Raw genomic sequence first — 57,671 nt, forward strand, 5'->3', positions numbered from 1 at the left:
GATCTGTTCAAAAAGCTCGTAAAATTCGCCAAAGTCTGATGCGATAAATAAAGGCCATTTCAATCCGTAAGCACCACCCCCCAAAAATTCTCTCATCCCCTGCGAAAAAAGCTTACATTCGATATTTTTTTCACAATTATAATTTTCACATTAAAAAATCTATTATTTTATATGTGTACAGGAAATACTGTACAACGAACTCGCAATCAATAGGTTAATTACATGTAAAATCCGGATTTTTTTATTGTAAACATGATGCTGAAATCCGCCATATCAATGAACCTTACTGCTTAACTTCAAGCCGATGACACCGACAATGATGAGCGACATCCAAGCTTCAATGTAGGTCAGTGCAAAGTTAAGCAGAGTACCACAAAAATTCAATTTACATTTAATTAAGTGGATTTAAACCAAATTTCTTTCCATATCACTATTATGTACAATTTACATTGTACAGAAAGAAGTTATTATTTGTGTCAAACGACCGTTAACTCAGCGTAAAGATTATGTAAATGCAGAATATTCAAGTCTTAAACAAGTTTTTTTGCTATAATAGGAGTAATTCAAACAAAATATATTGAATCTTTCAACTGATCAGATATAGGGAAGTGAAAATTCGAGTGTCTCAAAAAGAGGAAAAGAACACATCAGAACAAAGATTGCGTATCAGACAAGACATGATTGATGCTATTGCAGAAACGATGGATTTGTACGGAGCAACTCATTCTTCAGGTCAATTGTATGGGATTATGTTCTTTGAAGATCGACCGATGACTCTCGATGAGATGAAAATTCGCATGAATATGAGTAAAAGCAACATGAGCTATGCGGTTAGATCATTGGTAGAATCCCAAATGGTAAAAAAGTTAGAGGAAAAGCAGGAGCGAAAAGAGCTGTATGCTGCGGAGGTCGATTTTTTCCTTGCATTTCAAAACTTCTTTACGCTCAAGCTCCAGCGTGAAATCAATGTAATGACAGAAGCCATAAATAAAGCTCTTCCTGATTTGACAGAATTGATTCTTGACGAACATATAACAGACCAGGAGCGTAATCTTGCTCTTCAAGATTTATATAAACTTCGGCATGGGTTAACCTATTACGAATGGCTCCAGCAGTTCGTCGACGCCCTGAAACGAGGGGAATATTTTAATGGTCATTCTTCACCTTAAATGATTGATGTTCTGAGAAACATAGGAATTGAATAAGTTAAAAAGACCTATCACAGTTACTTTGTCTGAGACAACGTAATTGTGATAGGTCTTTTTCAAAAGCCCATTTCAAAAGCTACTCTATTATTTATAGCACAATTAATGAGAATCTTATCAGTCATTGAAAATAGTAATCAACCGCCTCCTGCTTCGCGTTATTTAATCACCGTATTCAGCTTTTTCCGTTCGTCCGGCAGCTTTGCATACTTTGCGCGGTACAAGTCAAGCACCCGTCTGACCCCTAACTTTTCTAATTCTTCCTGAAAATAATTCCAATCCGTATCCATTGTAAGCTCTCCGGTCACGAATTTAATCAACTTCTCGGTCCGAAACTTATTGAGCGGTGTCATGACTTTCGTTATCTCAATCATTTCGTCCTGATTGAAAGAGACGGTCGGTCCCGCGAAAAATCCAATTCGGCCCACGTTATCGTTATATATTCGCTGCCCTTCAAGCCCGACCGCCCCCCACTTTCTCGCATACTCCGCATCTTGGTCATAGGGCGGCCAGATGCCAGTGCGTCCGTCCACGCCTAGCTGTTCAGGGGTTACCGTTCCCGTCGAATTCAGCTTCGTCTGCAGCTTTACGGCATATTTACGCTCCCCGTTCACCCATTTGAACGTCTCCCCTTCGATGCCCCAATTCGTTAGCTCCATCATCTCATCGGAATATTGATAATCAAGCAGGCGAATGAGTTCATCGGTATGGTTTGAATGCGCATTGACGGCGATCACCCAATCTCCTTGCGAGTTTGCATACTGTACCGGTAGGAGTGCCTGCAGACCGTTCTCAGTGATGGGTGGTTGCACAGCTTTCAAGCTAAATAACGGATCTTGTTTTTTCCCTTTCTCTACCCACCCGTCCATTTCTGTAAAATATTCGCCGAACAAAGCAAAGGTCTTGCCCTTCGTAATGTTTTCAAAAAATTGAGCATCAGAATCGGTTGAAAAATCGGGGTCGATCAATTTCGCTTCGTAAAATTTGCGGGCCAATTCGACCGCCTTCTTGAAATTGGGCTCAATCGGACCGAACTTAAACGTCATATCATCGTTATTGAAGTAAATGCCACTTTGAGTATGATAAGCCATGAAAAAGTTATCGAGCAGGTGATCCGGCCCCCAACGATTTGAAATCGGCTTCGAATCAGGGTAAATTTGCTTGAGCTGTTTTAGTGAATCGTACAGCTCGTCGAATGTTTTGGGAAGCAGCATACCATTACGGTAAAAAATGTCTTCACGCAGCAAATAGCCGATGGGCATTTGCCCATACGTGTTGAAACCGTCGATGCCGTAAAGTTTGCCATCCTCGGAGACGATGCTGTCGTAGATTTGCGGATATTTCTCCATCCAACGCTGTAAATTCGGCATTTGATTCAGGTAGGGGCGAAGATCGAGCAGCAGCCCCTGAGGACCGAACCGTTGAACCATTTCTTTGTTAATGACGAAAATATCCGGTTTATCTCCCGAAGTCGTGAGGAGCTGCTTGACCCGCTTCATATATTCGGTAACCGGAAACTGAATCCAATCGAACTTTATATGGGCACGACGCTCGAACTCGCGATCGATCAGCGTATCCCGGTCTCGTTCGAATGACGGGACGGCCGCTTTGACGACGAGTGGCGGTGCGGATGCCGTACTGGATGGCCGCTTGCCGAGGGTAACGGAGGCCGAAAAAAGCACCATCGCCGCACACATAGAGACGACGACAATTATCGTTCTTTTTTTATTCAGCAAGACCTATCCCCCCTTCAGCCTCGCAGCTGTAATTCGCTTTGATTCCCTTGCGATATTCGTGCGGCGTCGTGCCTTCCAGCTTCTTGAACATACGGATAAAAGCGTTCGCGTTATTGAAGCCGATCTGCTTGCCGACGTCATTCGCTGTGCAATCGGTACCGAGCAGCAGCTCCTTTGCTTTTTCGATGCGCAGCCGGTTAATGTAATCGGTAAACGTAACGCCTTTATGTTTCTTGAAATATTGTGAAACGTAGTTCGCATTCAGGTCGAAACGATCAGCGATCGTTGTTAAATTCACTTCCGCCAAGTTTGCCGTGATATAGTCGAGCATCCCGGTTAGCGCCTGAGATGACTGTTGCAGCATCTGCACGTGCTCTGTCACTTTTCCGTATACGTTGCGGCAAAGAACTTCGATCGGAAGCGGACTTTGCATCGTATTCACGCGTGCGATCAATTCACCGGCGGGCATGCCGAACATCGACTCTTCATCGATACGACGCGAATAAACAGTTTCCACGGCAAAATAGAGCAGGTCGCTCACCAATTGCCGGAATGCCTTAAACGGCATTTGCTGCTTCTTCGCCCCTTCGAAGAGCTGATCCAGTAAATGAGCGGCGCCCTCCACATGGCCGTTCTCCAAATATTTGCGCATCGTCTCCTTTTTATCCGCCACATTCAGAGCGCCGCCTCCTCCCGGGTTGCTGTCAGTCACGCCAAAGATGATGCCTCCGCTGCTCACGCTGCGCATATCGAGGATCGTACACGCATCCTTGTACGCCTTCCACGTTTGATCCAATTGCACGAAAATCTGACTAACGCCGACTGCCAGGCTTATTTCGACCCCACAATCCGCTTGATATCGCGTCAAATCGGCTTCAAGCTTCATGACAAATGCATCCACGTCGCCGGCATCCTGTTCCTGCAGAAAAAGTACGCTTTCGTTCTCGGTCATATCGAGTACCGGCTTGTTTAAGGTGATCAGCTGTCGTTTGTGCTCGGCTACCGCCAATTCGCCTCCTCCAGCAAGGCCGACTCTGACGACAGCCAGCGCGAAAAAACCCCCATCGCGGAAAAAATCGTATTTTTGCTGCAGCCGTTCGATATCTTCCTGATTAAGCTGCTGGTTCAAAGCGCGGTACAGAAAGATTTGCAACAACGATGGCAGACTTTCCTGCTGAAACTGCTGAAGCGTCGTTATATTTTCCTTGATATAGTCGTATTCGGACTTTCCGTTCTCGAACGGCGCCTTGGCAAACCGTTTCACATAATTGACCATTTCCGCGAGCGGCGAGTAGATGCCGAACGTGAAGACGGCTGAAACGATCGTCCCGATCAACATGAACAAGGCGATAACGCCGATCGTCATGTATAGGAATCTATTGATCGGACCCGTCAGCATTTTTTCCGGTGTTACGATCAGGAAGCCAATATTGTTCCAAGATGACGGCTGAAACGACAGCATATAGTTGTCTCCGTCAATCGATGCTTCCGAATCGGTTTTAACATCTTTCACATTCAAACGAAGCTCCCCGAGGTTGAACGTCCCGCCTATCATTTTGCGATTGGTCGCGCTGATGAGCCGGTTATGGAGCGTGTCGACGAGGTAGATGTCGCCTTTCTTCGTAATGTTCATGTTATCGATCATTTGATAAATCTTTTGCTCGTCTATGTTAACGATCATATAGCTGCGCGCATGAGCAATGTTTTCGATACCCAGGACAAGCGGGACGATTGTTTTGTACTTTTTCTCGCCGATCGCGCCGGTCTGCCTGTAAACGTCTGTCGCGGGAAATATGGTTGACACGACACCCTTCTCGATTTCGCCGTTCCAAAACGGCTGCGAATAACCCTTATAGCGGTAATATTTGTTAAGGTAAAAAGCGGTTTCGTAGGAGCCGGATCCTGCCAACACCGTATCGATGTTTTGAAAATAGATAAAAGCATCGTCCACTGTGTCATCGCTGATGTACAGATCGTACAGCTTGCTGCTTAATGCATAGGTAGAAGAGGCGTAATTTTTTTGAGATTTGTCGGTCATAGATATCAGATTGAGGTAGTTGGAATCTGACGAGATACTGTAACCCTTGTCTTTGATTTTGTTGAACAGGCCGTCAAGTGACGAAGAAACGACGCGCAAATAATTGTGGTTCGCTTCTTTTGCGTCGTCAATCATCCTGTAATTCGAATACGCTGCGATCATGATAGACGATACCATGAGCAGCAAGGTCAGAACGAAAAAACGTAGAAAAATCGTGATCAGCGTCTTTTTTTTCATACCTGCGGTAGCCTTGCGCGGAAACGATTTTATCAGTCGTCTCATGAATTCCCTCCTGAAACGAAAACTGTCCTGCAAACTTGAAATCACGATGCTTTGGAAGCGCATTCAATTTTCTCGTTCAAACGATTATATCATGAATACATGGCGGCAAGCCATGTTCAACTTGCCGCCCTTGTTCCACGCCTTCATTATTCAAATCTTACAACACGGTAACCATACAGGACTCCCCGGCTTGCAAAGAGATTGTCAAAATGTCTTTCATTCCGCATACGAGTTCATTCGTCTTATCGCCAATTCGAATTTGCAGCCTTTCACTCTGGAAATCGTTCTGCACGCGGAAGAAACCGCCGCGTTCGGCATGCAGTTCTACATACTCAAGCCGGTTCGCACTCATTCTAGCCGAGACAAGCACGCCCATCTCCCCGCGGAAATCGCGGAACTCGACGTCATTTGCCGCCCACTCACGGGGGATCGCCGGAAACGCTCGGATCGTCTGACCGTCCGTATGCAGTAGCATTTCCTGGAGCGCACAAATAGCGGCAAAGTTGCCTTCGAGTGTAAACGGTCGGTAATGAAACATGCAGACGCCCGCCCTCTTATAATCGCCATTCAGATGGAACCCGTTCGGCGAGCACGTGTAGTGCCACATTTGCTGCAGATGATAAATCGCCGCTTCACCGTTGCCCTGCTGCGCGTACATGGCGGCCGCCCAAGCGAACGAATAGCCTACCCATTGGCCCTTGCCGAGCACTTCCAAATTAGCGATCGTCGCATCGGCAATCTTGCGATCCCTTTCCGAACCACGTCGGTCAAGCAGCTGCAGCGGATAAATGGCCATCATATGAGACATATGCCGGTGGCTTTCCATGAGGCACTCTTCCGGATTGACCATCAACACGTTACGCTCGTTAACCGCAAGCTCCGGGAGTTTGGCAAGCACCTCCGCCCATCTTTCTACATCAGCAGCGTAAGCGAGCCTTTCCGCCATATCGTGCAAACGCCTGAACAAATAAATAAGGAGCGCCAAATCGTAGTTGCTAATCGGCTCCAGCCATGCTTTGAGCGAATTGTCGTGAATCTCCGGCGAGCTCGATACCGGCAGCCGCAGCTTGCCGTCTTCTCCCGGCGTCAGCCAGCGCTGCACACAGTCTGCGGTTTCCTTAAAGTACACATAAGCTTTGTCGCGCAAGAAATCGCCATCGCCCGTATAAAGCCAATAATGGTCGAACGCCTGGCACACCCAAATGTGGTTCGTAATGCTCATGCTATACATCGGCCACCCGCCCATCGCACCGCCGGTAAGCGTCATGACAGATGGAAGATTGATGCCCGGAGCATCAAAGAAGCTTTGCGCGAACCGCTTCGCCTCCGGCCGCAAGCCCCACAAGAAGTCGAGGAAGCTTTCCCCTTCTTCAAGATGATTCGCTTTCAAATAGTGCCAGTAGCTGAGCTGCGTATTCAAGTCGTGATGGTAGTCGCCTTTCCATGGAGGGAGCAAGCCCTCGTCCGCCGTCCATACCCCTTGCAGCGGCATCGGCGGAGAGCCTTTGCGCGAGCAGGATGCGAACAGGTAATTGTTCAAGTACCACATCTTCTCCGCTTCCGCGTCCGGCAAAGTGATAGAGCTCTTACCCCAGTAGCGTTCCCACCAGGCGCAATGATCACGGAATGCGGCGTCAAACCCGGCGTCCAGCGCTTCCTTAACCTTCCGTTTGGCATTCTCTAACCATTGCTCGCCGTCATGATTAGCAGCGATCGTATAAACCGCTTCCCAATGTCCACTCGCCGTTTGCCGTTCGGCTACGACAATGGCATATTCGAGCTCTTGGCATGTGCACTGATAAAACCAGCGTACATCTCCTTCCTCATGCATCGTGGCTGCCGGGTAGCTTAGCCGGGTTAGGCTCGTATTGAAAACGGGATCTGCAGAATTATGCGGCAACGCACCGGCGTAATCCGGCGGCACAATGTCCAGCCGTATTCCCTCGAAAGGAGCACCACCGATTTGGATATAACCGAGGCCGTTCACTGCATGCAGGTAACTGTCCACCTTAACGGTACGATCACCGATAGCCATTAGGACATGCGCGCATGCCTCGCGAATTGCGAGATGACTCCTCACGTGATCCGCCGGCCTACCGAAACGCAGCTCCAGCCGACCGGCCGGTAGCTTGGTTGGGTACGGATATTTTTCGTAGATGCTGTCGAATCGGCTGAGCAGCCCTTCTTGGTCACCGCGCCGAACGCATTCGATCATTTCCGCATAGGTGAACCCGGTGTCCAGCACCTCAGGCGTCAGCCGCAAATCCCACAAATCGCCGCGGTCCAGGCTGAACCGAAGCGGTTCCCCGTTTCCCCACAGCAGGCATCCTGTCAATCCGTTGCCAAGCGGCAGCGCCTCGTCCCATCTTGCGATCGGCTGATCGAATATCAAATCATGCTTGTTCATCTCATTTACCTCCCCGCATAAGCAGACAACTCCTTCCATGCGTTCTCACGCACGGAAGGAATTGTCTGGCTATAGCCTCGATTATTTTTTGACCTTATCATTCTGCAGCTTCAGAATCGACTCGTAGTCGCCCATTTTCTTGATCGTCGCTTGGAATTTGTCCCAATCGGCGAAGCTCATCTCACCTTTAATGAATTTGACGGACGATTCTTTTACGTACGTTTTGATAGGCGTCATCGTATTGGCGATACGATCGTTATCATCCTTCGTCAACATGATCTTCGGTGCTCGGTCCATCGGGGCGATCGATTCTTTGCCGCCGTATTTGTCAGACGCCATATAATAGTTTTCCATCTGCGCTTTACCGCTGTTATAGAAGAGCACATCCGGAACCGAGGTGTACACGGCAATCCGCTCTTGCGGCGTAAACACGATGCCCGGGCGGGTGCGCATCGATGCCGATACACCCATCTTCGCCAGTTCGCCTACGAAGTCTGCCGAGCTTTTCAATGCTGGCAGGTACTGTTTCTTGCCATCCTTCATTTCGTATGATTTGCCTTCGATTCCCCACATTAAGAGATCGATCATTTTGTCGTTGTATTGATAATCAACCAGCTTCACGAGCTGCTCCGGGTTTTTGGCTTTTGCCGAAATAACGAGGCCATAGCCGTTATTTAGCCCTTTTCCTTTCGGGTCGCTTCCGTATTTCCATGATTTCCCGTATTTCGGGTTATCAGCGAGCATCGAAAGCGCCCATTTGACGCCAGCTTCTTTATTCGCATTGAAGTCCGCCACATAACCGGACCAGATCAGCGGGTACATGAACGATTTGCCGGTCGACGCCTTCGGCTTCGCCTGATCCATCTCATCCGACCAGTAAGCCGGATCGAGCAGCTTCTCCGTATACAATTTGTTCAGGAAAACCAGTGACTCCTTGTACGCTTCTTCCGTCGGCCCGTATACGTACTGTTTGCCGTTCCAGTAAATTTCGCCGTTCGTATGGTTCGCGTTCAAAATGCCGTCGTAACCCAAATACTGTTCGCTCTGCGCGACCGGATAAGAGTCAGGGTAAAGCGTTTTCAACTTTTTGGCTGCATCGTACATTTCGTCCAGCGTAGTCGGCACCTTGATGTTGTTTTTCTCGAAAACGTCTAGGCGGTATGCTGCTGCGTATTGGCTGGGCTCGATATCCGACGGATTCGAGAAGCCGTCGTAGAACGCGAAAAGTTGCTTGTTTTTATTCATCAAATATTGCTCGTAGTTATCTGTGGCGGTGATGAACTGCTTGTAGTTGGGCATTTTGTCCATGTACTTGGAAAGGTCCAGGAACAAGCCCTGCTCGCCATATTTAATGATGTTATCCTGAGTGCGCACGAGCATGATATCCGGAATGTCACCGCTCGTCAGCATCACCTGCGTTTTCTCTTTGTACTCGCCCCAAGGGATACGCGTCCACTCAATCGTCACTTTGGCTCCCAAGTACTTCTCGATCTCCTTCTCGAACTCCTGCTGCACGAGCGTACCCGTCGCGTCGCCGCCAAAATGCGGGATAACGACCTTCAGCTTCAGTTCCTTCACATCAGCACCAACCTTGCTGCCGGAATCGCTTGCCAACGGCGACGCCGACGAACCAGCTTTACCCGAATCGCTTACGCAACCGCTTAAGAACACTGTTGATACGAGGATAGTTGAAACTAACATCGTCATTGATTTTTTCACATGAATTCCCCCTATGATTTGATGAAAATGGTTCCATATCTCAAGACTTTCCCCAACCGCGTGATCGGGAGATGCCTGTAAGATCTACTACCCTTTGATCGAGCCGAGCATAACGCCCTTGATGAAATACTTTTGCACAAAAGGATACATACACAGAATCGGTGCCATCGTGATGACGATCGCCGCCATCTGGATATTTTTCGGGTTGATTTGTCGGTTCTGGATCATATCCCTCACCTGCCCGCTTTGCCCTTCCTGCTGGGTAAAGATGATGCTGCGCAAAAACATTTGCAGTGGATACTTGTGCTCATCTTTCAAATAAATAAGCGCATTAAACCATTCATTCCAATGCGCCACGATCGTAAATAGCGCGAAGGTGGCGAGCAGCGCCTTGGACAGAGGCAAATAGATGCGGAAAAGCACGGTCAAATCGTTGGCGCCGTCCATATAAGCCGACTCTCGAAGCTCGGACGGGATGTTTTGAAAAAACGTTCGAAAGATGATGACGTTATACGCGCTGATGCAGCCGGGAACGACCATGACCCAGAACGTATTTAGCAAGTGCAGCTCTTTCATGATCAAGTAAGTCGGGATCATCCCGCCGCTGAAAAACATCGTAATCGCCAGAAAAATGGTGATTGCCTTCTTCAATCGGAAATCAGAAACCGTAAGCGGATAAGCCATCAACGACGTCAGGAAAAGCGTCAACAGAGTGCCCGCTACAGCATATAGCACCGTATTTTTATAGCTGATATAGAGCATCGGGTTATCGAAAATGACCCCATACCCTTTGACATTGAACCCTTTCGGGTACCACGAAACTTGCCCGAGCGAAATAAAATCCGCGTTGCTGAACGAAATCGCGATGACATTGAGCAGCGGATAAACCGTAACCACCACAAGCAGCAGCATAAACCCGTAATTGGCTGCGTCGAACAAGCGCGATCCTACATTTTGTTTGTAATGCAAACGTCTCACCTACCTACCATAAACTCGTTTCCGAAAATTTGCGGGACATGCGGTTGGTCATCAGGACAAACAGGAACGACACCACGGAAAGCATCAAGCCGACGGCTGCGCCATATTCGAAACGTCCGCCTTCCAAGCCGACCCGGTATACATACGTGCCGATGACGTCGGCTTTTTCGTATGTGCTGGGGTTGTACATGAGCAGTACCTTCATGAAATCGGTGCCAAGGATGCCGCCTACAGACAATATGAACAATATTATTGTCGTCGGCAAAATAGTCGGAATGGAAATGTGCTTCGTCTTCTGCCACCGGTTCGCTCCGTCGATGGAGGCGACGTCGTACAAGGTCGGATCAGCATTGCTGAGCGCAGCCAAGTAAAGAATCGTTCCCCAACCAATGCCCTGCCAAATACCAGAACCCACGAACAACGTCCGGAAATAAGAGGGCTCCGTCAGATAATTAATCGGCTCCATGCCGAACAACCCGGTAATCGAATTAAACAAGCCATCAAGCGACGTAAACTCCTTAATCATCCCGATGATGATAACAGTAGAGATGAAATGCGGGAAATACGAAACCGTTTGCAAGAATTTCCTGAAAGCGAGCGCCCGAATTTCATTAAGCAGGAGTGCCATGATGATCGGCGCCGGAAACCCGAACACGAGTCCGTAAATGCCGAGCACTAGCGTATTTTTGACGGTTCGCAGAGCCATCGGATTGTTCAGAAATTCTTTGAAATATTTGAATCCGACCCAATCGCTTCCCCAAATGCCTTTAGCCACGTTGTAATCTTTGAATGCGATCAGCACCCCGTACATCGGAAAATAGGCAAATATAAGCACAATCAAAAAGCCGGGCAGCACCATCAAGTACAAATACTTATGACGCCAATAGTCACGTAAAAAGCGGCTCTGTCCGCTTGTGCCGGGACGCGCTTCATGCGTTATGTTGGCTGATACCGGCTGATTCATGAGGCAATCGCCCTCCTTTCGTTTAAAAAGCCAACCTGTACCGGGGCCCCGGATGGAACAGGTTCTAGATCTCATCGCAAAGTACCCGAATTGGAAATGACTTCGCTTAATATGTCCGCCATGTAACCAACGATAGACGACACATATTATCCGTGCAATGGATAAATCATTAGATCATCACCATTTCGTTAGGTTTGACGATATAAAATTTGTTAGTAACACATAAAGGAAGCAGCATACCGTTCTAGCGGCAAGCTGCTTCCTTTGTTGTACTTATATTGTGGAATGCTTGTTAACCGATCCTGATGATTTGAAGGGTATCCGCTATTCCGTTATTTTCGACGCAATCGCCGCAAGGTCCATGATGTCAATTTTGTTGTTGCCGTTCGTATCAAACGCTTTAATTTGCTGCCAATTCGGATCGGCTGATGTTTTTCCGTAATTGACCGCAAAAATCATTGTTATATATACAATTGGTACGCTACAAAGTGTTAATTTCAAATCAAAAGAAAAGTCGCCCAACAAAAGGACGACTTCTCTCTAATCTTATTGTGTTGACCATAGTTTGATCAATGCATTTGCATCTGCATTAAGAATGGCTTTTACATTGCTGTCTACATCTTTTCCTAAAGCTGGATTGTTAAGATGTTTCACAAAGTCCTGCATGTGCTTTGCAGCCTGATCTCGCCGGTTTTTATCAAGTTGATGCTGCGCTTGACTGAGGGCATTGCTCAGTTGTGATGTTAATGCGTTGCTAAGCAGCGATTGATAGCGGTTAAGCAACGCATTCATTGCATTTATGCTGGACGTCACATTGAATTGGAAATTCCTTTGAAGCCTATTTCCAGCCATATCTTCAACAACGATAGCTGCTGAATAGCTGCCAACCTTTCCAGTTAAATCTATGACGATGCTTGTTCCCTTAGTTAGATCTACCGCATATACAGCGTCGCTGACACTGATCTGGGCAGAAGCTACACCTGATAGATGATCAGACACCTGAAAGGTTAAAGGCAGATTGTCATCGAAGGAGTCACCCTCCTTTAATTCCTTCCCAATAATCATAAATTTAATGTCAGGAAGTGTAGTATCGACTTTTACAGTCTGCTGCTTGGCATCTTCAACATTTCCTGCCCGATCCGCTGAGCGATACTGAATGGTATATGTTCCGTCTTGTGGCAGCGAAAACGCTCCGTAATAATCCGTCCAATCCCCATTCTCACTTAGTTTGTACTGAGTCTTCTCTACGCCGGACATATCATCCGTTGCATGCAGTGTTACTGCATGACTGTTGTACCATCCATTGTTAGTTGTTCCTGCAACAACAAGTTCGGTAACCGGCTTCGTTTGATCTAATAATATCGATACCGAAACTGCATTAGAGTGAGCGCTCTCCACGCCGTATACGGTCTGGGTAACCGTATATCCTGCGCCTGCCGGTACACCGGTAAATTGGTCTGCCGCCGTGCCTGTCGCTGTTAGCGACGCAATTGCTAGGTTCAAGCTGTCATAGAGCTTCAAGATCGCCCCTAGGACCGCGTTCTGAACGGTAACGGTTCCCGCACCCCCGGCAATCGCCAATGCAGGAAGAGAATCTTTAAACACATTGATTTCAGCTGCAGACGCCCAACCATTGTGTCCATTCGTTGCTTCCAACTTGACAAATGCTGCGCTTGTCGATGTAAACACAATGCTTTTCTCCTTGCCGTCTGTAGCCCATGTTCCGCTTGTTACTTTTGTAAAATGAATTCCGTCCGTGCTCGTATACAAATTGTAATTCATAATCATCCCGTTTTTTCCACCGTCTTGCCTTGGAAGATATTTAATTTGGTTGATGTTATAAGTACCACCAAGATTCAATGTAATGGATTGCGGAAACTGGTTGGGATTATCCCACCTGGTATGCCAAATCGTTGACTCATCATCGTCGATTGCATTGGATGGGCCATTATCTTCATTTTCTGTTTCCGCATCAGTAGCCGTTGCAGTCATCTGCGAATGAGGAATCTTGTTAGGATCGCTAGTAGACTGATCCGACGGAATATTCTGGCTCGGATCCCCTCCAAGCGTAATAACCAGATCATCCATGACGAAATCTGTAGCGCCCGCCTTTTTCTTAATTCCGAACCAAGATTGGCCAGATGATGACGCTACGAAAGCTGCCTTGAATGTTTCTGGCGAAGTGGCTTCCTTTAATGTAGTGGTCGATTGTATCGTAGTACTGTCGCCAATTACGAAAGCATAATCTGATGCTGCGCTTTCATATTTAAACTTCACCGTATACGTCGTTCCAGGGATGAACCTTACCATCTGCGGAATGGTCTGGTATAGCAGTCCCGAAGATTCCTTATACGCTTTAAGTGAATAATTTCCGCTTATTACGTCGTCAATTGCCTTCCCGTTCCAGCCTTTTTGTGTATACGGAGCGTGAAGCTCTGACAGATGTGTTCTCGGGTCGTTCGTCCCTCCAGCTGGGCCTTTAACAAACGGGTACCATCCTTGGAGTGCATGTTCGAAATCTTGAACGAAGTAGGCTCCATCCGGATTCGGCGTCTTGACCGTTTTCCCGATACGCACGTCGTCAAAGGTAACAGTCGAAGTGCCGCTGTCTGCTTTTAAATATAACGTCGCTGTTGTGGACCCTGCAGGGACATCGAAGAACAAGTACATCCGCTGCATATTCGTATCGCGTTTAGAATCGGCTTGAATATAGTTGCTCCATAGCGAGCTGTCTGCATAATTACTGACTTCTGGCCCACCGTAATTATTAACGCCGATGTACGCTTTACGTCCGTTGCTTGTGGACACATAAACGGATGCAAAATACGTTCCTTCCGAAAGGCCGGTGATTTGCTGACTTACGGTCGCACCGCTGCCAATCTTAAGTTCATATTGACCGCTAGGGTTACGCTCAACCGAGGTGTCGCTCCCAGCAACTGTCCAGGCATTCAAGTTTCCACTGTTGAATCCCGGGTCCTTAACCTGTGTGCCCTCACCCCAGTTGACAGTAGGGTTAGCCGCTGCAGCTCCCTTGTAAACGACGTAGGGGGTTTTTGCAATTGCATTTATCGCAATCTGGTTATTAGAAACAGGCAGATCGCTAATCAATTGTTTTCCTTGATCTGTAAGCTGATAAAGCTTGACGGTTTGCAAACCTGCCCAGCTGGACGGCAATGTCCACGTCGTATTTCCGCCGTCTGCATTCCAGTGATAAAGTTTATCTTCTGTTGCAGGGCTCCAGGGCAGAAGATATTTATTGCCGCTAAGCAATGTTATACCGTCCTTCGTTACAACTCTCGACCCGCTTGCATTGCTCACGTTTACGTTATTTTCAAAATTGATCGTATCGCCGGTCCACTTCATAATTTTGAAATGCTGCATGTATTTGGTAGGCAAATTCGTCCCAAAGGTAACTTCAATGGCTTTATCGTAATCTCTATTCCCTTGCCAGCCTTCAAAGTCCGTTACTTCTGCACCACCCAATAGCGCATTCCGCGCAATCCATGTATCCTTCTGGTGGTTGCGGATAAATCTTGCGATCTGGCTATTGAAGCCCTTGATCGTAGACCCTCCGTAGTTGTAGTCAACCGCCCAGTGATACCAGACTGAATCATTTTCAAGAACATCCGGAAACTCCGTTGTCGTCGTCCAGCCTAACGAATTGATCTCACGTTCCAGCTTCCGTCCGTTCCACGCCTTTTCAAACCATGCATCCACATACATGAAGTCAAGGCTTGGCACGGCATTTTTTAGCAGCTGCAAGCGGCTCAGCCTGTTGTTAGACGTACCTTCGTAGCGCATCTGGGTAGGATTGAGGTCATACGCTGGATCCAACCAGTCCCATCCAGGATGATTAACATCTCCCAACGTATCGGAAAATACACTTGATTCAGGCTGCAACCCGGTAGCTCCGATATGAACGCCTACAAATCCGTTGTATTGATGTGCGGCACTGGCCATCTGTTCCAAATCGGCAGCTCCGCCCTGACGTTTGCCAACATAGCGATAATCAAATTGATTCTGGTCGTGCCCTTCCCCCTGGTAGCCCTTATGCTCAATCCATTGTCCCAACCCATCCGTATTCAGGTATATCCTCTTGGTTTCATCCAATGTTTTCAAGAACGGATTGGTGGCTTCACTGGCAAAGTTCATGGGAATACGGAACACGGCTAGGTCCGGTACGCGGTCAGAGCCCACCGGGACGTTCATGATACTCCTAAAAGCGATTGCCCCGTCCTGCCAGTCGACTGTTCCGTCACTGTTGGCATCGGGCGTAATTGCTACCTTTGCGCTTGGCAGCGGTTCCGGCGATACCGATCCGCTGACGCTGCAAATCCATGGATAGCTCCAAAGGCCTGTTCTGTAGTAGCTTCCCTTGTTTACCGTCTGCTTCAGAATGCGCTCGTTATTGTTATCTATAGAGTAATCGGCAACAGCATTTGTCCATATGCTTCCTGCAAGCTGGTTTGTGTTTACAATCCCATACAGGTAATTTACAGGTGAACTATCTGTAGACGGAGCGCCTGTAACCGATTTAAAAGTGTCGCCAGAACCGCTTACAGCCGTATACATGCGAGACCCTGCGAATGCCGCTCCGCTTTCTGTGCTCCTTACCGAGAGCAGATTCAAGTTCGGGATTTCCAGTTTAGAAACCTTTGTCGAACCATTTTCAACTATATTCGTAACTTGATATAGAAGGGTATTCTCCACAACCTGCAGTGTCATGTCGACCTCGACACCAATGGAAGAAATTTCAAGCTTATAATTGGCTGTGTCCGAAGTTGAAGAAAGCTCATAGGTTACTGTAGGTGTATATGGGATATCATTAATCTTGATTTGGGACATAGCATCTTCCTGACCATACATCACTGCACCGCTCGCTAACCATTGATACTGAATGACACTTGGAAAATTCTTGTTCACCGTTACGCTCATTACCTTAGAAGAAATGACTTTTGTATTCGACGGTTCCGTTTGCGGTTCCGTCACGGTTTGATTTTGGCTATTTGGGGAAGCTTCAACCCCAGATGTAGCGCTTTCATTTCCAGTCGGAGAAGAAGCAAGCGCCGTAGACCACGATAAAAGCAGCTGCAGCGTTAAAAAAGTAGCGAAGAGTTTTCCCAAGCGTTTTCTTTGTTTAGCTTTAACCATAACGTTCATCCTTTCTGAAATAAACATTTGTAAGCTTCCCACGCGATATTCCCCTCGAAGGACGTCTGTTAACCACGAATTATTTTACATATTTCGCATAGCAACACCTCTAGGTATCATGATTAGTGTCTTGGCACTCATACATATGATAGAGCAACTGGAAGTGCATTCACATGATTTATTTTGAAGAAAAGATGATGTTTTTGGTTAAATATGCCATTTTTAATAATAGAAAATATGGAGGGTCTTCACACTGTACAAAAAAAGAGCGCTGTTTGGAAGTCGCCAAACGGTACAAGAACGACCGTTTGGATGATTCCATTAAGCACTCTGAACTAGCGTGAATAACACTCTCGATACTATTATCCAATTTCCTATGCCTTAAGAAGAATACTTTATTCTACTCTCTCCGTAAACTATCTCGATATGCTTTCGGACTATATCCAGTCATCTTCTTGAACATTCGGCTAAAATGCTCTGGATTCAGATAGCCGATTCTTCCCGAAATATCAGAGATTTTGATTCCCGTTCCCAGCAGTCGCTTCGCCTCTTCGATCCGCAAATTTGTCAAATAATCGATGTAGTTGCAACCAACTTCTTTGACGAATTGCCTACTCAAGTAGCTCTCACTGAAGCCGACCATCCTACTAACGAGCGACTGAGTGACCTCCTCGCGATAATGCATATCGAGGAATTTCTTAGCATTAGCTATAGGTGCGCTGTAGCGGACGTTGTTCAGCGTCTCAAGTCTATGAATCATACAATGTGCATGCACTAGATGCTGCTTCACATAATACAGCGTTTCTTCCAGCGTATCGCTCTGTTTAAGATCATCAAACGGATCAAAAACACTTATCTCCTCAAACCGAATGCCTTTGGCATAGAGAATGGCTCCGATCTCCCATAACACATCGACGAAAAAAGCTCGCACTCTGTCAGGAAGCTCCTTCCTCACACTTTCCAATCGCTTCTCTAATTGTTCAAACGCGCGTACCCACTGACTTGCTTCAGCATCTTGCAGCGCTTGAAGCAGCGCCAGCCTCCTTGACTTTAAGTCACTCCACAAATCCTGGTTCATCGTCTACGATCATCATTTTGCAAATGCAAGACATCCCCCATATCGAAGTTCGTCAGCCAGGCAACTAACCTTTGACGGCTCCATCCATCAAGCCTCTAAAGATGTAGCGTTGGAACACGATGTAGAACAGCATGCTGGGAAGCAGCACCAGGATGATACCTGCACAGAGCGCCACTAGATCTGAGCTCCGCTGACCGACAAAAGCCATGAGAGCGGTCGGCAGTGTTGCAAGCTCCTTTTTTGGCATATATAAATTTTGCACATAAATATCATTCATAATGGTTACGCTCTTAAGAATGCCGAGCGTGGCGGTCGCTGGTAGCAGCAGTGGGAAAATAATCGAGCGGAAAATACGGAAATATGACGCACCATCCATCGTCGCGCTTTCATCTAGCTGATTTGATATTTTTTCCAGGAACTGGATGTAAATGTAGATTTGCATAATGTCAGTCCCTACATAAATGAGCAGCGGAGCACCCAATGAATTGTACAGACCCATGGCGTGAATCAGCTGAAAACGTGCGATCTCCGTCGTGTATGTCGGAATGATCATCGAAGCCATGAACAGCAGCAGCACCACTTTTTTCAGCTTAAAATCAAAACGGTTGAGCACAAATGCCGTCATTGTGCCGAGCAGGGCATTACCAGCCATACTAACAACGACCAACACCAAGGTATTGCGCAAACCAAGCAGAATGTGACCTTCGTTGAAGGCTTTTACAAAATTCTCGAAATGAAAGAAATTGCTTGGTAGCGAGAAAGGTGATGTCGCCCCCAGTTCTGCATTTGTCTTCAGCGAGCCGAATACGACAAGTAGAACCGGAATGAACACAATCAAGCACATCGCTATAAAAAATATATAGTACAGGACATTACTGAGCAATTGGCGTTTGCTCTCGGTAAATGTGACTTCCATTAAGACTCGCTCCTATCTTTAATGATCCAATTTTGTAAAGACGAGAAGCAGATGATCAAGATCAAAAGACTGACCGCCATGGCCGAAGCAAGGCCGTAATTGTTATAGGTAAACGCTGTTTGCAAGGAAAACAAACCAAATGTAGAACTAGCTGTTCCTGGTCCGCCGCCTGTCATCACATAAGGGATGTCGTACTGCAGCAGCGCGCCGGAGATATTCAGGAACAAGATGATTTCCATCACGCGCCGAATGCCGGGCAAGGTAATATGACGCAGCTGCGTCCAAAAACCAGCGCCATCCATTTTGGCAGCTTCATACAGATCAGTCGGAATTGACTGCAAGCCCGCCAGAATGAGGATGATATGAACACCGCTGAAACGCCATAGAGATACAGCGACCAGCGAGTAATTTACGATACTCAAGTTACTTAACCAACCGGTAATGAGCGACTCCAGTCCCATCCATTTGAGCAGTTCGTTGAGCGGCCCATTCACAGGGTTATAGATGTAGCTGAACATATAAGCGACGGCAATACCGTTAATAATGTAAGGCATAAGCACCGTAAAACGAAAAAACGAACTTCCGCGTATCGTGCGATTGAGCAGCACCGCTGTCATCACTTCAATAGGAATGAACAGCAGATGGACGATAAAGTAGATACCATTGTTGCCAATAGCTTGCCAGGCATCCGGGAAATCAAAAATCAATTTTTTATAATTATCAAACCCGATGTACTTCAAACTCTCGCTGTATCCATCCCAATTCGTTATGCTGTAACGAAACAATTGTAGCGTGGGATAGATGAGGAACAAGAGCATGAGCGCAACCGGAATGAACAAGAACGACCAAATGATAACTTTTTTCTGTAAGCTATAACTCATCTCCACTCACCCCTAAATCTCTATTGATAGGAAAAGGGTACTATTCCGTCTCGCTCAAATAGTACCCTCTATCGTCATTACTTCGTTGAATCGATCGCTTTCTTCCACTTTTCATTTAATTCTTTTTCAATCCCATCGATCGGTTTACCGGCAAAAATGCTTTGTGCGGCTTTCTTCGGATCGAATTGTGCAGCAGCGCTCACTTTTGCATAGGCCTCATCAGTTCCGTAATAAACAAATGGCTTAGAAGGATTAGCTGTTGTCCATTTGTTGAAGAACGGAAGATCCGAAGTGATGCCATTAACCGTGGAAAATTGTTGTACTTTATTGACAAAACCTGAGTAGACGTCTTTGCTGAACATCCAGTCCATGAATGCCTTGGCTTCTTCGACGTTTTTGGTGTTTTTGTTAATACCGATGTTCATATCGGACATCATCATCGATGTCAGATCGCTGCTCGTCGACTCGCGGAAAGGAAGAGGGAACGCGCCTAGATCTTCATCCGACTTCACCTTCCCAATATAATCAGGATAGTACCATTGACCAAGTGCAATCATCGCCGACTTCTTTGCTTCGAAGGATTGCGTAGACTGGTCGAACGAAACAGACAGCGCATCAGGACCTGCGTATTTCTTATCGGCAATTACCTTAATCGCCTTACCTACTTTATCAAAGTTGCTGCCATCTCCAAATGGCGCAGGATTTTTGGCTAGGTTCGCCAAATAATTCTCATCGCCAGATAAAATATGCGGGCCGAACTCCATCAATGGATAGAAGGTCCAGTCATCTTTGGCACCAATGGAAATTGGTGTGTATTTACCATTCGTTTTGATCTTATCCATTGTCGTGATCAATTCTGGAAACGTTTTCGGAATTTCCAAGCCCAACTCTTTGAAAATACTTGGATGGAAATAAACAAATTCAGAGAACGAGATGAGTGGAAGACCCATTGTTTTACCATCAATTATAGTCGGAAACTTGTTGTTTTTAGCCGCATTCGTATCATCCAGAGGCAGCAGCGCCTGCTTGTAAATTTGCATGTGACTCGGCTTCAAGTACATCAAGTCAGGCAAATCGTTAGCCGCCAACCTAACTTTCAAGTATTGCCCTCCGTTGTCAGGCACCTTTTCCACTTCAACGGTTACATTCGGCTTAAGCTTGTTATACTCTTTCGCTTTCTCTGTCCAATACTCAAAATCAGTTTTCGTGTCCCACATAGCGAGCTTCAGCTTCACCGGCTGAGCTGGCTTAGCCGGTGTAGCTGCTTTCGTCGCTTCTGGCGCTGCGCTTGCCGGCGTTGTTGCCGTCTTTGTACCGCCGCATCCTGTCAAAGCCGTCATGGCCACTAAACTAACCAACGCTAAAGAACTTGCCCATTTTCTCTTCTTCATCGAATTGACCCCCCACTTGATATCGATTAGGTTGTTTGTACCTTGTATTTATCATAATCGATTGTTTAACGCAGCCGAATGATCGATTTTGCCCATTCCTTGATCTATTTTGAACTAACGATTTGATTTTCTTCCTGACTTCGGATGATTGGAAGTATAATTTCCACCTTCGTGCCAGACGGTTCCAACCTCTTTATCGTTACGCCATAGTCTTGTCCGTAATGCAGCACAATGCGATGATGTACGTTAAGAATGCCCATGCCGCTGAACGTATAATCCTGGTCAGGGTCCTGCAGCTTCTCGATCTGCTCGTCCGGGATTCCTACGCCATCATCTGCGATAACAATGCAAAGCTGTTCGCCCACCTTGTGGATACCAATCGTAATCGTTCCATTCGTTTCTTTACTAACCAAACCGTGTGTAATTGCATTTTCAAGAATCGGTTGAAGCAGCAGCTTCAGAATATAGAGCGACATTGCTGTTTCATCAACTTCCCCTTTCACCTCAAATTTATTGCCATAACGTGTTTCCATAATGAAAATGTACTGTTTCAAGTTCTCAACTTCATCGGCAAGCAGTGTCAAACTGCCTCCACGATTGAAGGAGGAAGATACCAAACGGATCAGCGCCTGGGTCATATTACGGATGTTGTCAACTCGGCTAATGATCGCCATCAGTTTAATAGAATTGAGTGTATTAATCAGAAAATGCGGATTAATTTGCGATTGCATCGCAGCGAACTCCGCCTTCTGCTTCGCTTTCTCCTGCAGCTCGGTCTTATTAATAAGCAGCTTGATTTGGTCCATCATATGGTTAAACGTGAGTCCTAGCGTGACCGTTTCGGCACTGCCAGAGGCCTCGATCTTCACATTGAGATTCCCGTCCATGACGCGCGACATTTTCACCACTAACACATGGATAGGCTTCATTAAGTTATGAACAAGGTAAAAAGAAATGATCAGAAATACGACGATGACGACGAAGGTCGCGAAAAGGACCAATCGATAGATAATGCTGTAATTAGCCATTAACTCGCTGTAAGGAATTTGGTATACGATCTTCCAGTTCGCTATGTCCACCGTTGCAAAGGCAACCATCATCTTCTGCCCATTGATCGTTTCCACGAAATTACCCTCGCGCTGCGAGTTGATGCGGCTGATTAGCGAAGTATCCATCCCTTGCTCGTTTGCCGGTAAGTTATAGCTGGAGGCGATAACGTCTCCATCCGTCGTTACGATACGGAATGCCGATGATCCGCTGATTGGATTTTGCCACAGCATTTTCTCGAAATGATCCCGACTAAACACAAAATATATGAAATCAATCCCATGCAGCATTTGAAAATAACTCGGCGAAATTGTGGTTACAATGCTCGTAGATTCTCGTGAATCGTATAGCGCGCCTTTTTGTTTGCCAATGAAATGAACGTGATCCTGTTCGGTGATCGTCATCTTGTACCAATCCATTTTGCGTAGAATGTTGTCATCTATTGCCAAATCTTTTAAGTACGAATAGACGCCTCCGTCTTTATAAAAGAAATTGATCGACTGTACCCTGCCTGACATGGACGAGCTGTATTTCCCCAGAGCTTTCGATAAATCAATGGAATAAGGCTGCCTCTTATCCAAAGCTGATTCGTGCAGCAAAGTCGCTGTCTCCAGCACCTCCGAATCCATACCAACCGCTGCGGAAAAGTTGACGACATTGCTAATTTCCTGCTCAATTGAGTACGTCACCGCATGAAGTGTCTGGAGCGTTCGGTCGGTCGTTTGCTGCAGCAGGTCTCTTTTGTACACCTGAAGAATAGTAGCGCTAATTGTCAATATAGGCAGCACCACCATCGTAAACAGCAGAATATAGAGCGTAGTAGACGTTCGCCATGGTTTTCTGAATCGGTTCATCCGGACTCGACCTCGCATCACGTTATTAATTTGGGATTCATCCCAAGATGTACAATATCATAGCACATCTAGTTAGACGCCTGATTATTTTCTTGTTTACTTGCAATCCTTCAGCCATTCTGGCGCTTAATCGCCCGCATGCAAGCAAAAAAGCAAAACCCGACTTCGTCCAATCGGACGAAGTCGGGTTCACATTTCTCAACAGTTATTAGGATTTACACTGTGCGATAGCTTGTAATAAAAGTTCCGCAAACACGGCGTCAATTTTTTTGCCGGATTGTGCGCGAATGTGGTTCTCCAGTTCATTCCATTCGTTTTTCTTTTGATTATCATCATCTATCCGTTGAATCTTTTCTATCATCGATAGCAAGCTGTTCAATATGCCCTGATTGGTGATCCAACCTCGTTGATAAGCATAACGAACAGCTTCGTCCAAATGGTCGACATCCATCCGTACTTTTAGCAAGTATGCTGCAAGAGTTTCGTTTCCTGCCGTATCAACCGTTTTTACCTTCACCGCATGTTCGCCAATGCTTAGCGATAATGGACTAAACGAATAGGGTCGGCTTATTGGGACACCGTCCAGCTCAAGAGACTCGCTTGCCACGCCGCTCACCGGATCGGAGATATCGAATTGCAGGCTGCCGCCGTCGGTCCAATATACATCCATCGTAACGGTAGGAACGATGTTGGGACCTACTGAATCGATTTTGATTACTGCCGTTTGGATTGCTTCTTGATTTCCGGCATTATCAATGCTGTAGAACTGGAGTTGATGTATGCCCTCTTCAGAAACAACGATGTTGTTCCCTTCCACAAAGGCGCCACCATCCAAACTGTAAAACGTCTTCTGCACGCCACTGCCATCATCACTCGCCGTCAATGTCACCGATTGCGCAGTACGCTGCCAATCAGACTTCGCATTAGTTGTCGTAACCGGCGCTGCTGTATCCTTTTTGAATGTGACGACATGCGTTTTGCCAAAAGATCCTGTGACCGTAATATTCAGCTTTAAGGAAGGCATCGTCTGCAGAACCGTAACTGTGTCATCAGCACGAACCACCGATAAGCCAGCCTTGTTCAGTTCAAGCGAAATCGTACTTTGCGTTTGCGTCGGATCGGATACAGCAACTGTCAATTCGCTGTCCGTTTCCTTCACCATCACGGATGCCGGATTTTGCGCAGAAATGAAATCAACCGTTGCCGGATTCCAAAAATTCAGCGCCGTAATACCTAGCCTTTTCTCTCTGACCGCATGTACGTCCGTTGTATTGCTCAGTACCTCAACATTAGGAGCGCTGCTATAAAGCGCTGTATCCGCTGAATTTTTATGAGGCAGCATGACATAGGAATAAGAAGCATTCGATGGCGTTGCCCCGTGTTCAAAGGCCAAGCTTAAATAATTTCGCGTAACCGGGGTAGCCGATTGTCCGCTATTAATATCTTTCCAGGCGCCGGTTCTCGCTTCGCGCAAACCATACACATTAGAAGCTTCAGGGAAATAATAGCCGATGTCGGAACCCGGCGCATTTCCGGCCAAGTGAGCCCACTTCACGTCACCCATCGTTTCCGACCAACCGAGCTGGCTCGACTTCACTGTTCCGTTAATCGTGAGTGCATTATCTCCCGCATCGTTCAGCTTGCGGTTATCGATAATAGTCTCCACCGATTGCGGTCCGGCTGTCGTGCTCGAAATACCAGCACCCAATGCTACGATTTCATCATCGAACATAAACCATGACTTTTTGCCCTGCAGATTGCTTCCAGTCGATTGGGCAAGTGAGAAGTCCATACCCGCTGCACCGTAAAGGTTATCGATGGACGATCCGCCAACCCATGTCTTCGGATTCATGTAACTTTTCCACTCGACAGGTGTCGTCCCTTTCCCAGATCCATCCGTTGTCGTGCCAGGCAGTCGGAACGAATCTACAGTTGGCCAAAAATCATTGCGGTACTGGGTAAGATCCTGATCATATAAAAAAGTCATTCCAATGCCCGTATACCAGCCCTTCAAATTCTCGTTATTGCCCTTTTCAAAGGCAGAGATGCGGTTTGAGAACAAACTGAGCCCGAAACCATATCCTTCACGTAAATGAACAACTCTGTCCATACCAGCAAACACTTGGTTTTTCAGCAATTCTCCTCGAGGCTGGATCGAAGCATCGTTCATCAATTTTTTGACTAGCGACAGCTCGTAAATCGGCAAACCCTCGTAATAATTGGCATATGTCGTATCCGACTGAATCCATTCTTTGGCCATTCGCTTTATCGATAAAGCTACGTCCGCAGGTGCCCCCTCGGCTAAACGAAGCAAGGTAACAATCGTGCCTCTGGCGCTTCCCGAGCTTTGTCTGGAGATCCCTCTTCCGTTCACCATATCCATAAATAGTCCTTTATAAATGACGGGTTCAAATGTATCCGATACCCAATCGTAAACATGATTCACATTAGGATCCGTCACCGGCCATGGGGAACCATTCAACAAGAACGTCATATCGGCCGCACGGTTGAGCCATACAGCACCGTACCCCGCTGTGTATGCGATGTTGGTGTGTTGAACAAGCGAACCATCCTTATAAACACCGTCTCCATGATCCGTGTAAATAAATTCCGGCCCGATGGAATCAAGTCCTTGCGTGATCTTCGCACTATTGCTTCCGATCACACCACGCATCGTAACGACCAATGCTTTATCGAGCAGGTTAGCTCCGGTTTCCGTCACATTATTGAGTGTCCTCTTCTTCGGATCCGGAACGAAACGATCGACGGCTTTGATATACTTACTTATTTGCACCGGCGTCAAATGAGCGAACATCAACACAAGGGTATCGTTCAGAATCTGCGGAGCTCCGATTTCCCAATCCCACCAATTGCCGTACTCATTTTTGGTTTCATTGTAACGGTTCGCATACATCCAATCCAAAGCGCTGATGATGTCATCCCGCAGCGCCGTATTCTGATACAGGCTTGAGCCTTGTAGAGAATAAGCGAGCGCCATGGCTTTCAGCCTGCCGAAAGCGCTAGATATTTGTGCGGAATCCGTTGTGCTGGACAGATCGTTCCACAAATAAGATCGGCCCGCAGCTTTATTGAGCGTATCCCAATGCCCGGTCGTATTCGCATTCGAAACACTTGCGGCTAGTGCAGAAAGGTTAGCGGCAATATCCGGATCAGCCGTATTGTACGTGGTGCCGCCCGTCAATTTGCCGTACCATTTCAGGCGCAACTCGCTGTACGATTGAATCGTTTCAGCAGATTCTACGTTAACAAGACATTGAGCTTTTATTGTTCCATCTGGTGTTGAGACCATAATCGTAGATGAGCCTACCCCTTCTCCGGTTACTTTTCCATTACTGTCCACTGTTGCTACACTCGGATTGCTGGAACTCCAGATAACTGTTTTGTCCACTGCGTTCGCCGGAGTGAATGTCGGTGTAATCGTTACCGATGCATCTTTGGCCATGGAAAAGGCGGTTTGATCTAAAGCAATTCCTGTAATCCCGTCATACTCCTCCAAACTGATATCGTCAAACCATACTTTTCCTTTTCCCGTTTCAAGGAAAGGTTCAATGACCAACTTCGTGACGCCCGCTGGTATGGTCATAAATACTTGCTGTAAAGTCCAATCCTTCGTACCTAACAACTTGGCAGATGCAGGACCGTCTCCAACTTTACTCGTGTTATAGTATTGCGTTCTGAAGTAAGCACCAGTGCCCGTTACGTTGTCGGTTTTTACCCACACTTTAAGTCTGTAAGATTTGCCGGCAGTTACCGTCGTGACGCTTTGATTCACAGAGACTCGGCTTGTTGCGAAGGCATCAAACAAAATCGACTTGCTCCCTTCATGATACGTGGTAGAATCCAGCAAGACGTTCACCGTTTTATTCGGAGCTTTCCCGCTCCCGGTTGGAATCCATAACCCCCAGCCAACAGGGACAGGACTTGTGACACCGCTCCAGGCAGCATCTGTTGTTGTGGTTGTCTGCTCGAAGCTTCCGTTCGTCATCTGGTTCACCGCTGCAGCCTCTACCTTAAGGATAGCGTTTTCATAAAAAGGGATGTACGATCCAACTAAACTGAAAACTAAACTGACAGCTAACAACATACTTACTTTCCTCATTAACTTCACCTCACTAGAAATTAATATAAAAGCAATTAAAATGTAAGACATATAACGGAATTTGTATATCGACGATATTTGAACCATATCGTTTTTTTATGAAAAGTAGAGAACAAAACCCGACGACGCCAATAAAAAGGTCATAGTCGGGTCTGAGCTGCTGCAATTACTTCTTGTTCTTTTCTTTAAAGAAGTCACTTGTTTCTTTTACGTGCTGCTGGAAGCTTGGGTCGTCTTTGTACGTTTTTACAAATTTATCCCAATCTTCTATTGAATTCTTGCCGATAATCACGTTAGTGAGCATGTCGTTAAGCTTCTTGTTCCAGTCCGCACCCTTTTCTTTAAATGGGGCTGAATTCATCAAGCCATAAGTAGGATCCGGGATGGAGCTGATCGAGTCAACCAACTTTTTATTTGCCTCAAATACGTCGCTCGGAATGCCCGATACTTTCGCTCTAAGGTATTTATCAAAAGTACCCGTCACCCATTGGCCGGTCGTATCGCCAGAATATCCTTTTTTCTTGCCTTCTTCCGTTTGCTCGACAAAGCCGTCAGGCTTTAATTTGTAATCAACGTCCTGAATGCCGTACACAGCCAGGTTGTAACCTTCTAAAGAAGCTGTGTAATCGTAAACTTTAAGAATTTTCTTCAGCTTAGCCTCGTCTACGGATTTCTTATTGATCAGGAATTGACCGTAGAAACCGCTTGCTTGCTCGTAATAGGCTTTGCCGTCCGCTGCTTTCGGAAGCTCAAAAGCAACCAGATTTGCCTTAGGATTCGTTTTTTGCAGCTCAACATTGTATTTGTAGGCATCAACAACGTTAGCGATAGCAAGTCCTGCCTTCCCTTGCACGAGCATGTCTTTGATTTGTGCTGTTTTGAGCACTGGGAAGTCAGGTAATATACCGCCTGATTTGTAAACTTTGTTCCAATTGATTAGCGCCTCTCTCGCTTGCGGCGTCCACCAATATGGCGTCAGGCTGCCATTCTCTTCCTTCCACTTTGTTCCTGTTCCGAAAAGCGACAACAAATAACTAGACGGTCCAGGAGATCCAGGAAATACAGCGCCGTACGTGTCGGCAGTGCCATTGCCGTCCGGATCTTTCTTCGCGAATGCTTCAAGCACGTTATAAAGCTCATCCATTGTTTTCGGCGGCTGCAAGCCGAGCTTATCCAGCCAATCTTTGCGAATTAGCAGCGATTCATGACCGTCCAGCGGTCTAACGCGAGGCAGTGAGTATAGCTTTCCTTTGAGCGATGCGTTCTTGTACACATTCTCCGGATATTTGGCCAAGTTCGGGTAATTTTTAACATAATCCGTTAATTCCCAGAAAGCGCCTTGATCGATCGCATTCAAGAAGGCAGGCGTTGAATTGAAGTCCTCAATGAAGAGCACATCCGGCAAATCTCTGGACGCGAGCAGTGCATTTAGTTTCTCCGAAATTTGAGCGGATGGAATCCAACTCAGCTTCAGGTTGACATTTAATTTCTCATTCAGCTTTTTAACCGCTTCCAGTTCGCCCGTTGGAGCTGCGGCGAAGGCCAGCGTCGTAATTGAAATATCTGTCGGTTTCGCAGGCTTGCTGCTTGCTGTGCTGACTGCCTTTTGACCTTCATTCGATGCGCTGCCGCAAGCCGCCAAGGATGCTGTAAGTGCAGCCGCTGTCATAACAACGGCCAATTTTTTTACCATTGGTTTCATGTGTGGACCTCCCAGGAATAATATCTTTATACTTACCTCTTCTGCTGTGCGTTTAAGCCAGCATCACCCCTTTCAGAGTTTTCACAGTTATCCTTTCACGGAGCCAACCATCATGCCTTTGACAAAATATTTTTGCAGAAACGGATAGACGATGACGATCGGAAGCGAAGAAATAACGACTGCGGCCATTTTGATTACCTGCGGTGGCACTGTCTGCTCACTCTCCAGCATTGCAGCAATGGACGGGTCCGCCATTTGCGAAGCAGAAACCAGCATCATTTGCAGCAGAACCTGCAGCGGTCTGAGCGTGTCTGTGTTAATGTAGAGAACTCCACTGAAGTACGTATTCCAGTAAGCTACAGCATAAAACAAGCCGAATGCTGCAAGCGCTGAAACGGACACAGGCAGCATAATACGGATAAAAACGCCGATATCCGAGCAGCCGTCGATTTTAGCCGCTTCCTCCAATTCATCCGGTATTTCCTGATAAAAGTTTTTCATTAAAAAGACATACCAGGCGCTAGTCAATGCGGGCAGTATGAGCGCCCATACCGTATCCATCAAGCCAAGACTGTCCACAAGTAAGTAGTTCGGAATCATACCCGGATTAAAAAGCATGGTCAGCAAAATCGCGACCAAGAAAAATTTCTTTCCTTTCAACCTTTTACGCGATAGGACATAAGCGAGTGCACTCGTAACGATTAGGCTCAAGACAGTACCGAAGACCGCCAAAAATCCACTGACTCCCATAGCTTTCACGAACGCGTTTGTCGAAAAAATAAATTCGTAAGCAGAGAGACTCCATGTTTGTGGTATTAATACGATTGACTTGCTCATGTACTCTGTCGGGTCGGTAAAAGATACAAGTATGACATACAGAAATGGCAGCAACGTCACAAGCGCAAATATCGTTAACACAGCGTAGTTGATCGCAGTAAAGAATTTCACGCCGAAGCTTCTATTCATGTTAGTAGAGTCCCTCCTCTCCGAATTTTTTGGCTAAGCGGTTGGACATTACAACAAGGATTAGTCCTACCACCGATTTGAAAAGTCCGGCAACCGTCGCATAACCGAATCTTCCTTGCTGAATACCGACGCGATACGCATAGGTATCGAAAACATCGGCCAGATGCGCGACCGGTCCACTCATCATCAAGTAAATTTGTTCAAAGCCCACGTCCATAACTTGCCCCAAGCGCAGAATGAGCAGGACAATGATGGTGCTTTTAATACCGGGAAGCGTCACATTCATCGCTTGCTGCCAACGACTCGCGCCGTCGATTTGCGCAGCTTCATATAGCTCCGAATTAATGCCAGCAAGTGCGGCAAGGAAAATGATTGTCCCCCAACCGGCTTCTTTCCAGATGCTTTGTGCGGTCAGCATAGCCCAGAATAAGTTCGGTTCCGTCATGAACTCGATCTTTTGTCCCCCGGACTCGGCGATCAGTTGGTTAATGACTCCGCTGCCTTGTCCAAAAATCAGAAAGCAAATCCCAACAATAATGACCCAGGAAAGAAAGTGCGGCAAGTAAATGACCGTTTGTACGATTTTTTTGAAAGCGAGCTTACGCACCTCATTCAGCAGCAGTGCCACTACGATTGGAATCGGGAAGAAGAAAAAGATGTTCAACAAGCTGATCGCCATCGTATTTCGGAACAATTGCATAAAATCGGGATTGGTGAAAAACTCGTTGAAGTATTTCAGGCCCACCCACTCACTGTCCCAAAAGCCTAAATAAGGTGAATAGTTTTGAAAGGCTAGCAGAAGTCCCCACAATGGGAAATATTTAAATAATAGGAAAAATAATAATCCAGGCGCTGCCATTGCATATAGATATTTGTCACGCTTTATCGCGACGGCCCATTCTTGCACCCACGAGCCTTTTACTCGAATTGCCTTTTCCACTCCAGCTGGTGCCGCTGTCTGGAGCGTTTCCAATCGACTTTGCGACAACTTCCTCACCTCTCGTTCATGTCATTAGCATCTCGCTGCTTTGCATGAACAGATCGTACACTGATCACAGCTTTCCGGACAATGACCAATTCTTGTAGTCTACAACGACGGAGGCAAAAAAAGAGAAACCCCGCAGTAAAGGGGTTCCTCCGAATATTTATACACTTTTCTTGCCTTAGAACATGCCTGCGGAACAAAATATGTGCATGCTAACTATCGCTGTCGGTTCCCCGGTATTGACCCGGCGTAACGCCGATGTGCTTTTTGAATACGCGTATAAAGTTTTTCGTCTGGTAGCCGACTCTTTCGGCAATATCCGAAACTGATAAATCCGTCGTTCGCAGCAGCTCGATGGACCTCTCAATCCTGATCTTCGTCAAATATTCGATAAATGAGACATCCATCGTCTTTTTAAACAGCTTACTTAAATAATGGGAACTCAAACCGCAGATTTGCGCGCATTGATCAAGCGATAGATCAAAGTGATAGTTGTCCTCGATGTAGCGGACGACCTTTTGGATTAATTGTTCATGCTCCTGGTGCTGTTTGCCTTGTACATAAGCAACAATCGGATCGACCATTTGCACCTTGAACCATTCGTTCAATTCACGAATCGTGCTGATCTTGCGGATTTGCCCGTAAGGATCGGCTTCCGCTTCTCCAGACAATTGGGCCGAATCGAGACCCAGCAAGTACGCAGTACGAATAGCAGCGGTTAGCAGCCGATAATACGACATTTGTATCAGCTCAGGCTTTTGGACGTTATCACTCATCGACTTGGCGAATTCGGCCAGCATCCTCTCCGCTTCTTCCTGATCGCCTAGCTGTAGGGAATGCTCGAAGTGGGTTTCGATTTCGAGCGGATAGCGGTAATGAAGTTCGGATGCGCCGCCACCACCCGAGTGCGTGATCACCTGATTACCACCAACGATGATGCGAGAGCGCACGGACAGAACAGCCTCTTCATAAAGTTCGGGCAGATCTGTGATACTTTCGCTCTGTCCACTCAAACCGATTGTCACTGGAAGACGAAGATAATCGGACACCAACATTCGCAGGCGTTCTGCAAACAATTTAACCTCAGCCTGCCCCTCATCTGTCTGCTCGGGATCGCGGAACAGCCAAACGGCGACCTGGTCATTCAGCAGATTGATGATGATACCCTCCATCTCCTGCGATTGCAGCAGTTCACCGACAATATTTTTTAAGGCAAAGACGATCAAATCGCGGTCATTTTCCTGAAAGCGCGAACCACTATCCTGCGGCGGGTCGCAAGTGATGACGAAGACACTGTTTTCCCGCCCTGCAGGTACGTCGTATCTGCGTAACATGCCCTCTAATTGATCCCCAGAGTAATGGAGAAACCGTCCCTGCAAAAGCTGCAGCGCAAAAATTTCACGAACTAACGGTAATTGATCGCTTAGCTGCTGCTGCAGTTGATTGGCCGTACTGCTTAACTCACCCCATCGTTTGCGCACGAAGCCAACTTCATCCGTTTCCGAGTCGAGTACTTGTCCGCCTTTCAAATGGGCCACGAGGTTCTCGATCGGTCGATAGACACGTCGTGTGCCCCATAATGCGATTAAAATGCCCAGTACAAGACAAACGGCAATGATCGTCAGCGTAATCATGGCAATACCTTTGGATTTGGCGTTCAATTCATTGACCGGCACCATGTTGATATACTGCCATTTGTTATAGGAGGAAGTAATGGGCGTCACCAAGTAATCCGTATCTTGAAAAGTGAAAGTAAACCGCTGCTCAGATTGCTTTTGAGCAATAAGCTCGACTAAGCCTTCGGGAACGCTATTCCCGCCGCTTGAAGTCACGAGGTTGCCCGTTGCGTTTAAGATGAACATTTGCTCGCCGCTATAGCTGACGAACCGGCTCATAATGTTTTGAAAGAGTGCCTAATCGATGCGTATAAACAAAAGTCCAGTCGGATTTTTGGCTAATAGCGGCACCTTAGATATCAGGGTTACGCCGTTCAGATTATAACCGGGTAAATACGGAATCGGCCCCGTGACCCATCTGATCTGGTTATCGGATGCAAGTTCTTTCAGCAGCGCCTCGCGTTCTTTGTCTTCAGTGATTCTGCGGCCACCGTAGATTGGCGAAATTAAATAACCTTCGTCCGGTACGTAGATTGCGACATCGCTTACTTCTTTGTTGCCATTTTGCAACGCAGATAACTCTCGTGAAATACCGGAATAAAAGCCGGTATAGTTCGTGCTTTTCAGCTCTGCCAAATTCGTGCTAAAAAAAGTGCCCAGCAGCATTTGAATGGCATTGTTTTGTATACGATCCAATGTCGAATCGATACTCGAGGACATGTTATTCAAAATGCGGACATTTGATTGGTTAACTTCACTCTGCACGACTGAAGCCGAAAACAAATAGCTTCCGAATCCAACGGCAATTACCGGAATGACAGCTACGAATAAAGACAAGGTAACCATATTGCGAAAAATCGTTTTACGCTGAAATAAGCGCTTCCAACTATCCTTGAACCATCTACGCATTGCGAACACCTCATCAACAGATTCATGAGCATTGTAATCGGTTGCCGGAATAAAATCAACCGGGAAAGCCCTTTTTGATGCAGGGCAAGCGCCTAACTCGCCGATCAGGCATGAAAAAAGGCGAACACGAAATCTTTACGATTTCGCGTCCACCTTTTGAGAAAAGACCAATGATCACGCACTTACATTTGCGCCGACAACTACGGATTGACTCTTCTTGCGCTTCATGAGCTCAGGAAGGGCAATACCGAACATCGTGATCCCCACGCCAAGCCATTGCAGCCAGTTGACGGACTCATTCAGCACGACGTACGACATAACGACGGCCGTCGGCAGTTCAGCTGCGCTCAAGATTGTTGCTAGTCCGCCGCCAACACGCGGTACGCCAATGGCATAGAACAACGGCGGAATGACGACACCGAAGAGAGCTAGCAGCAGCGCCCAAGGAAGCAGTGCCTCATGTAAAGATCCGTTCACAAGAAAATGCGGTGGAAACACCAGCATGACGAGAATGAAAGAGCCAGTTAGCATGATAGCGCTTCGTGTGATCGGAGCGACATGATTGGCTGTTTTCCCGCTAAACCAGATGAAGAGCGCATAAGCTACTGCAGCCAACAAGCCAAGGGCAACACCTATCCACGAAACAGCTTCCTGCCCCCCGCCTATATAGCCGCTTGCCATAATAATCCCAACAAACAAAATGACAAGCGATAGAATTTTCTCCTTGCCGGGGCGTTTGCGTTCAACGATTGCCTCCAGCAAAATGCCCATCCATGTAAATTGAAACAATAAGATGATCGCGAACGAAGCGGAAATATACTGCAATGCCGCATAATATAACATTCCCACTATGCCTGTGGTCGTACCAACGGCCATGAGCGAGAGCACTTCTCGTTTTGTTACTTTAAACGTACTAGATGCCGAGGTTTTCTTGGCAGATTTCGCGGTTACAAGTACCAAGATCCACAGCATGAGCACACCAAATAAGTTTTGGCTGCCGACAACATCGCCGACATTGAAACCTGACTCATACGCTTTTTTTACAAACGTCGATAACATACCGAAACTGCAAGCCCCAGCTAAAACAAATAAAATGTATTTCATGATGCCTCCCTGCGAAAAGAAAAAAACGGACTGTGTGCCCAGTCCGCCACGTTTCGTTATTATGCTATTATATATAAATCTTATGACGAAATCGAGTCACTTCCATTTAAACTACTTTACTGAGAAAGTGTTCCAAGAAGCGCTCAGCGTCTACTTCCAAACAAACATCCATGTTAGGCTCGTGTGCAGGCTTGCTTCGCAGATCACCAACTGTACGGCCTAATGAGTGGAAACCGTCGAGATCGACCCGAACATACAGGGGTTTCGTTTTGACGAAGTCCGGATTAATAGCCACACCAACGGCAAGCGGATCGTGAAGGCCGCAACCGCCTATGCCTGGGTAGAAATCTTCATAGGCGTCGATATAGAAGTCGGTCATATCCGCCAATAAAGTGCCGAGAGCCGTTTGCTTGTCCCGCCATACCTGAACATCTTTCTTCGGCAGCAGCGTCTCCATCGTTACGTCGAGTCCTACGAGTGTGATTGGGATTCCGGAGGCGAATACATAATCCGCCGCTTCAGGGTCAGCGTAAATGTTTGCTTCCGCATGCGGCGTTACATTACCCGCTCGGGTTACAGCTCCGCCCATAACAACCACCTTGTCCACTATGCCAACAATATCAGGAGCCTGCATGATCGCTAGCGCCAGATTCGTCATCGCTGCGACCGTAATAATCGTCACTTGATGCGGCTTACTCCGCACCTGATCAATAATAAATTGTGGCGCGTACTGCTTCGATGCTTCTCGTGTAGACATATTTGTCAGCGTGTTCCCAATGCCGTCTTCGCCATGAATATGGGTCGCACTCGCTTTCACCCGGCTAACGAAAAGCGGCTTTGCCGCTCCCGGAATGACAGGAACTGAGCTGTCCAAGTGTTCCAGAACTAGCAGCGTATTGCGGGTCGCTTCTTGAACCGTAACGTTGCCGAAGCAAGTCGTCACCCCCAGTAATTCCACTTCTGGGGCATTCACCGCGTAACTTATAGCCAGTGCATCATCAATGCCTGTATCAACATCCAAAATAATCGGTTTCATCTAAGTTTCTCCTCTCGTTAGCTCTTTAATGTGTTGATGAAATAGTCAAGAAACCGCGGGCTGTTGACTTCAAACGCCACTGATGTATTCGTAACCGGCACCGTTCTGCGGAAATCTGCCAATGTAGCTCCATAGGACATGGTTCCTTTTGTCTCAATGCTGATATAAAGATCTTCCGTCGTGACGAGATCCGGATATGCAGCTACAGCAACAGCTAGCGGATCATGCAGCGGTGCGCCGTAGAAACCGTTCTGCTTGTCGTATGCGCCAAAATAAAACTGGAATGCTTCACCCATATAAGCGGCTGCCCTTTCATTGCCAGGGGCAGGCGAATCCATAAGTACACGGCGGTGCTCTTCGCCAATGACCGTCTTCATCGTTACGTCTAGGCCGACGAGCGTAATCGGGATGCCGGATTCAAACACGCGATGCGCTGCCTCGGGATCGCCGTAAATATTCGCTTCAGCAACAGGTGTAACGTTACCAGGCACTTTCACCGCGCCGCCCATGATCACAAGCCGCTTCACCTTGGAAGCAATGGAAGGATCTTGTGCGAGTGCGATAGCCAGGTTCGTCATTCGACCCACGAACACTAGCGTTAGCTCGTGCGGGTTTTCATTAACCTTGCGGACGATGAACTGTGCAGCGCTCTCCGCAATGGCTTTTCCTTTGGGCTGCGGCAGCTCGCAATTGCCGATACCGTTATCGCCGTGGATATGCGTGACAGGACCGCGCCAGTCGCGGAACAGCGGCTTTGCTGCGCCCATGGCTACCGGCACTTCGTAATCAACACCCGACAGCTCAATTACTTGCAGTGTGTTGCGAGTTGCTTGCACCACATCCGTGTTACCGAACACGGTTGTAATACCTTCTACTTTTATGTGTTTTGTTTTCAGGGCGAGCAAAATCGCCATTGAATCATCAATACCTGTATCAACATCCAGAATCATGCGAACGTTTTGCAATGTATTCACCTCTATGTGTAGTTTTTCAAAGTTTGAATCAGCATGTCCCAGAATTTATCTTGGTCAAGTGTGAAGGCTACATTTACGTTAGGCTCCCGACCTGTGACGCCCAGCAAATCAACGACCGTCATGCCATACGTATGCTCGCCTTTTGTTTCAATATCAACCCGCAGCTTCTTCGTTCCGAACGCCGTCGGATCAATACAGTATGCGACGCAGCAAGCATCGTGAATCGGAGCACCAGCAAAGCCGAAAACTTCTTTGTACGTATGGGCGAAAAAACCCAAAAGTTCATGAACGAAATGAGAAACCCGGTTATCCACATCGAGAATTCGTTGATGAACATCATCCGTTACGATCGCTTGATGCGTTAAATCCAGACCCATCATTGTGATGGGCACGCCGCTCTCGAATACAACCTTTGCCGCTTCGGCATCGACGTAAATATTGAACTCGGCAGCAGGTGTTGTATTACCGAACGTTCCTCCACCCATGATGACTATATCTTGAATTTTAGATAAAATCGCTGGTTCTTTGCGCATAGCTAGGGCAATGTTTGTGAGCGGCGCGACAGGAACCAAAGTAATATCCCCATCTGAATCCATCAATTTGCGAATAAGGAGGTCAACAGCATGCTCCTTCTCCACCAATTTACTTGGACTAGGAAGCGTTGGGCCATCCATGCCAGAATCGCCATGTATATCAGCTGCGGTTCGGCGCTCACGTACGAGCGGCTGTCCAGCGCCTTGGGCAACAGGAATATGCGTGATGCCAGCCAGTTCGCATACTTTCAAAGCGTTAACCGTCGTTTTCTCGACCTCGGCATTGCCTGCCACCGTCGTGATAGCAACCAACTCCACGTGCGGATTAGCCCCTGCCAGCAAGATCGCGATAGCATCATCGTGCCCCGGATCGCAGTCAATAATGATTTTTCTTTTCACTTTAGTTTCCATCGTTCGCTCCTTTTCTTAAGCCGCAGCAATTTTCACTGCCCCTTCGGCCTGCGCCCTTAGCGCATCGTTCAGCTTTTTCTTCTTGCGAATGGCAAAGAATACAAGTGCTGCAATGGTTACGAGATAAGGAATCATTTGGATAAATTGACTCGGTACTTTACTGCCCGGAATCGTTTGGACAACAGTGGCGATCGCGCTAGCTAAGCCGAAAATCAACGAGCCGAACAAGATTCCAACTGGGTTGCGGTTCCCGAGTAAAACGACGGCAAGTGCCAGGAAGCCTGTGCCTGCGGTCATATCTTTAACGAACATACTCGTCATACCCATAGATAAGTAAGCGCCGGCTAAACCCGTAAACAATCCGCTCCAAGCAAGCGCCGAATATTGAATGCGATTTACGGAAATACCGAGCGATTTGGCCGCTTGCGGTGCTTCACCAACGGAACGGAGGTGAACGCCGTATGGTGTTTTGTACAGAATAAACACACATAACAGTACAGATAAGAAAGCGATCCAGGTCATAAGACTATGCCCGCTAAGCAGCTTATTCAAGAAAGGAATCGTATCAATAAACGGAATACGAACAACGGGAATATTGTGTAAGCCAGAAGGTGAGTAGTTGCCTGTCACTCCGAAAATTTTGTTCATAAGGAAAATCGTCAAGCCCGAACCCAAAATATTCACGGCAAAGCCGGTAATGATCATATCCACTTTCAGTTTGAGTGAGAAGAACCCCATCCCGTAACAAACGAGCATGGAAGAAGCGACTCCTGCAACCAAACCGAGAACCCAACTATCCGTTACAGAACCAACGGCAATGGCGCTAAACGCCGAGATTAGCATCAAACCTTCCAAACCGATATTGATGACGCCTGCGACATCGGCGATAAGTCCGCCTAAAGCCGAGAGCAAAATCGGTGTTGTGAATCTGAGCAGTATAACAAACAGAGATAAGTCGATAATTTGTGACCAAAGAGCTGATAGCATTTAGTTCACCGCCTTTTGCCGAAGGACGAATTTTTGTTTCAAATATGCAAAGATCGCTTGCGAAGAAACGAATAAGACCAACATAACTTGAATAATAATGGCCAGCTCACGTGGCATATCGCTTCCAACTTGCATAGAGGCAGCACCCACTTGAAGGTAAGCATAGAACAAACTAACTGCCACTACGCCAATCGGATGATTTCTTGCAAGCAGAGCAATGATAATCCCATCGAAACCTAGTCCTGACGAGAAATTATCTTTATAAGTACCATGTACACCCAGGATTTCAACAATACCAGCGAGTCCAGCAAGCGCTCCGCTAATCATCACACTTACAATCACAACGCGTTTCGTTGAGATACCGCCGTAATCCGCGAATCGGCTGTTTTTACCTACTAAGCGCAGCTCATACCCCGATCTCGTTTTGTACATAAAGAGATACACAACTACTGCCGCCAGCAGTGCTACTACCACTCCATAGTGTGCCGGGAACCCAGTGAATATTTTACCCAACTTTGCAGCTGGATCCACATAATGCATACGAGCGAAGCCGCCGCTAGCCGAATCTTTGAATACGTTGTTGACCAAATACGAGGTGGTCAAAATTGCGACGAAGTTCATCATCAGCGTGGTAACAATCTCATTCGCATTCCATTTTGTCTTGAGCCAGCCCGGTATCGCACCATATAGCGCCCCGCCTGCCATTGCGCTTATGAGCACTAGGGGAAGCAAAATCCATGCAGGTAATCCGTGTACATAGACAGCGACTAGAGAACCTACGAAAGCCCCAACGTATAGCTGACCTTCTGCCCCCATGCTGAATACACCACTCTGAAAGACAACTGACAGCGCCAATCCCGTCAAAATCAAGGGAACGGCTTTATTCAAAATGGTGCCGATATTGAATGCCCCTGAAAGCGGGCCGCCCAGAAAAGAACTGATCGCCTCAATCGGATTTTGGCTGGAGAACAAGATCACGATGAATCCGCAAAGGATCGCCATGATAGCTGCGGCAATGATACCTGTGATTTCCAAATAGATAGCTTGTCTTGTATTCATTGGAGCGCCTCTTTCCTTTCCTGATTCTTGATCCCCAGCATGTAATAGCCGAGTTCCTCTTCTGTCAGCCCATCATGATTATCAAGAACGGCAACAATTTTACCATTGTACATAACGGCAATGCGGTCGCTTAAGCCCATGACTTCCGATAATTCAGCCGAAACGAGCAGCACTGCCGCACCGCCATCCCGCCTTTTGATAATCTCGCGATGAATAGATTCGATGGCTCCGATATCTACGCCCCGGGTTGGCTGCGAAGCGATCAGAAGCTTCGGATTTTTCGAAATCTCTCGGGCGATTACCACTTTTTGCAAGTTACCCCCGGATAAAGCTCCGGCCATTACGTCTTCGTTTTGAGCACGTACGTCGTAAACATCCATCATCACTTTTGCAAATTCCTTGATTTTCTTTTTATTCAGAAAAGGTCCCCGTCGGAATTCAGGATTCCGATAATGGTCAAGAATTAAGTTTTCGGCAATGGTCGACGTTAAACTAGCCCCTGTCGTTTGTCGGTCTTCTGGTACGTGCCCGATTTTCATCGCGCGAATTTGTGCAACGCTTTTTCCGATCAGTTCCTCGCCAAAATAGCTGATTGTACCTGACGTTGCTTTTCGCATACCCGTGATCGTTTCGACCAATTCCGTTTGTCCGTTTCCTTCCACCCCTGCGATTCCCACAACCTCGCCAGCCCGAATATCGAGCGAAATACCACGAAGCGCCGGTGCTCCTTTGTCATCAGAAGCGCACAGATTCTTAGCTGACAATACAGTTTCTTTAGGTTCGGAAGGCTGCTTCTCGACGCGGAATAATACTTCCCTGCCAACCATGAGTCTCGAAATTTCTTCCGGATTCGTTTCCTTGGTGAGCAGTGTCGTGATTGTTTTCCCAGCTTTAAGCACCGTAACACGATTAGATATTTCCATCACTTCACGCAGTTTATGCGTAATGAAAATGATCGTATAGCCTTGTCGTACCAGCGTCTGGATCGATTCAAACAGCTCATCGGTTTCCTGGGGAGTTAAGACAGCCGTGGGTTCATCAAGAATAATGAGGCGTGCGCCGCGATACAGTACCTTGATAATTTCCACGCGTTGTTTTTGCCCAACGGATATCGTTTCAACCGTTGCGCGAGGATCAACCTTCAGCTTGAAAGTTTCAATCAATTTTTCAATTTCGGAAAGCTCCTTAGCACGATCTCGTACGAGGGAGAAAAGCCCTTTGACGGGCTCCTCACCTAGCACGATGTTTTCTGAAACCGTGAGCGAGGGGACAAGCATGAAATGTTGGTGCACCATGCCCATCCCTTGCTTAATCGCATCTTTCGGTCCTTGGAAACGAAGCGGTTGGCCCTTATAAAGGATGGAGCCGCTTGTCGGTGCCTCTAGTCCGAACAATATTTTCATAAGCGTTGATTTGCCAGCTCCATTCTCGCCGACTAGCGCATGAATCTCGCCCTCATGTATCGTTAAATCCACACCACGGTTCGCTTTCGTACCATTGGGGTAAGTTTTATGGATGTCTTTCATCTCCAGCAAAATCGCCATGGATACGTTTCCCCCTCGTTACCGGCTTATTTCAAAGTGGATATCACTTTGATTTCGCCTTTGTTTAACTTCTGCTCGATGTCCATGATCTTATCTTGCATAGCTTTAGGAACATGTTTGCTGTACAATTCGTCTTTCGCCAAGCCTACGCCGCCTTCTTTAATACCTAACACTTCATTCTTGCCGAATCCCAGTCTATCTTGACTGAACAACGTCAATGCACGTAGAACCGAGTTGTCAATGGCTTTTACCATGGAAGTTAAAACACTGCCCGGGTACAGACCGTTTTGGTTGGAGTCTACACCGATCGAATATTTACCCAAAGAATTACCGGCTTCCAAAAGGCCAAGTCCAGCTCCTCCTGCAACGTTGAATGCGATATCTACTTTTTGCGAATTATACTGGGCCAGTGCAAGTTCTTTACCTTTGGGAGCGTTTGCAAAGTCGCCAACATAAGAAGCAACAACCGTAATTGCAGGATCCACGTATTTCGCGCCTTGCTCATAGCCCGCTTTAAAGTCATTAATAATTGGAATGTCCATACCGCCGATAAAGCCAATCACTTTTTCTGGATTTGCACCTTTCAGTTCCGTGCTTGTCGTAACCAATGCTGCAAATGCTCCTGCCATGAAGGAACCTTCATTTTGCGAGTAAGTCATGGAGTACACATTCGGAAGTCCTGTAATGGCTTCATCGAAGAAAATAAACTTCTGTTTCTCGTAACGCTTCGCCACATCTTTGATGATGTCTGTCATTTGGCTTGTCCCAAGGACAATCACGTCATATTTCCCGCTGGAAGCGAGTGATTCTAGTCCTGAAGGCCAGTCAGCTTGGTTCGTGCCGCCTTCAACGGTTTTCACTGTCATGCCTAGTGTTTCACCAGCTTGCTTCACGCCTCTTTGTGCAGAGTCGAAAAATCCTTTATCGCCAAGCGTACCGTTCACGAAGTATACAGCATTGATTTTCTTGCCCGCAGCAGGCGTACCTGCTGCTCCTGGCGTGCTTGTCGATGTGTTTGACTTCCCACAACCTGCTAAGAACACCAATCCGGACAGTAACAATAAGGCAGTGATTCCTAATCTTTTTTTCATCGTGTAAATCCCCCTTAGGATTATCTTATTGGTTGGTAAGTGTTTTTAAATCTTCCTGGGTCGGCATGCCAGCTTGTGCCCCGAGCTTAGTTACGGACATCGCTGACACCTTACAGGCGAAAGCTACTGCCTCTTTCAACTCACTGCCCGCGGCCAGCGCATAGGCTAGTCCACCATTGTAGGCGTCACCAGCTCCAGTCGTATCAACAACAGGAACACGGTAAGCCGGAACTTTCACAAGTGTTTCTCCTTTACGAAGAAAGGCAGAGCCTTCCTCGCCGAGCGTCGTTATAACACAGCTCGGTCCCATCTCAAGCAGCGCTTCCATAGCTGTCTGCAGCTGATCGCCAGAAGCATCGATGCCCGTGAGCGTCGCTAACTCTAAGCGGTTTGGCGTTATATAGTCCACGCATTTCAGCATGGCCTCAGGCAGCTCTCGCGCAGGTGCTGGATTCAGAATAACGGTCTTGCCTAACTTCTTCGCTAACTGGCAAACGGCTGAAGCCGTTTCAAGCGGAATTTCCAATTGCACGAGCACGATATCATGCTCCGCGATGACCTGCTCCACTGCTTGAATATGTTCTGGCAAACAGCTTGCGTTTGCCCCCGGAACGACTACAATCTGATTGTCTGATTCAGCAAGCATGATGGAGGCGATTCCTGTCGGGGTTCCCGCGATCCGAATGACGTGATCTGTGGAAATCGCATCCTGCTGAAGCGATTCAATGAGCGATTGTCCGAACATATCGTCTCCCACGGAGCCGATCATCGTCGTCTGACCGCCTAACCTCGCAGCAGCTACGGCCTGATTCGCGCCTTTACCGCCTGGTATAAAGTGGACATGCTCGCCTGTCAGTGTTTCCCCAACACGCGGAAATCGAGACGTTTCCACTACAATGTCCATATTCAAGCTCCCGATAACCACAATACGGGGTTTATTCATCATTTCTTTTCCTTTCTGTCGATCCTCTTTGTATGAGAGTCACATCAAACAGATGTGTCTGCTCTTCTTGGATGTCGCCTTCAATCTTTTTAATCAATAGTCTCGTTGATAGCATGCCCATGTCGTAAATAGGTTGGGCAACCGTTGTAATTTCCGGTTCGACGATGAGTGTTAAATCAATACCGTCAAACCCGACCAACGCTACTTGATCCGGCACGCGCAGCCCCAAACGCTGAAGCTTTTTCAACGCTCCGACTGCCATCGTGTCGTTGCCGGCAAAAATACCGTCGATATCCGGATGACGCTGCATCAAATTCTCTACAGCGGCCATCCCGCCATCAACGCGGAAGTAGCCGGGCTCTACCAGACTAGGCGAGTACCAAGGAAGATGCTTCACCGATTGTTCGTATCCCATGAACCGTTCTCTTCCCGTCACCGTCTCTTGCGGACCATAAATGTGGGCGATCTTCTTGCAGCCCACATCCATCAGATGCTGCACAGCCATCTGGGCTCCCTCCAAATGCTTCGAGCTCACGATTGAGCAGGAAGCATCTCGCGGTGCTCTGTCGAGCATGACAAGCGGAATCTTTTCACTTTTGAGCGCTTCGACATCATCGGAGCGAAGGTTGTAAGAGGCGAACAAAATGCCATCCACATAACGCTGTTTCAACACCTTAATGTAAGTTTGTTCCTTGTCCGCCTGATTGTCCGAGTTACATAAGATAACCGTGTACCCGTACATCCGTGCCACATCTTCAACAGCTCTGGCCAGTTCAGCAAAGAATGGATTCGTAATATCGGGAAAGATAAGAGCGATCGTCCCTGTTTTCCTTCCCGCCAGCCCTCTCGCTATCGCGTTAGGCTCATACTGCAGCGTCTTAATCGCTTGCTCCACTCTTAGCTTGGTATCTTCGTTCACATACCCGTTTTTGTTGATATAACGGGAAATCGTCGCTACCGAAACCCCAGCCAATTTCGCGACATCTCTAATCGTTGCCACTTGTTACTACCCACTCCTAATGATGCGAGCAACCTAATTCACAAACCAATTTATGGCATGTAGGGAAACGGTTACACATATCCGATATTTTCCTATATCTCTATTATTATCAGTCTTTACGGAGAAAATTCGTACCGGAACTCATGCTGTAACAAACAATGTGTAACCGGTTACATGTTTTCTGTTTTTATTATATCCTCATTTTAAAAAAAGTGTCAAGAAAAAAATAGCTGAGATGCGAATAGTCCTGAGAGTTGCAAAGCAAACTAGGCCTAACACGTATATGTTTAAACATTCACTTACTTATCTGTGTAATGTTGTATTTTTTACAACTTTAGGTGGGCTAATCCAAGTTTTCTCGGCGAATGCTGCAACAAATACAACAATTTCAGCCAAAAGTGGCTCAATAGCATGAAAATAGGATAAATTGTTGCACAACATACAACATCTTTAGCTTTTCAAGAAGAAATCAAGGAAATTGTTGTACGAAGTGCAACTTGCCTTACTAATTCCTCATTTCTCCCAAAAGAAAATAAAACACAAAAATACATAGTCACTTACCGAATAAATGTAAACAAAGAGCCTCGCGAGTAATACTCGCAAGGCTTTTTGCAAATTATTGTTCAACTCCGTTAACAAAACCGTCCAAATTCCAGCTAGTTATATAATCTCGCAAGGCTTTAAGTTTTCACATCTATAATTTAGCTTTAAGCGAATGTGTAATTGGTATTTAATTCAGAGGTGGTAGGAGATGACATTATTCGCTAGAACTAGTTTAAATCATACAAGCTCAATACTCGGAGCTGCTCCTTGAACTGATGCAACGTCAGTTTTTCACTCATTCGATCGAACGCTACTCGCACTTGTTTGACGACGCCTGGGGACAGATCAAAATAATTGTCTTCGAATATGCAATCTGCTTCAACCAGCTCCAAGCCAACATATTTCGCAAAAGTCTGCGACTGTAAGTTAACGATATATGCTCCTTCTGATTCCTGAGCATCCCATGTAATACCTGGGGCAGTGAAAGCAAAATGCTTAGCTTTCGTAAACAAAACCGTCCCGGAACTCACTTCACGATTGTCTATCCGGAAACTAAATTCCAAATATGTCCGTCTCTTCGCTTCCTCTAAGGCAAGCTCGTCGCTGAAGTCGAGTGTAGCGAATAAGCCCGACTTCAAGGCTTCCACTGCTGCTTCTACGGTGTCTTCCCGATGAACCCGACCGTCGTAATCCCTTAATCTCCATTGAATCTGTCCTGAGACTGGCTCCATTGTCTCGTTCGTCACGTGCAGCTCCACCCGAGTTCCTTCTTCACAAGCAGAAAGCAGCACGGGAGCGTAAAACCGTTTGGCAAAGTAATGAAGCGCCTTCCATCGACCGTAATAGTCCAGACTTGACCATGAAGCCACCGGCCAGCAATCGTTTAGCTGCCAATAGATCGAACCCATGCACCGCCCACGATGTCTGCGCCAGTGCTCCACCCCATATTTGATCGCTTCCGCCTGCAAAATTTGCGAAGCATACAGCATAGAGGCGAAATCTTTCGGATATTGAAAATTCTCCGATAAATAATACAATATTTTACCGTTCGCCGCTCCGTTTTTCTGGTGTTTTTCCATCACATAGGAGAAAATATTTCGATCCTCTGACTCTGTGAAAGTTTCCACCGTTTTGATGCTGGGAAAAGATTGAAAACCGAACTCGGAGCAAAAGCGAAAATGAAATTTGCGGTATTCGGTAAACGGCTTTAAGCTATGCCATACTTCCCAATAGTGCACATCGCCGCGATTTTCATCGTTAGGCCGGTCGAAGTGGCCACCAGAGGATGGCGATGACGGCCAATAGAAACGCTGCGGGTCGTGCTGCTTAACCAAATCGGCAAGCAATATTTCGAATTGCTTAATATAATCCGTGCGCAGCTGCGGCGTTTTGGGAAATTCCCAGTCAGCCCAGCCCCATTCCATTTCATTGTTGCCACACCACAGCCCCAAACTCGCATGATGGCGAATTCGTTTCACGTTGTCAATGACCTCATGCCGAATCGTGTCTGCAAAAGCTTCGTTCATTTCGTAAATGGCGCAACCAAACATGAAATCCTGCCATACCACCAAGCCATACTTGTCGCACAGATCGTAAAATTCGTCACTCGGATAAATGCCACCGCCCCAAACGCGGATACAATTGAAATTTGCGAGGACACAGTCCTGAATAAGCCGTTCCGTTCTTTGCACAGAGTAACGTGCAAGAATATGATCCTCCGGAATATAATTCGCCCCTTGGGCAAAGATGGCAATGCCGTTGACTTCAATCGCGAAGCCCTCGCCCCATTCATCCGGCTCACGTTTCACACCTAACGTTCGCAACCCAATTCGATACTGTTTCTGATCCAGTTCGCGTTCACCCTGCATCAAACGCACCTTGACGGTATAAAGTGGCTGGCCGCCGTAGCCGTTAGGCCACCAAAGCTGCGGATTCACGATATCCACGTTAAATTGTACGGCTGACTGCTCTCGCGATCCCATGTCAGAATGATTGATCATAACCGTCATCCCCTGTGGATCCATCACCGTCAATTCTGCCCGTACGTTTTCTTCCGTCCACGTCTGTGTCTCTATGTTAACTTGCAAGTTAACTCGTTCGTGTACGTGTGTTTGCCGGATATGTACATCTTCAAATCGTGCACCCTCGTAGGCTTGAATCGATATATTGCGCCATATCCCTGCATCCGGCAGTTGTGCACCCCAGTCCCAGCCGAACATCGAGTGACCTTTTCGCAAATGCGGGAATCCGGCGACGGCATCCGCCACTCCCCACAAGGGGGTTTCATTGTGCTTTTGCTCCACATATCGCGTGGGAGAATAGAGGATAACCTGAATCGTATTCGTTCCTTCTTTCAACAAGTCACGCACATTGAATTCATAAGTGCGGTGCATATTATCGGTCAGCGCCACCTTGTGTCCATTGACGATGACCTCCGCCAGCGTGTCCAATCCCTCGCATCGGAGTACCACCAGATCACAACGTATCACCTCATCTGTCACTTCGACTTCTCTTACATATACGTAGTCGAAAGCGGACAGTGCCAGCGCCTGATCCTGGTTATCTCGATAATAAGGGTCCTCCAAGCGACCGGCGCGTAATAAATCAGAATATACGGTTCCTGGCACTGATGCTTCAATCCATGCAGAATCCTCCGCCTGTTTCATAGACCAAAGGCCGTTTAACGGAATGCTAATCATCACATCATCTCCTTGTTCTTCTGGGTTTATATCTATGGTAAGATGAAAACAACCAAAAATCGTAACCATTTTTCGGAAAGATATCCCTAATTTTCGGAAAGGAGATTTCTTTATGACCATTTATCCGTTTTACTTGACTGACTATCCGCGATTGCTTTCTTCTTTTCCTTTTACAATTGACATTCATCAAATTGACACTGTCTTCCCGTCGCATCGACACGACTTTCTCGAAATATCCTTCGTCATCGAAGGAAGAGGAACAGAAACCGTGAATGGCATCTCGCATCCGATGGAGCCGGGAACCTTGACATTGATTTTGCCCTACCAATTTCACCAGTTGCAAGCAGAGCCGGGCTACCCTTTGCGGCTGTATAACTGTATGTTTAGTGCGGAACTACTTACAGCGTCGAATGAGCATCAACCAGGCTTTATGGATATTCTCCTGAGCATGCAGGATGACCGACCTTCAAGTCTTAATCTGTCTGGTCCGACAGCCGACCAGTTTACCCGTATGCTGCAGGAACTATTGGTCGAATATGAGAGGAGCGATAAATGGCGGGAAACCTTGCTTAAGGCAAAGCTAACAGAGCTATTGGTAAACATAGACCGTTTGCGCAACGAATTGAAGACGGCGAAGACCGTCCAAACAACAGAAAAAGGCGGACGACCGAACATCGTTTGGACGGTTATCTATTATATGCATATTCATTATCGCGAGCATCTTACCTTATCTTCACTAGCAGAGAAGTTCCATTTTCATGAAACGTACTTAAGCGAACAAATCAAAAAGCATGCCGGACAAAATTTCGTGCAGCTTCTCCACGATATTCGCATCCGGCATGCTTGCTCCTTGCTCGTATCAACCGAAATGACCATTGCCGACATCGCCTATGAAGTGGGATACGGATCTGGAAAAACATTGTTTAAAGCGTTTCAGGAACGCAAGGGATTAACACCAGGTGCGTATCGAAAGACGATGCTTTGATTTATCGTTTGCGGTCTCTCTCATTGCTTATTGCGCTTCAATTGAAACGGCATCAATGAAATCCGTGTTATCCCCGGATTCGAACGACGAGTTTAGTAACCCATTCGTGATCGTTATATAATCGATCCCGAACGTACCGCTGGTGACATTGTTATCCACCGGATCGAATCGCAACTGATTCAATGTTCCGGTCCAACCTGCTACCGTGGACATATCAACCACATATTCCTTGTAATCCGATTTCGGACTAATCGTAAACGATTTCGCCTTAGACTCGCTCCATACCATGTCAGTGTCTGTAATAAAATAAAATTTAGCACCGTCAATGTATACATCCGCCGTCTTCGCATCCATGTCCACGACTACCTTAACTCCATATTCCTGATTGGCATTGTAGAGTTGCAAGGTAACTGGGGAACCTGATGGATTCTGGTAACTTAAATTCCCCCCTGACGTCATAATTTCAAAACCGGGAACGTCATCGTTGCGCAGCTGCCAAGCGACGCCATCCATTTTAACCGGCCTCTTAAATCGATACTCCAGCGTGAGCTTACCAGCAGTTTGGGATACAAAACGTTTCTTGAGCGTAACGGATTCTGTTCCGCTGTTGTCGTTCACTTTGAAATTATTGTAATAAAGAAATGAATAACTGCCGCCTGTCGTTTCGATCTCCCAACCGGATATTTTTAAATCGTTCGTGGCGCTACCGTTGGCGTCCAGAAAATCGAATTCTTCATCCAAAAGATAACCTGTGCCCACTGGTCCTGCTTCCTGAGAAGCGTAAGCCATCCTTACCTCAAGTACACTAGCCAACGAGCCGAAAGCCACAGATGCGATAAACATGTATAACAAAAAGAAGCCTTTTCTTTTCATCACATTAATCACATTCCTCTCTTTATTTCAAAATCCCAATTAGTCCCAAATGAAAATTCGTCCCCTTGCAGTCCAAACGGTTTCCATGGACAACCTCCAGTTCGATATGGTGCGTTCCCTCCTCTAGCTCAAGCCTTTAATTAGCACCTTTTTATGCGATATCTGTATGTGGCGGATTCGATAAACGCAAAAGAGCCCTTGCGGTCATGAAACGACCACAAGAGCTCCACAGGATCAAGCCTACAATAATTGATAAAATCGTGCTGCATTACCTCCAAAGATAGCTAAATGATCCTCCCTAAACAGGTTGGAGGGCAATGCGTTCAGCAAAGCCAAATAAACTTCATCATAGCTGCAAGTAGTTAAACATACTGGCCAATCGCTGCCAAACATCACCCGATCTGTGCCAAACACTTCGATCACATGATGCACATAAGGAACCAGATCCATCCAGTTCCAAGCTTGCTGATCGGCTTCTGTTACTAGTCCTGACAGCTTGCACATGACATTAGGGAATGCAGCCAGTTCAGCCATCTCCGTCTTCCATGGTTCGAGGATGCGTCCAGCGATAAAAGGCTTTGCCACATGATCGACCACTGCCCGAAGTGTCGGAAAGCTTCTAAGCGCCTCCAATATATAAGGATGATGCCGTGGTCTAAGCTGTAAATCAAGCGGAAAATCATCCTTGACCAGTTGCTTTATATTTTGCATGACTTGCGGTCGAAGTATCCATGAATCCGGCAGATCCTGAAGCATTGGACGAAAGCCAACAAACCCTTTATACCCTCGAAACTTAGCATATTGCTCGCTAAATAGCGGTGAATCTAGATCTAGCCAACCGACCACCCCAGCTATACTTTCATACTCATCATACAAAGAGAGCAAGAATTGCGTTTCCTCCAGCGTCGGCGCGGCTTGCACGACAATCGTGCGTTCGAAGTGATAGCGCTCCAACGAATCCTGCAGTTGCTCCGGCATATAGTCTGCAAATAAAATACCCTGCTCAGCGGTCAGCCAGCCGTAGTCTCCGCGTTCGGTTTTCCAATAGTGCTGATGCGCATCAATTCTCATAGGTCACCCAAACAAAATATCTGTAAAGTAATAATGGGGGCCAGGTAGTGTTGTGTTAAGAAGTGCCACCGGCAAGACATACACCTCTAATGGAGAACCATTCCTTAATGCCTCAACTTCAATGTCATAGCTTCCTGCAGCTAGTGTTATTTCAATCCTTTGTTCTTCCGGAGACCGATGATAAGCTGGCATGAATTCCAACGATTCTTTACATTCAATGACGATTTGGCCGTTTAATTTCAATACGATAGGACCTCTTGCAGCCGCAATAAGACGAATCTTTCTCTCACTTGGGTTGAAGAGCTTCGTTTGAGCGCGGTACAAGCCATCGTTCTCACTACCGAGTTCCTTCTCCCATTCCAAACGATTGCCTGGGAAATATACGTCTTTCCCCTCACTGCCGTTCGGTCCCCAAATCATCCACTTTGAAGCATTTACCAACGAAAAAGGAACCTTTTGAGCAGCCCATACGGATCGGTCATGAAATCTTGTCCAAACGAATGCAAGCTCATAGCTGGACTTAGCGATCGCGGAAGCTCGTATTTCTGTATTCCATTCGATTGATTCATTAGGTTGTAGGCTCACTTCAAGTGAATTCGGCCCCTCCCAGTTCTCGGGCAGTTCTAACGCGATATTGCCTGTTATTGATGTTAACGAACGGTTGGTGAACGTGATATGCAGCGTCTTCTTCTGATTCACTCCGATGGCTGGACCTTCCTGACCGAAATCGATCTCAAGCTCAGCATCCGGAGTGTTACGAGTTCCTTGTGGCAGCAAGTAGTGATTAGCTGTTACCTTCCTCGTCCAAAGCTCCCTTATTTTCTCTTCCGTTTCGTTCGTTTCTACGGGTTGGTTCAAGGATGTCGGAAGGTCAGGATGCACAAGTATGTCCGTATCCCAAGCTGCAAGAATTTGTTTGCCCATGCGGATGGTGCGCCTGGTTAACTCGTCCAAGTTCTTAGGTGCGGGAAATCCTTTAATCGGTGGGCTAACGACGATCCGATCACCAACTGGATTTACCCATTTATCCGGCAAACCTTCTGGACCGAGCAGCATGCCTAATATAGCGCCCAGTGTAGCAGCTGTACAATCGGTATCATAACCGCAGTTGACCGCTTTCAAAATTGCATCCTCGAAATCCTCGCCATATAACCAGCCAAGGATCGTAAAAGCAATATTTTGCGGGGCGTCCGTAAAGTTATCGTTGCCATGATGCTCCAGAATGAGCGAACGCGCTTCGAGCCAATCCTTCCCTTCCTTATGCCAGTGGAGCAGATCTTTCAATGCTTTGGCGGTACGGCAATCCGCAGGGATATAGGTCATGCCGATCTCAATTAAGCGATCCCGATCCTTCTCATAGAAAATAGCGCTCTCGAGGGCGGCAAAAAACATTTCCCCGTACACCCCTTCCCCGCCGGCGTGATCCACAATGGCGTCCTGATAAGCATAATGGGCCGCTGTACTTGGCGATCCAGGTGCAGCCATGGCCCAGATTTCGGAACGAATGGGTGAACCCATACACTCATTGAACGGATTGTTGAATGATCCGGCAACGGGTGCAAGAAGACCTCTTCTCAGATTCGTCAGCGCGTAACCATACTCATCAAATGGGAAAAAGATATGCTCCAACCATTCCTGCCCAAGCTCGATCGCAGTCAATCCCGGACCGTATTGCTCCAAAGCATGCAGCCAAACCAATTGTAAGTCCAAATCATCGTTCTCCAATGGGCCGTCCGGCAGCTCCGGATAAAAGGTCAACTCCAGCAGCTCCTTAATGCCCTCTACCGGTGCACCAAGTGTTCCCCCTATATTTTTCCCAAGCCATCCCCCATACACGATTCGATAGTAATCTTGTTCATTCAGAATTCGGATACCCATGATGAAACCTCCCGTAAGTTGTTATTGTGTTCATAACTTCATCATAAGACCGGTTTCTTAAAGGAGCCATGTCCATAATTGTGTTTTCAAAAGAATAAATATTAGAGGAAGTCATGGAAGTCGATCAGCTATTTGGACAAAAAAAACCCGAAATCATGCGGGAGTAACTATAACGATAGCCTCCTCAAGCATGAGAGGCTTTTTTTCATATTATTTTCTGCGCTGGGCTAGGGGATAATTGCAGCACATATAAGCAAACAGCAGCTGAGAAGTCCTTTTCAGACGTCTCGCGCCACTTTCACTCCATTCGAGCCTCTGAGACAGCCTTTTCTGCCTTCTCAGGACGCAAAACACGCTAACTCGCCTTCTCTCAGCAGCTAAGAAGTCCTTTTCAGACGTCTCGCGCCACTTTCACTCCATTCGAGCCTCCGAGACAGCCTTTTCTGCCTTCTCAGGATGCAAAACACGCTAACTCGCCTTCTCTCAGCAGCTGAGAGGTCCTTTTCAGACGTCTCGCGCCACTTTCACTCCATTCGAGCCTCCGAGACAGCCTATTCTGCCTTCTCAGGACGCAAAACACGCTAACTCGCCTTCTCTCAGCAGCTGAGAGGTCCTTTTCAGACGTCTCGCGCCAAACTCAAAACATATAAATTCTAGCGTGTCAAAAAAGGCACTTCGCTAATAGAGCGAAATGCCTTTTGTTACATGCGATGCGCCGAAGTACCATGCTGCTAGGTGTCAATTGTCTTTCTCATCAACGTCCATCTCACCATTAAGCTGATTAGCATAGTTGCGCATCAAATCAAAATCCGGATTACAGATATCCTCCTGCACGTTGGCTTTATCTAGATCCTGCGTATTCAAGAGATTCATGTTCTCGTTGTCCATCCTGCTCTCTCCTTCCTGAGAGTAGGTTTTCCATTCTTATACAATTTATCCCTTTTCGAAAATGACCGTAACAAGTGTCCCTTCCGGCACGCCGGGATAGCGGATTAGAAGCGTTCGAGATCCGGGTTCCCAGCTTCGATCAATAACTTCATGACCATCCGCGATGACATGACGAGGTTCCTCTGTCAGTTGTAGTCTTGTACTAACGGTTGCTCCTGCAGGCGCCTCGGAGACGAATTGGAACTTCCCTTTTACGACGGGTTCCTCGTCACGGATTCGCGACGAACTAACGATGACAGCTGAAGTCTGTTCAGGAGCTGCCTCAAGGTCATAGAGTAAACTACCCTTGCCTGGTTCGACAACCGGATTACTCACAATAGCAAGTCTAGCATCAAAAAGGTCGATGTAGCAGCCATGAACGGTGACAGCTTGATCCGTAAGCGACTCCGTCATGACGCGTGTCGCGACATAGGGACCTCGACGGATTTGAAGATAATGCTTTTCACGCAAAGGCTCCTCATCTCCGCGCATGGCAAGTGCACGCTTCACACTTTCGCGGACCCAATTAGCGCCATCTTCGGTTTCAGCAAGTCGGGCTGGATGTACGCGGTGGACGATAACACCTCCTTGACCTACCCGGTACTCGCCATCCTCAGGGCGGCGCCCCATACCAATGGCCTCGAAGAGGTGATCATCTGGCCGTTCGTAGGCTCTGGCGCCTTGGTTCCACCATTCCTTGACACCGTGGTACGGGTCACTGCCGTCCCCTACATAGATTAAGCAGCCTCCTTCTCGTATCCACTGCGACAGCACTTGATGAAGACCGGCGTGCTCCGGTTTCATAAATTCATAACTGAGCAGCAGCACCCGGTAATCGTCCAAATACCCTGGGAAATGAAGCAAATTGTCCAGCTGAACCGGGCGAAGCGGTATACCGTGCTTAACAAGCGGCAGCGCCAGCCCATAGAACGCCGACCAATTTAGCATTTCTTCGTGATGCTCGGAAGGAAGAATTAATGAACTGATGGTGCCATCATAACGAAAGTCACCCTCATCTGATTTCAAATCAACGTCACCCCGTTGGAACATCGCTGAGTTGGCAAGGAGGAGACCGATTCCATCCGTTTGTTCATCGGACGTGATTTCCTCGTGGCGGTGCATGTCACGAAGTACGTGCATAACAGTCAACAGCTCGGTCGCATAATCGGGCGGGATCATTTCTTTCCCCTTGCCGTCTTTCTTGGGATAGGCAACCTCGAACACTCTTCGCGGCCAAGGACATATCTCGTAATTGTTTACGTAAGGATGAAGCAGAGAAGCAACGACTGTATCTTCATAATTGACCTTATAGTCCGACCACGTGTAATTCGGATTATCCTCAATTGGATCATGAAGAAACCACATATCACGGCCCGTGCCGCGAACGAGCTCTTGCATGACGCCGTATTCAAGGAATGCCGTTTCGAACGTTCGCTCCTCACGGATGCCTTTGTACACATTGCGCGTGCGCGAGGTCCCCGTCCATACTTGAGCAATAAATCCGTCGCAAGCTGGCATGTTGACGAGCAGCGCTTCCGGACTCACAATCCGCCACTGCGTGTAATTGATCAGACTATGCGTCGGCACATAAAAACGGATCGCACGCCCATAATTAACTTCCGCATATTCCTTCATCTGCGCACATAAGCGATCCAGCGTTCGATAGTACAGATACGCCTTCAACTTGGACGCCCGGTACTGCGCATCTGGCGACTCATGAGGCGGTATCCACGGCTCCTGATAAAAGATGCGCCATTCCCGCTTGAAGGCTTCCGAATATCCGCCGGCTACCCAAAACTCCGGCTCCTCTAGATGAATGGCCTCGGCCCCACTGTCGATTGCCCGCTTAATACCGGCAGCAAGGTACTCGCTAAAGGAAATCGTCGGGACCATATAAGGCACGTCTTTGCCGTGCAGTAGCTGGTCGCCGGCACGATTGGTCTGAGCTTCGTCCCAATGATCACGGCCATCATACTTTCCGTACAAATAGTCTTGGTATTCTCCCCACGACACCCCTGTCATCAGGTGGATGATGTAGCCCTTTTCTTTCCACCCGGCGATTCGTTCCTCCAAGTCATCCGAGATGCCATACACCATGACAAAATCGCTGCGCAAATCGTACTTAGCCCCATACGGACGCGATTCTTGGAAACCCGTCCATTCCTTCCTATCCGATACCGGTCTCGACAAAGGTAATCCCTCCTCTAGGAGTTCCCACTCGGCAGAACAAGAACGGGAGAGTCATATTGCCTCTCCCGTCGTTCGCCACCAGAGCGGCCTCTTGTTAAGTTTTAGTTTGGCATTTGAAGTTTTACCACTTCTTTGCCTTTTAGATTATCATTCGTGAATTTAATCGCTTCACGATAGCCTGTTTTTACCAGCTGCCCGCGTAAATCATTGATGATTTTGAGTGCCGCCTCATCGGATTTGGCAAATATCGCTTCCTTCCAAACGTCACCGGTTTTATCCATGGATGGCTTGAGAGATTCCCATTGAGGGGCTTTCGTAATAACGTCCCAAGGATTGTAAGCTGTGATGACTTTAATGCCATTCGGGCGTAAAATTTTACGAGCTTTCTCTAAAGCTGCCACGCGATTCTGATCAGCCCAGATGTCCCCGTTACCTTTGGAATTCGTACGGTCCAGACCCGTTAAACTTTCGTAGCCGACGCCAATCCCTTCGTTCTTTTTCAACTTCCCGGTTTTGTCATTCACAAACTTATCAAACCATTCCTTTTTCGCTGTCGGTTTACCGTTCTGCATATCCCAATGGACGCCTTGAACGCCGTAGCGAGTAAGCATGAAGCCTTCATCAGAAGCTAGGAAATCCAGCAGGCGCAGGGCTGCATCCACATCCTTAGCTTGCTTCGTAATAACAGTCACATTGTTGCCCTGCACGCCTAGATCTGCCGGACGGTTGGCTTCAGCGCCTGCTCTTTCCAGTGGACCTACAGGCACATAATCGCTGCCCGGGTGAGACTGGACGTAGTCCTTGGAGGCATCAAGAATAGCTGGATAGTGAGCTGCGAGGACGGCTACACGCCCTTGCTTTACTTTCTCATTCGCGATTGGATCCGTCTGCGTAAACGCTTCGGAATCCAGCAACCCTTGGGAAATCAGCTTCCGATAGTATAACGTGTAGTCTTCGTATGCTTTAGTAAAGAAATTATTCTCTAGGGAGCCATCTCCTTTATCGAGGAAGCCAGAACCCATAAACATCTGATCGCCGATATTAACAGCCCAACCGTTGTGAAAGCCGCCAAGTGGAATGACAGGTTGACCGCTTTCTTTGAGGCCCGCATCTTTGATCTTCTTCAAGAAATTGTAAAAGTCGTCCTTTGTTTTGACGGACTGTGGATCTACCCCTACTTTTTCAGCAATGTCCTTACGTACATAGAAGCCGTATAACCAGTCCATGGCATCCTTGTCCGTTGCAGGATGATTTTGATATAGCAAATACTTTTTGCCACCATAAGCGTCGATTCCTTTCTCGTAGAGCGCAGGCGGTACGTTTTCCTTAGCAATTTCTTTGGCTAGGTTGGGATAATTAGCCAGCTTGCTTGAGAGATCAACGAGTTGACCCTCTTTTGCAGCTTTGATGATACCATCCAGCTCCCCGCCCCACGCCGGTCCGGTATATATATCTGGCAAGTCCTGCGTCGCGAAGATCGTGTTAACTTTCTCCACTTCGCTTCCTTTGGTGTATTCCATTTGAACCGTTACCCCGGTTTTCTCCTTGATCACCTTGGCGACGGCATTCATGTCGCTCTCAGAACCGCTGGAACCATTCCAGTTGTGCAAAACTTTAAGCGTGACCTCTTTCTTGGTGTCCGTTTTGGCAGTTGCACTTGGACTTGTGCTTGAATTTGCACTTGGGCTTGGAGACGTTTCATCCTTCTGAGTACAACCTACTAAACCACCTGCAAGTGTTAATGCTAATACAACGGAAGCACCTCTAGACCATTTCTTTTTCATGAGAACCCTCCTTCATTTTTATATGATAAGCCCCCCAAAATCGAGGACAGCTAACCCTTAACGGAGCCTAGCAAGACACCTTTGACAAAATACTTTTGCAAGAATGGGTAGATGCACAAAATCGGGAAGACGGTGATAACCAGGAGCGCCATCCGTAACGATTCGGGCGTTGAACCGGCTGGATTCACGCTAATTGTTTGGCCACCTTGCTGAGCTGCCCGCTGCATCGAATTCGAGAGCGCTTCCGCTTCAGTCAGCATTTGCTGCAGCAGCGTTTGAACAGGAACCAGGTTTTTGTTAGATACGTAGTAAGCCCCAGCAAACCAATCGTTCCAATGTGCGACTCCAATGAACAAGCTTATTGTTGCTAGCACTGGACCTGATAAGGGAAGGATAATTTTCAAGAAAATCGTGAAATCGCCATACCCGTCAATGCGTGCCGACTCGTCCAGCTCTTCCGGTATCCCCTGCAGGAACGTCCGGATGATGACGATATGCATGAAGTTGAATAACATCGGAATGATATACACCCAGAAAGTGTTGATCAGATGAAGCTTTTGCAGCGTGATGAAGTAAGGAATGAAACCCGCGCTGAAAATCGTAGGCAAAAAGATATAGAAAGTGAAAAATGTTCTTCCCGGCAGTGTTTTCTTTGCCAATGCGTAAGCCATAAGGGTACACAAAAGCACGTGTAGAAATGTGCCGAGAATCGTGCGTAACAGTGTAATTTTGTAAGCTTGCCAGATACGAGGATTGTGGAACACTTGCGCGTAGTTATCTAATGTGAACTGCCGAGGCCAGAAATACAGCGCACCCTGCATGGAGTCATTTCCATCGTTTAGTGAGTACACGAGAATGTAAATGAACGGGTAGATCATCGAGAAACCGATCAGCGCCAGGATGATATAATTTAATGTGCTGAACAAGGAAAAATCGCGCTTCATTTCATCACTTCCTTAGCGTCTTCGTTAGTAAACTTTCTTCGTAAGCATTTGCTTTTAAAAAAGGGATACGTCGCTGTATTTCTTAGCGATTCGGTTGACAACAAGTATCATCACCAGACCTATAATGCTTTGGAACAACCCAACAGCAGC

At 47.1% G+C, this 57,671-nt stretch carries 40 protein-coding genes (1 of these 40 running past the window's edge); 2 read left to right on the forward strand and 38 right to left on the reverse strand.

Annotated features, from left to right (window positions below; all coding sequences use genetic code 11):
- The first annotated feature begins 677 nt into the window (after positions 1-677).
- A complete protein-coding gene (locus GC098_RS24170; protein ID WP_246358907.1) occupies positions 678-1,169 on the forward strand; it encodes a GbsR/MarR family transcriptional regulator in 492 nt (163 codons plus the stop codon).
- A gap of 194 nt (positions 1,170-1,363) precedes the next feature.
- Here GC098_RS24170 and GC098_RS24175 read toward each other — a convergent pair whose 3' ends face one another.
- The 30 genes from GC098_RS24175 to GC098_RS24320 form a co-directional block, all read right to left on the reverse strand.
- Entirely contained in the window at positions 1,364-2,941 is a 1,578-nt protein-coding gene (locus GC098_RS24175) for an extracellular solute-binding protein (protein WP_171645778.1), read from the reverse strand.
- Positions 2,931-5,261, reverse strand: coding sequence for an AraC family transcriptional regulator (locus GC098_RS24180; protein WP_171645779.1), 2,331 nt, complete (start codon positions 5,259-5,261; stop codon positions 2,931-2,933). The genes GC098_RS24175 and GC098_RS24180 overlap by 11 nt, the downstream gene beginning before the upstream one ends.
- A 157-nt stretch (positions 5,262-5,418) precedes the next feature.
- Positions 5,419-7,707: a glycosyl hydrolase family 95 catalytic domain-containing protein gene (locus tag GC098_RS24185; protein WP_171645780.1), complete on the reverse strand. Its 2,289-nt coding sequence runs from the start codon at positions 7,705-7,707 to the stop codon at positions 5,419-5,421.
- Between the two features lie 42 nt (positions 7,708-7,749).
- The gene (locus GC098_RS24190) at positions 7,750-9,387 is read right to left on the reverse strand and encodes an extracellular solute-binding protein (RefSeq protein WP_171645781.1); all 1,638 of its coding nucleotides are present in this window, start codon (positions 9,385-9,387) and stop codon (positions 7,750-7,752) included.
- 87 nt (positions 9,388-9,474) lie between these two features.
- Positions 9,475-10,356, reverse strand: a complete 882-nt coding sequence (locus tag GC098_RS24195) for a carbohydrate ABC transporter permease (protein WP_171645782.1) — start codon at positions 10,354-10,356, stop codon at positions 9,475-9,477.
- Between the two features lie 13 nt (positions 10,357-10,369).
- Positions 10,370-11,329 (reverse strand): ABC transporter permease, encoded by a 960-nt coding sequence (locus tag GC098_RS24200; protein ID WP_171645783.1) that lies wholly within the window; start codon positions 11,327-11,329, stop codon positions 10,370-10,372.
- Positions 11,330-11,653: 324 nt separating this feature from the next.
- Complete coding sequence (locus GC098_RS24205; RefSeq protein WP_171645784.1) at positions 11,654-11,830, reverse strand: hypothetical protein; 177 nt, start codon at positions 11,828-11,830, stop codon at positions 11,654-11,656.
- A gap of 45 nt (positions 11,831-11,875) precedes the next feature.
- Entirely contained in the window at positions 11,876-16,480 is a 4,605-nt protein-coding gene (locus tag GC098_RS24210) for an endo-alpha-N-acetylgalactosaminidase family protein (protein ID WP_171645785.1), read from the reverse strand.
- A gap of 400 nt (positions 16,481-16,880) precedes the next feature.
- A complete protein-coding gene (locus GC098_RS24215; protein WP_171645786.1) occupies positions 16,881-17,558 on the reverse strand; it encodes a helix-turn-helix domain-containing protein in 678 nt (225 codons plus the stop codon).
- A gap of 64 nt (positions 17,559-17,622) precedes the next feature.
- Positions 17,623-18,474, reverse strand: coding sequence for a carbohydrate ABC transporter permease (locus GC098_RS24220; RefSeq protein ID WP_171645787.1), 852 nt, complete (start codon positions 18,472-18,474; stop codon positions 17,623-17,625).
- Positions 18,474-19,355, reverse strand: coding sequence for a carbohydrate ABC transporter permease (locus tag GC098_RS24225; RefSeq protein ID WP_171645788.1), 882 nt, complete (start codon positions 19,353-19,355; stop codon positions 18,474-18,476). Before GC098_RS24225 ends, GC098_RS24220 begins: the two co-directional genes overlap by 1 nt.
- Before the next feature lie 77 nt (positions 19,356-19,432).
- On the reverse strand, positions 19,433-20,746 hold the full coding sequence (locus GC098_RS24230; protein ID WP_171645789.1) for an extracellular solute-binding protein: 1,314 nt from the start codon (positions 20,744-20,746) through the stop codon (positions 19,433-19,435).
- 104 nt (positions 20,747-20,850) lie between these two features.
- Positions 20,851-22,647, reverse strand: a complete 1,797-nt coding sequence (locus GC098_RS24235; RefSeq protein WP_171645790.1) for a cache domain-containing sensor histidine kinase — start codon at positions 22,645-22,647, stop codon at positions 20,851-20,853.
- Between the two features lie 208 nt (positions 22,648-22,855).
- Positions 22,856-26,767, reverse strand: a complete 3,912-nt coding sequence (locus GC098_RS24240; RefSeq protein ID WP_171645791.1) for a polysaccharide lyase family 8 super-sandwich domain-containing protein — start codon at positions 26,765-26,767, stop codon at positions 22,856-22,858.
- 166 nt (positions 26,768-26,933) lie between these two features.
- The gene (locus GC098_RS24245; RefSeq protein ID WP_171645792.1) at positions 26,934-28,469 is read right to left on the reverse strand and encodes an extracellular solute-binding protein; all 1,536 of its coding nucleotides are present in this window, start codon (positions 28,467-28,469) and stop codon (positions 26,934-26,936) included.
- A gap of 87 nt (positions 28,470-28,556) precedes the next feature.
- Positions 28,557-29,435, reverse strand: a complete 879-nt coding sequence (locus GC098_RS24250; protein ID WP_057305446.1) for a carbohydrate ABC transporter permease — start codon at positions 29,433-29,435, stop codon at positions 28,557-28,559.
- 1 nt (position 29,436) lies between these two features.
- Entirely contained in the window at positions 29,437-30,423 is a 987-nt protein-coding gene (locus tag GC098_RS24255; RefSeq protein WP_246321279.1) for an ABC transporter permease, read from the reverse strand.
- Positions 30,424-30,632: 209 nt separating this feature from the next.
- Positions 30,633-32,315 (reverse strand): AraC family transcriptional regulator, encoded by a 1,683-nt coding sequence (locus GC098_RS24260; protein ID WP_171645793.1) that lies wholly within the window; start codon positions 32,313-32,315, stop codon positions 30,633-30,635.
- Between the two features lie 18 nt (positions 32,316-32,333).
- The gene (locus tag GC098_RS24265) at positions 32,334-32,945 is read right to left on the reverse strand and encodes a hypothetical protein (RefSeq protein ID WP_171645794.1); all 612 of its coding nucleotides are present in this window, start codon (positions 32,943-32,945) and stop codon (positions 32,334-32,336) included.
- Between the two features lie 174 nt (positions 32,946-33,119).
- Positions 33,120-34,049 (reverse strand): EamA family transporter, encoded by a 930-nt coding sequence (locus GC098_RS24270; protein WP_171645795.1) that lies wholly within the window; start codon positions 34,047-34,049, stop codon positions 33,120-33,122.
- Between the two features lie 106 nt (positions 34,050-34,155).
- Positions 34,156-35,085 (reverse strand): nucleoside hydrolase, encoded by a 930-nt coding sequence (locus GC098_RS24275; RefSeq protein WP_171645796.1) that lies wholly within the window; start codon positions 35,083-35,085, stop codon positions 34,156-34,158.
- 17 nt (positions 35,086-35,102) lie between these two features.
- Positions 35,103-36,035: a nucleoside hydrolase gene (locus GC098_RS24280; protein WP_171645797.1), complete on the reverse strand. Its 933-nt coding sequence runs from the start codon at positions 36,033-36,035 to the stop codon at positions 35,103-35,105.
- Between the two features lie 26 nt (positions 36,036-36,061).
- Positions 36,062-37,003 carry a nucleoside hydrolase gene (locus GC098_RS24285; protein WP_171645798.1) on the reverse strand — a complete coding sequence of 314 codons (942 nt, stop codon included), beginning with the start codon at positions 37,001-37,003 and terminating at the stop codon, positions 36,062-36,064.
- Between the two features lie 15 nt (positions 37,004-37,018).
- The gene (locus GC098_RS24290) at positions 37,019-37,990 is read right to left on the reverse strand and encodes an ABC transporter permease (RefSeq protein ID WP_171645799.1); all 972 of its coding nucleotides are present in this window, start codon (positions 37,988-37,990) and stop codon (positions 37,019-37,021) included.
- Positions 37,991-39,049 carry an ABC transporter permease gene (locus tag GC098_RS24295; RefSeq protein WP_171645800.1) on the reverse strand — a complete coding sequence of 353 codons (1,059 nt, stop codon included), beginning with the start codon at positions 39,047-39,049 and terminating at the stop codon, positions 37,991-37,993.
- Complete coding sequence (locus tag GC098_RS24300; RefSeq protein ID WP_171645801.1) at positions 39,046-40,593, reverse strand: ABC transporter ATP-binding protein; 1,548 nt, start codon at positions 40,591-40,593, stop codon at positions 39,046-39,048. Before GC098_RS24300 ends, GC098_RS24295 begins: the two co-directional genes overlap by 4 nt.
- A gap of 26 nt (positions 40,594-40,619) precedes the next feature.
- Entirely contained in the window at positions 40,620-41,684 is a 1,065-nt protein-coding gene (locus GC098_RS24305; RefSeq protein WP_171645802.1) for a BMP family lipoprotein, read from the reverse strand.
- A gap of 25 nt (positions 41,685-41,709) precedes the next feature.
- A complete protein-coding gene (rbsK, locus tag GC098_RS24310; RefSeq protein WP_171645803.1) occupies positions 41,710-42,627 on the reverse strand; it encodes a ribokinase in 918 nt (305 codons plus the stop codon).
- Positions 42,620-43,627 carry a LacI family DNA-binding transcriptional regulator gene (locus GC098_RS24315; protein WP_171645804.1) on the reverse strand — a complete coding sequence of 336 codons (1,008 nt, stop codon included), beginning with the start codon at positions 43,625-43,627 and terminating at the stop codon, positions 42,620-42,622. The genes rbsK and GC098_RS24315 overlap by 8 nt, the downstream gene beginning before the upstream one ends.
- A gap of 770 nt (positions 43,628-44,397) precedes the next feature.
- Positions 44,398-46,869: a beta-mannosidase gene (locus tag GC098_RS24320; protein WP_171645805.1), complete on the reverse strand. Its 2,472-nt coding sequence runs from the start codon at positions 46,867-46,869 to the stop codon at positions 44,398-44,400.
- A gap of 112 nt (positions 46,870-46,981) precedes the next feature.
- On the opposite strand from GC098_RS24320, the gene GC098_RS24325 reads away from it, so the two are divergent.
- Positions 46,982-47,854 (forward strand): AraC family transcriptional regulator, encoded by an 873-nt coding sequence (locus GC098_RS24325; RefSeq protein WP_171645806.1) that lies wholly within the window; start codon positions 46,982-46,984, stop codon positions 47,852-47,854.
- Between the two features lie 27 nt (positions 47,855-47,881).
- Here GC098_RS24325 and GC098_RS24330 read toward each other — a convergent pair whose 3' ends face one another.
- The 8 genes from GC098_RS24330 to GC098_RS24365 form a co-directional block, all read right to left on the reverse strand.
- Complete coding sequence (locus GC098_RS24330) at positions 47,882-48,730, reverse strand: hypothetical protein (RefSeq protein ID WP_171645807.1); 849 nt, start codon at positions 48,728-48,730, stop codon at positions 47,882-47,884.
- A 237-nt stretch (positions 48,731-48,967) separates the two neighbouring features.
- A complete protein-coding gene (locus GC098_RS24335) occupies positions 48,968-49,798 on the reverse strand; it encodes an amidohydrolase family protein (RefSeq protein ID WP_171645808.1) in 831 nt (276 codons plus the stop codon).
- 3 nt (positions 49,799-49,801) lie between these two features.
- Positions 49,802-51,676: an ADP-ribosylglycohydrolase family protein gene (locus GC098_RS24340; RefSeq protein WP_171645809.1), complete on the reverse strand. Its 1,875-nt coding sequence runs from the start codon at positions 51,674-51,676 to the stop codon at positions 49,802-49,804.
- A 738-nt stretch (positions 51,677-52,414) separates the two neighbouring features.
- Complete coding sequence (locus tag GC098_RS24345; protein WP_171645810.1) at positions 52,415-52,564, reverse strand: hypothetical protein; 150 nt, start codon at positions 52,562-52,564, stop codon at positions 52,415-52,417.
- 45 nt (positions 52,565-52,609) lie between these two features.
- A complete protein-coding gene (locus GC098_RS24350) occupies positions 52,610-54,793 on the reverse strand; it encodes a hypothetical protein (protein ID WP_171645811.1) in 2,184 nt (727 codons plus the stop codon).
- Between the two features lie 101 nt (positions 54,794-54,894).
- Complete coding sequence (locus GC098_RS24355) at positions 54,895-56,577, reverse strand: type 2 periplasmic-binding domain-containing protein (protein ID WP_171645812.1); 1,683 nt, start codon at positions 56,575-56,577, stop codon at positions 54,895-54,897.
- A 50-nt stretch (positions 56,578-56,627) separates the two neighbouring features.
- The gene (locus tag GC098_RS24360) at positions 56,628-57,521 is read right to left on the reverse strand and encodes a carbohydrate ABC transporter permease (RefSeq protein WP_047671958.1); all 894 of its coding nucleotides are present in this window, start codon (positions 57,519-57,521) and stop codon (positions 56,628-56,630) included.
- Positions 57,522-57,575: 54 nt separating this feature from the next.
- Positions 57,576-57,671, reverse strand: the 3' end of a protein-coding gene (locus tag GC098_RS24365) for an ABC transporter permease (RefSeq protein WP_246358908.1). The gene runs 867 nt beyond the window's last position; only the last 96 of its 963 coding nucleotides appear in the window; its start codon lies off the right edge, out of view; its stop codon occupies positions 57,576-57,578.

The sequence above is a fragment of the Paenibacillus phytorum genome (assembly GCF_013141715.1).
Classification (GTDB): Bacteria; Bacillota; Bacilli; order Paenibacillales; family NBRC-103111; genus Paenibacillus_E; species Paenibacillus_E phytorum.

What these genes read in the sequence shown, in the direction of transcription:
- GC098_RS24240 (WP_171645791.1), bottom strand. Translation starts at nt 26,767, where the DNA reads ATGAGGAAAGTAAGTATGTTGTTAGCTGTCAGTTTAGTTTTCAGTTTA.
- GC098_RS24290 (WP_171645799.1), bottom strand. Translation starts at nt 37,990, where the DNA reads ATGCTATCAGCTCTTTGGTCACAAATTATCGACTTATCTCTGTTTGTT.
- GC098_RS24230 (WP_171645789.1), bottom strand. Translation starts at nt 20,746, where the DNA reads ATGAAGAAGAGAAAATGGGCAAGTTCTTTAGCGTTGGTTAGTTTAGTG.
- GC098_RS24300 (WP_171645801.1), bottom strand. Translation starts at nt 40,593, where the DNA reads ATGGCGATTTTGCTGGAGATGAAAGACATCCATAAAACTTACCCCAAT.
- GC098_RS24215 (WP_171645786.1), bottom strand. Translation starts at nt 17,558, where the DNA reads ATGAACCAGGATTTGTGGAGTGACTTAAAGTCAAGGAGGCTGGCGCTG.
- GC098_RS24340 (WP_171645809.1), bottom strand. Translation starts at nt 51,676, where the DNA reads ATGGGTATCCGAATTCTGAATGAACAAGATTACTATCGAATCGTGTAT.
- GC098_RS24280 (WP_171645797.1), bottom strand. Translation starts at nt 36,035, where the DNA reads ATGATTCTGGATGTTGATACAGGTATTGATGATTCAATGGCGATTTTG.
- GC098_RS24335 (WP_171645808.1), bottom strand. Translation starts at nt 49,798, where the DNA reads ATGAGAATTGATGCGCATCAGCACTATTGGAAAACCGAACGCGGAGAC.
- GC098_RS24245 (WP_171645792.1), bottom strand. Translation starts at nt 28,469, where the DNA reads ATGAAACCAATGGTAAAAAAATTGGCCGTTGTTATGACAGCGGCTGCA.
- rbsK (WP_171645803.1), bottom strand. Translation starts at nt 42,627, where the DNA reads ATGAATAAACCCCGTATTGTGGTTATCGGGAGCTTGAATATGGACATT.
- GC098_RS24225 (WP_171645788.1), bottom strand. Translation starts at nt 19,355, where the DNA reads ATGAGTTATAGCTTACAGAAAAAAGTTATCATTTGGTCGTTCTTGTTC.
- GC098_RS24170 (WP_246358907.1), top strand. Translation starts at nt 678, where the DNA reads ATGATTGATGCTATTGCAGAAACGATGGATTTGTACGGAGCAACTCAT.
- GC098_RS24270 (WP_171645795.1), bottom strand. Translation starts at nt 34,049, where the DNA reads ATGAAATACATTTTATTTGTTTTAGCTGGGGCTTGCAGTTTCGGTATG.
- GC098_RS24220 (WP_171645787.1), bottom strand. Translation starts at nt 18,474, where the DNA reads ATGGAAGTCACATTTACCGAGAGCAAACGCCAATTGCTCAGTAATGTC.
- GC098_RS24305 (WP_171645802.1), bottom strand. Translation starts at nt 41,684, where the DNA reads ATGAAAAAAAGATTAGGAATCACTGCCTTATTGTTACTGTCCGGATTG.
- GC098_RS24250 (WP_057305446.1), bottom strand. Translation starts at nt 29,435, where the DNA reads ATGAATAGAAGCTTCGGCGTGAAATTCTTTACTGCGATCAACTACGCT.
- GC098_RS24235 (WP_171645790.1), bottom strand. Translation starts at nt 22,647, where the DNA reads ATGAACCGATTCAGAAAACCATGGCGAACGTCTACTACGCTCTATATT.
- GC098_RS24185 (WP_171645780.1), bottom strand. Translation starts at nt 7,707, where the DNA reads ATGGAAGGAGTTGTCTGCTTATGCGGGGAGGTAAATGAGATGAACAAG.
- GC098_RS24200 (WP_171645783.1), bottom strand. Translation starts at nt 11,329, where the DNA reads ATGAATCAGCCGGTATCAGCCAACATAACGCATGAAGCGCGTCCCGGC.
- GC098_RS24180 (WP_171645779.1), bottom strand. Translation starts at nt 5,261, where the DNA reads ATGAGACGACTGATAAAATCGTTTCCGCGCAAGGCTACCGCAGGTATG.
- GC098_RS24285 (WP_171645798.1), bottom strand. Translation starts at nt 37,003, where the DNA reads ATGGAAACTAAAGTGAAAAGAAAAATCATTATTGACTGCGATCCGGGG.
- GC098_RS24265 (WP_171645794.1), bottom strand. Translation starts at nt 32,945, where the DNA reads ATGCGTAGATGGTTCAAGGATAGTTGGAAGCGCTTATTTCAGCGTAAA.
- GC098_RS24355 (WP_171645812.1), bottom strand. Translation starts at nt 56,577, where the DNA reads ATGAAAAAGAAATGGTCTAGAGGTGCTTCCGTTGTATTAGCATTAACA.
- GC098_RS24260 (WP_171645793.1), bottom strand. Translation starts at nt 32,315, where the DNA reads ATGAGCCGGTTCGTCAGCTATAGCGGCGAGCAAATGTTCATCTTAAAC.
- GC098_RS24325 (WP_171645806.1), top strand. Translation starts at nt 46,982, where the DNA reads ATGACCATTTATCCGTTTTACTTGACTGACTATCCGCGATTGCTTTCT.
- GC098_RS24210 (WP_171645785.1), bottom strand. Translation starts at nt 16,480, where the DNA reads ATGGTTAAAGCTAAACAAAGAAAACGCTTGGGAAAACTCTTCGCTACT.
- GC098_RS24275 (WP_171645796.1), bottom strand. Translation starts at nt 35,085, where the DNA reads ATGAAACCGATTATTTTGGATGTTGATACAGGCATTGATGATGCACTG.
- GC098_RS24345 (WP_171645810.1), bottom strand. Translation starts at nt 52,564, where the DNA reads ATGGACAACGAGAACATGAATCTCTTGAATACGCAGGATCTAGATAAA.
- GC098_RS24295 (WP_171645800.1), bottom strand. Translation starts at nt 39,049, where the DNA reads ATGAATACAAGACAAGCTATCTATTTGGAAATCACAGGTATCATTGCC.
- GC098_RS24320 (WP_171645805.1), bottom strand. Translation starts at nt 46,869, where the DNA reads ATGATTAGCATTCCGTTAAACGGCCTTTGGTCTATGAAACAGGCGGAG.
- GC098_RS24360 (WP_047671958.1), bottom strand. Translation starts at nt 57,521, where the DNA reads ATGAAGCGCGATTTTTCCTTGTTCAGCACATTAAATTATATCATCCTG.